This window comes from Synechococcus sp. MEDNS5, assembly GCF_014279875.1.
In the GTDB taxonomy this organism is placed as follows: domain Bacteria; phylum Cyanobacteriota; class Cyanobacteriia; order PCC-6307; family Cyanobiaceae; genus Synechococcus_C.
In genome coordinates this window covers 1587340-1640728 of record NZ_CP047952.1, presented here as the reverse complement: position 1 = coordinate 1640728, position 53389 = coordinate 1587340, and the positions used below count along the sequence as shown (strand labels likewise).

General features: G+C 60.3%; 59 protein-coding genes (2 of these 59 running past the window's edge). 36 read left to right on the top strand and 23 right to left on the bottom strand.

What is annotated here, in order from left to right:
- Together lpdA and trpC are read left to right on the top strand one after the other, a co-directional pair.
- Window positions 1-1020, top strand: partial view of a dihydrolipoyl dehydrogenase gene (gene lpdA / locus SynMEDNS5_RS08820; protein ID WP_186583034.1) — the 3' portion only. Its footprint begins 429 nt before the window's first position; only the last 1020 of its 1449 coding nucleotides appear in the window; its start codon lies beyond the left edge, outside the window; it ends in the stop codon at window positions 1018-1020.
- A gap of 22 nt (window positions 1021-1042) precedes the next feature.
- On the top strand, window positions 1043-1927 hold the full coding sequence (trpC, locus tag SynMEDNS5_RS08815; protein ID WP_186583033.1) for an indole-3-glycerol phosphate synthase TrpC: 885 nt from the start codon (window positions 1043-1045) through the stop codon (window positions 1925-1927).
- 70 nt (window positions 1928-1997) lie between these two features.
- Here the strand turns inward: trpC and SynMEDNS5_RS08810 are convergent, their stop codons facing one another.
- The 3 genes from SynMEDNS5_RS08810 to SynMEDNS5_RS08800 form a co-directional block, all read right to left on the bottom strand.
- The gene (locus tag SynMEDNS5_RS08810; RefSeq protein WP_186583032.1) at window positions 1998-2597 is read right to left on the bottom strand and encodes a superoxide dismutase; all 600 of its coding nucleotides are present in this window, start codon (window positions 2595-2597) and stop codon (window positions 1998-2000) included.
- 70 nt (window positions 2598-2667) lie between these two features.
- Window positions 2668-3315, bottom strand: a complete 648-nt coding sequence (locus SynMEDNS5_RS08805; protein ID WP_186583031.1) for an FKBP-type peptidyl-prolyl cis-trans isomerase — start codon at window positions 3313-3315, stop codon at window positions 2668-2670.
- A 35-nt stretch (window positions 3316-3350) separates the two neighbouring features.
- Complete coding sequence (locus SynMEDNS5_RS08800; protein WP_186583030.1) at window positions 3351-3680, bottom strand: phasin family protein; 330 nt, start codon at window positions 3678-3680, stop codon at window positions 3351-3353.
- A 53-nt stretch (window positions 3681-3733) separates the two neighbouring features.
- On the opposite strand from SynMEDNS5_RS08800, the gene SynMEDNS5_RS08795 reads away from it, so the two are divergent.
- Window positions 3734-5245, top strand: coding sequence for an apolipoprotein N-acyltransferase (locus SynMEDNS5_RS08795; RefSeq protein ID WP_186583029.1), 1512 nt, complete (start codon window positions 3734-3736; stop codon window positions 5243-5245).
- On the opposite strand, the gene mnmA is transcribed toward SynMEDNS5_RS08795, so the two are convergent.
- On the bottom strand, window positions 5169-6338 hold the full coding sequence (mnmA, locus tag SynMEDNS5_RS08790; protein WP_186583028.1) for a tRNA 2-thiouridine(34) synthase MnmA: 1170 nt from the start codon (window positions 6336-6338) through the stop codon (window positions 5169-5171). The genes SynMEDNS5_RS08795 and mnmA overlap by 77 nt on opposite strands.
- Before the next feature lie 58 nt (window positions 6339-6396).
- On the opposite strand from mnmA, the gene SynMEDNS5_RS08785 reads away from it, so the two are divergent.
- From SynMEDNS5_RS08785 to SynMEDNS5_RS08775, 3 genes are all read left to right on the top strand, one after another.
- Entirely contained in the window at window positions 6397-7965 is a 1569-nt protein-coding gene (locus tag SynMEDNS5_RS08785) for an NAD(P)H-hydrate dehydratase (protein ID WP_186583027.1), read from the top strand.
- A 140-nt stretch (window positions 7966-8105) separates the two neighbouring features.
- Window positions 8106-9047 carry an RpoD/SigA family RNA polymerase sigma factor gene (locus SynMEDNS5_RS08780; protein ID WP_186583026.1) on the top strand — a complete coding sequence of 314 codons (942 nt, stop codon included), beginning with the start codon at window positions 8106-8108 and terminating at the stop codon, window positions 9045-9047.
- A 37-nt stretch (window positions 9048-9084) separates the two neighbouring features.
- A complete protein-coding gene (locus SynMEDNS5_RS08775; RefSeq protein ID WP_186583025.1) occupies window positions 9085-9999 on the top strand; it encodes a histone deacetylase in 915 nt (304 codons plus the stop codon).
- Between the two features lies 1 nt (window position 10000).
- Here the strand turns inward: SynMEDNS5_RS08775 and pdhA are convergent, their stop codons facing one another.
- Complete coding sequence (pdhA, locus tag SynMEDNS5_RS08770) at window positions 10001-11095, bottom strand: pyruvate dehydrogenase (acetyl-transferring) E1 component subunit alpha (protein ID WP_186583024.1); 1095 nt, start codon at window positions 11093-11095, stop codon at window positions 10001-10003.
- 46 nt (window positions 11096-11141) lie between these two features.
- Here pdhA and SynMEDNS5_RS08765 point away from each other — a divergent pair, with 46 nt between their 5' ends.
- Window positions 11142-13259, top strand: a complete 2118-nt coding sequence (locus SynMEDNS5_RS08765) for an ARC6/PARC6 family protein (protein ID WP_186583023.1) — start codon at window positions 11142-11144, stop codon at window positions 13257-13259.
- Here SynMEDNS5_RS08765 and SynMEDNS5_RS08760 read toward each other — a convergent pair.
- Window positions 13244-14935 carry a SulP family inorganic anion transporter gene (locus SynMEDNS5_RS08760; protein ID WP_186583022.1) on the bottom strand — a complete coding sequence of 564 codons (1692 nt, stop codon included), beginning with the start codon at window positions 14933-14935 and terminating at the stop codon, window positions 13244-13246. The two genes, SynMEDNS5_RS08765 and SynMEDNS5_RS08760, sit on opposite strands and share 16 nt — an antisense overlap.
- Window positions 14936-15020: 85 nt before the next feature.
- Here SynMEDNS5_RS08760 and ffh point away from each other — a divergent pair, with 85 nt between their 5' ends.
- The 4 genes from ffh to SynMEDNS5_RS08740 all read left to right on the top strand — a co-directional run bounded on the left by ffh (window position 15021) and on the right by SynMEDNS5_RS08740 (window position 18846).
- Entirely contained in the window at window positions 15021-16508 is a 1488-nt protein-coding gene (ffh, locus tag SynMEDNS5_RS08755; RefSeq protein ID WP_186583021.1) for a signal recognition particle protein, read from the top strand.
- Between the two features lie 76 nt (window positions 16509-16584).
- On the top strand, window positions 16585-17019 hold the full coding sequence (gene rpsP, locus SynMEDNS5_RS08750; RefSeq protein ID WP_186583020.1) for a 30S ribosomal protein S16: 435 nt from the start codon (window positions 16585-16587) through the stop codon (window positions 17017-17019).
- 8 nt (window positions 17020-17027) lie between these two features.
- Window positions 17028-18059, top strand: coding sequence for a PhoH family protein (locus SynMEDNS5_RS08745; protein ID WP_186583019.1), 1032 nt, complete (start codon window positions 17028-17030; stop codon window positions 18057-18059).
- 52 nt (window positions 18060-18111) lie between these two features.
- Window positions 18112-18846, top strand: coding sequence for a Bax inhibitor-1 family protein (locus SynMEDNS5_RS08740; RefSeq protein WP_186585933.1), 735 nt, complete (start codon window positions 18112-18114; stop codon window positions 18844-18846).
- A gap of 386 nt (window positions 18847-19232) precedes the next feature.
- Here the strand turns inward: SynMEDNS5_RS08740 and SynMEDNS5_RS08735 are convergent, their stop codons facing one another.
- Complete coding sequence (locus tag SynMEDNS5_RS08735) at window positions 19233-19754, bottom strand: hypothetical protein (protein ID WP_186583018.1); 522 nt, start codon at window positions 19752-19754, stop codon at window positions 19233-19235.
- A gap of 72 nt (window positions 19755-19826) precedes the next feature.
- On the opposite strand from SynMEDNS5_RS08735, the gene era reads away from it, so the two are divergent.
- The 6 genes from era to larB are packed head-to-tail and all read left to right on the top strand — an operon-like array spanning window position 19827 to window position 23583.
- The gene (era, locus tag SynMEDNS5_RS08730) at window positions 19827-20765 is read left to right on the top strand and encodes a GTPase Era (protein WP_186583017.1); all 939 of its coding nucleotides are present in this window, start codon (window positions 19827-19829) and stop codon (window positions 20763-20765) included.
- Window positions 20766-20789: 24 nt separating this feature from the next.
- On the top strand, window positions 20790-21251 hold the full coding sequence (locus tag SynMEDNS5_RS08725; RefSeq protein ID WP_186583016.1) for a phycobiliprotein lyase: 462 nt from the start codon (window positions 20790-20792) through the stop codon (window positions 21249-21251).
- A gap of 6 nt (window positions 21252-21257) precedes the next feature.
- A complete protein-coding gene (gene trmD, locus SynMEDNS5_RS13170; RefSeq protein WP_255440102.1) occupies window positions 21258-21986 on the top strand; it encodes a tRNA (guanosine(37)-N1)-methyltransferase TrmD in 729 nt (242 codons plus the stop codon).
- Window positions 21987-22469, top strand: coding sequence for a 2-C-methyl-D-erythritol 2,4-cyclodiphosphate synthase (gene ispF, locus SynMEDNS5_RS13165; protein ID WP_255440101.1), 483 nt, complete (start codon window positions 21987-21989; stop codon window positions 22467-22469).
- Window positions 22466-22921, top strand: coding sequence for a TIGR03792 family protein (locus SynMEDNS5_RS08715; RefSeq protein ID WP_186583015.1), 456 nt, complete (start codon window positions 22466-22468; stop codon window positions 22919-22921). The genes ispF and SynMEDNS5_RS08715 overlap by 4 nt, the downstream gene beginning before the upstream one ends.
- On the top strand, window positions 22918-23583 hold the full coding sequence (gene larB, locus SynMEDNS5_RS08710; RefSeq protein ID WP_186583014.1) for a nickel pincer cofactor biosynthesis protein LarB: 666 nt from the start codon (window positions 22918-22920) through the stop codon (window positions 23581-23583). Before SynMEDNS5_RS08715 ends, larB begins: the two co-directional genes overlap by 4 nt.
- A gap of 32 nt (window positions 23584-23615) precedes the next feature.
- Here the strand turns inward: larB and SynMEDNS5_RS08705 are convergent, their stop codons facing one another.
- From SynMEDNS5_RS08705 to SynMEDNS5_RS08690, 5 genes are all read right to left on the bottom strand, one after another.
- Window positions 23616-23762: a hypothetical protein gene (locus tag SynMEDNS5_RS08705; RefSeq protein ID WP_186586029.1), complete on the bottom strand. Its 147-nt coding sequence runs from the start codon at window positions 23760-23762 to the stop codon at window positions 23616-23618.
- A gap of 101 nt (window positions 23763-23863) precedes the next feature.
- Complete coding sequence (locus SynMEDNS5_RS13160) at window positions 23864-23998, bottom strand: hypothetical protein (RefSeq protein ID WP_255440099.1); 135 nt, start codon at window positions 23996-23998, stop codon at window positions 23864-23866.
- A gap of 130 nt (window positions 23999-24128) precedes the next feature.
- Window positions 24129-25103, bottom strand: a complete 975-nt coding sequence (locus tag SynMEDNS5_RS08700) for a DUF1517 domain-containing protein (RefSeq protein ID WP_186583013.1) — start codon at window positions 25101-25103, stop codon at window positions 24129-24131.
- A gap of 25 nt (window positions 25104-25128) precedes the next feature.
- A complete protein-coding gene (gene thiS, locus SynMEDNS5_RS08695; RefSeq protein WP_186583012.1) occupies window positions 25129-25335 on the bottom strand; it encodes a sulfur carrier protein ThiS in 207 nt (68 codons plus the stop codon).
- Window positions 25336-25349: 14 nt separating this feature from the next.
- A complete protein-coding gene (locus SynMEDNS5_RS08690; RefSeq protein WP_186583011.1) occupies window positions 25350-26411 on the bottom strand; it encodes a thiamine phosphate synthase in 1062 nt (353 codons plus the stop codon).
- Window positions 26412-26431: 20 nt separating this feature from the next.
- Here SynMEDNS5_RS08690 and SynMEDNS5_RS13155 point away from each other — a divergent pair, with 20 nt between their 5' ends.
- A complete protein-coding gene (locus SynMEDNS5_RS13155; RefSeq protein ID WP_255440400.1) occupies window positions 26432-26560 on the top strand; it encodes a hypothetical protein in 129 nt (42 codons plus the stop codon).
- On the opposite strand, the gene SynMEDNS5_RS08685 is transcribed toward SynMEDNS5_RS13155, so the two are convergent.
- Complete coding sequence (locus tag SynMEDNS5_RS08685; RefSeq protein ID WP_186583010.1) at window positions 26548-27474, bottom strand: bifunctional riboflavin kinase/FAD synthetase; 927 nt, start codon at window positions 27472-27474, stop codon at window positions 26548-26550. The genes SynMEDNS5_RS13155 and SynMEDNS5_RS08685 overlap by 13 nt on opposite strands.
- 59 nt (window positions 27475-27533) lie before the next feature.
- On the opposite strand from SynMEDNS5_RS08685, the gene SynMEDNS5_RS08680 reads away from it, so the two are divergent.
- Window positions 27534-28094 (top strand): DUF3611 family protein, encoded by a 561-nt coding sequence (locus SynMEDNS5_RS08680; protein ID WP_186583009.1) that lies wholly within the window; start codon window positions 27534-27536, stop codon window positions 28092-28094.
- Here SynMEDNS5_RS08680 and surE read toward each other — a convergent pair.
- Entirely contained in the window at window positions 28079-28888 is an 810-nt protein-coding gene (gene surE / locus SynMEDNS5_RS08675; protein WP_186583008.1) for a 5'/3'-nucleotidase SurE, read from the bottom strand. The two genes, SynMEDNS5_RS08680 and surE, sit on opposite strands and share 16 nt — an antisense overlap.
- 71 nt (window positions 28889-28959) lie before the next feature.
- Here surE and pheS point away from each other — a divergent pair, with 71 nt between their 5' ends.
- The 5 genes from pheS to SynMEDNS5_RS08650 all read left to right on the top strand — a co-directional run bounded on the left by pheS (window position 28960) and on the right by SynMEDNS5_RS08650 (window position 32658).
- On the top strand, window positions 28960-29967 hold the full coding sequence (gene pheS, locus SynMEDNS5_RS08670) for a phenylalanine--tRNA ligase subunit alpha (RefSeq protein ID WP_186583007.1): 1008 nt from the start codon (window positions 28960-28962) through the stop codon (window positions 29965-29967).
- An 88-nt stretch (window positions 29968-30055) separates the two neighbouring features.
- On the top strand, window positions 30056-30964 hold the full coding sequence (locus SynMEDNS5_RS08665) for an NAD(+) kinase (protein ID WP_186585932.1): 909 nt from the start codon (window positions 30056-30058) through the stop codon (window positions 30962-30964).
- On the top strand, window positions 30961-31659 hold the full coding sequence (locus SynMEDNS5_RS08660; RefSeq protein ID WP_186583006.1) for a response regulator transcription factor: 699 nt from the start codon (window positions 30961-30963) through the stop codon (window positions 31657-31659). The genes SynMEDNS5_RS08665 and SynMEDNS5_RS08660 overlap by 4 nt, the downstream gene beginning before the upstream one ends.
- Window positions 31659-32087 (top strand): DUF192 domain-containing protein, encoded by a 429-nt coding sequence (locus tag SynMEDNS5_RS08655; RefSeq protein ID WP_186583005.1) that lies wholly within the window; start codon window positions 31659-31661, stop codon window positions 32085-32087. The genes SynMEDNS5_RS08660 and SynMEDNS5_RS08655 overlap by 1 nt, the downstream gene beginning before the upstream one ends.
- 214 nt (window positions 32088-32301) lie before the next feature.
- On the top strand, window positions 32302-32658 hold the full coding sequence (locus SynMEDNS5_RS08650; RefSeq protein ID WP_186583004.1) for a PAS domain-containing protein: 357 nt from the start codon (window positions 32302-32304) through the stop codon (window positions 32656-32658).
- A gap of 31 nt (window positions 32659-32689) precedes the next feature.
- On the opposite strand, the gene SynMEDNS5_RS13150 is transcribed toward SynMEDNS5_RS08650, so the two are convergent.
- Both SynMEDNS5_RS13150 and cbiE read right to left on the bottom strand, forming a co-directional pair.
- On the bottom strand, window positions 32690-32812 hold the full coding sequence (locus SynMEDNS5_RS13150; protein WP_255440098.1) for a hypothetical protein: 123 nt from the start codon (window positions 32810-32812) through the stop codon (window positions 32690-32692).
- Between the two features lie 35 nt (window positions 32813-32847).
- The gene (gene cbiE / locus SynMEDNS5_RS08645) at window positions 32848-34101 is read right to left on the bottom strand and encodes a precorrin-6y C5,15-methyltransferase (decarboxylating) subunit CbiE (protein WP_186583003.1); all 1254 of its coding nucleotides are present in this window, start codon (window positions 34099-34101) and stop codon (window positions 32848-32850) included.
- A gap of 130 nt (window positions 34102-34231) precedes the next feature.
- Between cbiE and SynMEDNS5_RS08640 the strand changes: the two genes are divergently transcribed.
- On the top strand, window positions 34232-35350 hold the full coding sequence (locus SynMEDNS5_RS08640) for a DUF1254 domain-containing protein (RefSeq protein WP_186583002.1): 1119 nt from the start codon (window positions 34232-34234) through the stop codon (window positions 35348-35350).
- Window positions 35351-35397: 47 nt separating this feature from the next.
- On the top strand, window positions 35398-36549 hold the full coding sequence (locus SynMEDNS5_RS08635) for a DUF1254 domain-containing protein (RefSeq protein ID WP_255440097.1): 1152 nt from the start codon (window positions 35398-35400) through the stop codon (window positions 36547-36549).
- A gap of 50 nt (window positions 36550-36599) precedes the next feature.
- Here SynMEDNS5_RS08635 and SynMEDNS5_RS08630 read toward each other — a convergent pair whose 3' ends face one another.
- Complete coding sequence (locus SynMEDNS5_RS08630) at window positions 36600-36992, bottom strand: hypothetical protein (protein ID WP_186583001.1); 393 nt, start codon at window positions 36990-36992, stop codon at window positions 36600-36602.
- A 240-nt stretch (window positions 36993-37232) separates the two neighbouring features.
- Between SynMEDNS5_RS08630 and SynMEDNS5_RS08625 the strand changes: the two genes are divergently transcribed.
- From SynMEDNS5_RS08625 to SynMEDNS5_RS08615, 3 genes are all read left to right on the top strand, one after another.
- Window positions 37233-38816 carry a DUF1254 domain-containing protein gene (locus tag SynMEDNS5_RS08625; protein ID WP_370593516.1) on the top strand — a complete coding sequence of 528 codons (1584 nt, stop codon included), beginning with the start codon at window positions 37233-37235 and terminating at the stop codon, window positions 38814-38816.
- A 41-nt stretch (window positions 38817-38857) separates the two neighbouring features.
- Complete coding sequence (locus SynMEDNS5_RS08620) at window positions 38858-40411, top strand: DUF1254 domain-containing protein (RefSeq protein WP_186582999.1); 1554 nt, start codon at window positions 38858-38860, stop codon at window positions 40409-40411.
- A gap of 77 nt (window positions 40412-40488) precedes the next feature.
- Window positions 40489-41787, top strand: coding sequence for an NAD(P)/FAD-dependent oxidoreductase (locus SynMEDNS5_RS08615; protein ID WP_186582998.1), 1299 nt, complete (start codon window positions 40489-40491; stop codon window positions 41785-41787).
- Here the strand turns inward: SynMEDNS5_RS08615 and SynMEDNS5_RS08610 are convergent.
- Window positions 41776-42732 (bottom strand): outer membrane protein, encoded by a 957-nt coding sequence (locus SynMEDNS5_RS08610; RefSeq protein WP_255440096.1) that lies wholly within the window; start codon window positions 42730-42732, stop codon window positions 41776-41778. The two genes, SynMEDNS5_RS08615 and SynMEDNS5_RS08610, sit on opposite strands and share 12 nt — an antisense overlap.
- Before the next feature lie 226 nt (window positions 42733-42958).
- Here SynMEDNS5_RS08610 and SynMEDNS5_RS08605 point away from each other — a divergent pair, with 226 nt between their 5' ends.
- Window positions 42959-44002, top strand: coding sequence for a neuromedin U (locus tag SynMEDNS5_RS08605; protein ID WP_186582996.1), 1044 nt, complete (start codon window positions 42959-42961; stop codon window positions 44000-44002).
- Here the strand turns inward: SynMEDNS5_RS08605 and SynMEDNS5_RS08600 are convergent, their stop codons facing one another.
- Window positions 44003-45010 carry a helix-turn-helix domain-containing protein gene (locus tag SynMEDNS5_RS08600; protein WP_186582995.1) on the bottom strand — a complete coding sequence of 336 codons (1008 nt, stop codon included), beginning with the start codon at window positions 45008-45010 and terminating at the stop codon, window positions 44003-44005. It abuts the gene before it with no gap.
- Window positions 45011-45088: 78 nt separating this feature from the next.
- Between SynMEDNS5_RS08600 and SynMEDNS5_RS08595 the strand changes: the two genes are divergently transcribed.
- Complete coding sequence (locus SynMEDNS5_RS08595; RefSeq protein ID WP_186582994.1) at window positions 45089-46174, top strand: sulfotransferase; 1086 nt, start codon at window positions 45089-45091, stop codon at window positions 46172-46174.
- Between the two features lie 4 nt (window positions 46175-46178).
- On the opposite strand, the gene SynMEDNS5_RS08590 is transcribed toward SynMEDNS5_RS08595, so the two are convergent.
- On the bottom strand, window positions 46179-47027 hold the full coding sequence (locus SynMEDNS5_RS08590) for a hypothetical protein (protein ID WP_186582993.1): 849 nt from the start codon (window positions 47025-47027) through the stop codon (window positions 46179-46181).
- Window positions 47024-47521, bottom strand: a complete 498-nt coding sequence (locus SynMEDNS5_RS08585; RefSeq protein WP_186582992.1) for a hypothetical protein — start codon at window positions 47519-47521, stop codon at window positions 47024-47026. The genes SynMEDNS5_RS08590 and SynMEDNS5_RS08585 overlap by 4 nt, the downstream gene beginning before the upstream one ends.
- A 45-nt stretch (window positions 47522-47566) precedes the next feature.
- On the opposite strand from SynMEDNS5_RS08585, the gene SynMEDNS5_RS08580 reads away from it, so the two are divergent.
- From SynMEDNS5_RS08580 to SynMEDNS5_RS08570, 3 genes are all read left to right on the top strand, one after another.
- Entirely contained in the window at window positions 47567-47932 is a 366-nt protein-coding gene (locus SynMEDNS5_RS08580) for a hypothetical protein (RefSeq protein WP_186582991.1), read from the top strand.
- Window positions 47919-48194, top strand: a complete 276-nt coding sequence (locus SynMEDNS5_RS08575; protein ID WP_186582990.1) for a hypothetical protein — start codon at window positions 47919-47921, stop codon at window positions 48192-48194. The genes SynMEDNS5_RS08580 and SynMEDNS5_RS08575 overlap by 14 nt, the downstream gene beginning before the upstream one ends.
- A gap of 86 nt (window positions 48195-48280) precedes the next feature.
- Entirely contained in the window at window positions 48281-50782 is a 2502-nt protein-coding gene (locus tag SynMEDNS5_RS08570) for a GH116 family glycosyl hydrolase (RefSeq protein WP_186582989.1), read from the top strand.
- Here SynMEDNS5_RS08570 and SynMEDNS5_RS08565 read toward each other — a convergent pair whose 3' ends face one another.
- Entirely contained in the window at window positions 50783-51262 is a 480-nt protein-coding gene (locus SynMEDNS5_RS08565; RefSeq protein ID WP_186582988.1) for an ureidoglycolate lyase, read from the bottom strand.
- Between the two features lie 24 nt (window positions 51263-51286).
- Here SynMEDNS5_RS08565 and SynMEDNS5_RS08560 point away from each other — a divergent pair, with 24 nt between their 5' ends.
- Together SynMEDNS5_RS08560 and ribD are read left to right on the top strand one after the other, a co-directional pair.
- Window positions 51287-51787 (top strand): DUF3122 domain-containing protein, encoded by a 501-nt coding sequence (locus tag SynMEDNS5_RS08560; RefSeq protein WP_186582987.1) that lies wholly within the window; start codon window positions 51287-51289, stop codon window positions 51785-51787.
- Complete coding sequence (gene ribD, locus SynMEDNS5_RS08555; protein ID WP_186582986.1) at window positions 51784-52902, top strand: bifunctional diaminohydroxyphosphoribosylaminopyrimidine deaminase/5-amino-6-(5-phosphoribosylamino)uracil reductase RibD; 1119 nt, start codon at window positions 51784-51786, stop codon at window positions 52900-52902. The genes SynMEDNS5_RS08560 and ribD overlap by 4 nt, the downstream gene beginning before the upstream one ends.
- On the opposite strand, the gene SynMEDNS5_RS08550 is transcribed toward ribD, so the two are convergent.
- Window positions 52877-53389, bottom strand: the 3' portion of a protein-coding gene (locus SynMEDNS5_RS08550; protein ID WP_186582985.1) for a potassium channel family protein. It continues 213 nt past the right edge of the window; only the last 513 of its 726 coding nucleotides appear in the window; its start codon lies beyond the right edge, outside the window; the stop codon is at window positions 52877-52879. The genes ribD and SynMEDNS5_RS08550 overlap by 26 nt on opposite strands.

The following is a 53389-nucleotide window of genomic DNA, read 5'->3' as shown; positions in this document are numbered from 1 at the left end:
GACGTGATTCTGGCGACGGGATCGGACCCCTTTGTTCCGCCTGGTATCGAGACCGATGGTCGCAGCGTGTTCACCAGCGATGAGGCCGTCAGCCTGGAGTGGCTCCCGCGCTGGCTCGCCATCATCGGCAGTGGTTATATCGGTCTGGAATTTGCAGACGTCTATACGGCTCTCGGCTGCGAGGTCACGATGATTGAGGCTCTGGATCGGGTGATGCCGACCTTTGACCCCGACATCACCAGAATCGCTGCGCGCCACTTGATTGATGGGCGGGATATTGATGCTCGGTCAGGGGTTCTGGCCCAATCGATCAAACCGGGTGCTCCGGTTCAGATTGAACTGGTCGACATGCAGACCCGCGAGCCTGTGGAGACCCTCGAGGTGGATGCTGTTCTGGTGGCCACCGGCCGGGTTCCAAGCAGCCGCAACCTCAAGCTTGAACAGCTCGGCGTGGAAACCCTGCGCGGGTTTGTGCCGATCAACGACCGCATGCAGGTGATGGCCAACGGGCAGCCGGTTCCCCATCTCTGGGCGGTCGGTGATGTCACGGGAAAATTGATGCTGGCGCACACTGCCGCTGCGCAGGGGACGGTGGCCATCGACAACATTCTTGGCCACAGCCGCGAGATCGATTACCGCAGCATTCCCGCTGCCACCTTCACCCATCCAGAGATCAGTTCGGTTGGGTTCAGTGAAGCCGATGCCAAGCAGTTGGCATCCGATCAAGGGTTTGAGCTGGGTGTGGTGCGCAGTTACTTCAAGGCCAACTCCAAGGCGCTCGCTGAACTGGACAGCGATGGTCTGATGAAGCTTCTGTTCAACAAGGCCTCTGGAGAGGTGTTGGGAGCCCACATTTATGGATTGCATGCCGCTGATTTGATTCAGGAGGTGGCAAATGCCGTGGCCCGTCGACAGAGCGTGCGTCAGCTCTCCACCGAAGTTCATACCCATCCCACCCTCAGTGAAGTGGTGGAGGTGGCTTACAAGCAGGCGGCAGCCTCCCTTCTCATACCTGCCTGATTCCGTTCTTTCCGCATCTGCCATGGAGATCCGTCGTCGACCGCCCAACCCGAAGGTTCAGGTGGCCCACCTCGAGTACGCCATCCCCCACCAGGACGGTGAGCCTCGCAACATTCTCGAGAAGATTGTCTGGGAGAAGGATCGTGAGATCGAGACGTCCCGCCAGCGCATGCCCCTCGTGCAGCTGAAGGCACGGGTTGCAGAACTGCCTCCACCGCTGGATTTTCTGGGAGCTTTGCGTCAGGCCCCTTTGGCTCCTGCTGTGATTGCTGAAGTCAAGAAGGCCAGTCCCAGCAAAGGCGTGATTCGTGAGGATTTCGATCCCGTGGCCATTGCCAAGGCCTATGCCGCTGGAGGGGCCAGTTGCCTGTCCGTGCTCACGGATCGAACCTTTTTTCAAGGCGGTTTCGATGTGCTGGTGGCTGTGCGCGAAGCCGTGGAACTGCCGCTGTTATGCAAGGACTTCATTCTCAGTCCGCATCAGCTGTATCAGGCGCGCGCGGCCGGTGCCGATGCCGCTCTGCTGATCGCAGCCATCCTTTCAGATCAGGATCTCGCCTATCTGCAGAAGGTGGCGGCCACCCTTGGTCTCACTGTTCTGGTGGAAGTGCACGATGCTGAGGAGATGGAGCGCGTCCTCACCCTTGGAGGCTTCCCGCTCATTGGAATCAATAATCGCGACCTAACCAGCTTTGAGACGGATCTGGCCACGACGGAGTCGCTTTCGGAACGGTTTGGTGATCGCCTGCGCGCGCAAGGTGCCCTTCTGGTCAGTGAGTCGGGTCTGTTCACTCGCTCCGATTTGAATCGCGTTCAACGCAGCGGTGCCGGTGCGGTGCTCGTTGGCGAAGCACTGATGCGCCAAGAGAGCGTGGAGCAGGGTCTGCGCGATTTGATCGCAGGCTGATGGAATCCCTTGGATCGCGGCATTAAAAAGCCCCCGCAGAGCGGGGGCTTGATGGTGGATCAGCGTCTGATCAGGCAGCTGCCAGGTTGGCGGCCACGAAGTCCCAATTCACCAGCTTGTCGAGGTAGGTGCTGATGTAATCAGGGCGGCGGTTCTGATAGTCGAGGTAATAGGCGTGCTCCCATACGTCCATGGTGAGAAGAGCCTTCTGACCGTGGGCGAGGGGGAGATCAGCGTTGGCGGTTTTGGTGATCTTCAGAGTGCCGTTCTCGATGATCAGCCAGGCCCAGCCGCTGCCGAACTGGGTGGCGCCTGCAGCCTTGAACTGCTCCACAAAGGCGTCGTAGCTGCCGAAGTCGGCATTGATCTTGTCCAGAAGGGCTCCACTGGGCTGTCCACCACCACCGGGCTTCATGCACTGCCAATAGAAGCTGTGGTTCCAGACCTGAGCTGCGTTGTTGAACACGCCGGCCTTGCTGGAATCACCGGAAACAGCAGCAATCACCTCTTCCAGGCTTTTGCCATCGAGATCCGAGCCCTCGATCGCCTTGTTCAGGTTGGTGACGTAGCCGTTGTGGTGCTTGCCGTGGTGAAACTCGAGCGTGGAGCGGGAAATGTGGGGCTCCAGTGCATCGAGGGCGTAGGGCAGCGCAGGAAGGGTATGGGCCATGGGGAGGGCAACCGAGCAGCGGGATCCTAACGACAGTGCGTGACCTTCAGCTGTTGCCCTCCTGGCAGGCTCAACCTTTCACTTCAAGCAACTCCACTTCAAAGATCAGCGTGGCGTTGGGGGGAATGACACCACCGGCACCACGGGTTCCGTAACCCAGATCGGGAGGAATCACCAGCTTGCGCTTGCCGCCCACTTTCATCCCCTGAACACCTTCGTCCCAACCCTTGATCACCCGGCCAGCACCGAGGGGGAAGCTGAACGGGGTGCCGCGGTCGTAGCTGGCGTCGAACTGACGGCCGTCCTCGAGGGTCCCGCGGTAATGCACCACCACGGTTTGTCCGGAGGAGGCTGCGGCGCCGGTCCCCACCACGAGATCGGTGATCCGCAGACCGCTGGCAGTGATTTCAGGCTTTTCGGCACTCATTGCGCCTCCGAGAGCGGACGCATCAGCCTGATTGGAGTCGGGTGCCATGGCAAAGAGGGTTGGGTTGGTCTCGTCGGGGTCCAGTTCCATCGCCGTGGAGGCCTGCACGTCAGCCGTCTGAGCGGCTGCCTGCACGGTGGATGTCTGAGCGGTGGATGTCTGAGCGGTGGATGTCTGAGCGGTGGTGGTGGGTGGTGCGGCGATCACGGTGGACGGTGCCACGATCTGACTCACCAGCGCCACCATCAGGCACGCCACACAGACGGCAGAACTGATCAGAATGTCGCGCACTGGAGCTCCCTTTGTTCTGGAGGAGTCTGGCAGGTTCAGTCTTGGCGTTCGCGCTGGCGGAGTTGCTGCTCCAGTCGGTCGATGCGGCCGCGCAGCTCATCAACTTCCTTCTGGCTGGGAAGGCCCAGATCCTGCAGAAGATTGTCGCGGTTGCGCTCCAGATTGCGCCCCATCTGCTGCTCGAGTTCAGGGGTTTCCCCGCGCAGAGCTTTGAGAACGTCGTCCACCAGAGCCGAGGCCTGGCTGGGGTCGAGACGGCCACTGCTCACCCACTCCTGGGTCACGCCACGCAGGCGTTCGGCCACCAGGGTGGTGGTGCCAAGGCCTCGGAGCAGTATCTGTTGGAGAGGGTTGGCGGTCTCCATCACGGATGTTGAGCGTTGTGACTTCAGGATGACGTCAACCTCTGGGGGGCACCATGGGCAATGACCGATCCCAGATCCTGCTCCGGGCTCTGCTGGGAGGTTTGCTGGCGGGCACCGGTCTCAGCCTGTCGGGGGTTTGGTGGATGTTGCCCGCGCTGGCTTTGCTGTGGTCTGTGGCGATGAACCCTCTGGCCGCAGCACTCTGGGGGGCGCTTGCCGTGGCGATCAGCCATCGCTGGCTGCTGGCCCTGCACCCACTCACCTGGTTAGGGGTGCCAGAGCTCCTAAGTCTTCCCTTGGCTGCTGCGGTTTGGCTGGGCTGTGTGCTGGCCGCGGCGTTGTTGTTAAGCGGCTGGAGTGGGTTGGTTCGGTTGCTGCCAGGGCGGGGTGGCGCGTTGCAGGCGCTTGTTCTGTCCTTGATCTGGGGCCTTGGAGAAACCCTGCTCTCTCGAAGCCCACTGTTCTGGATCGGTGTGGGAGGGAGCGTCTTTCCTGCTGATCCTGCTCTGGGCGGATTGGCACGCTGGTGTGGCGCCGGAGGTCTGGCGGCCCTGCAGCTGCTTCTGGGCTGGTGGTTATGGACGCTGTTGGCCAGCGCTGATCGTGGCCGCATGCGATTACGGCTGCTGGGGATCGGAGCGGTTGGCTTGGCGCTCCTGCACGCTCTCGGTGTTGCGGCACTGGTCGGGATCGATCGTCCTGATGTCTCCAGGGACCCTCTGAATCTGGCTCTCTGGCAGCCCGCGATTCCCACCAGAGAGAAATTCAGTGCTGAGCGTCAGAGTCAGTTCCCCCGACTGCTACGGGCGGCACTGACCAGAGCTGAAGCTGAGGGGGCTGATCTGCTGATCGCCCCGGAGGGAACGTTGCCGCTGGATCGAGGGAATCTGCTGGTGGAGCCTGTCCCTCTGATCAGCGGTGGCTTTCGCTGGGTTGCGGGCCGTCAGCGCAGTGCTCTGCTGTTGCTGCAAGGAGATGATGCAACTCCTGGCGCTGTGATCGATAAGCATCGTCTGGTCCCCCTGGGGGAATGGACTCCGGCCTTGCCAGGCCTTGCGGGACTCTCCGCAGTGGGGGGGCTCGAATCTGGTGGGGCGTCCAGGCTCTGGCGCTGGGGAGGCCCTCCTGCCCAGGTCGCGATCTGTTACGAGATCTCCAACGGCACGGCCCTCGCCCGGGCGGCGGCGAGAGGGGGGCAATGGATCCTCACAGCCGCCAATCTGGACCCTTATCCCTTGCTGTTGCAGCAGCAGTTTCTGGCTCTGGCGCAATTGCGCAGTGTGGAGACGGCCCGACCGCTGGTGTCGGCAGCCAATACTGGTCCCACGGCTGCGATCAATGCCAAGGGACAGGTCACGTCTCGTTTGCCAGCGATGCGCCCTGGCCTGCTGACCGTGCAGGTGCAGCCCAGCAACGTTTTGACCCCCTATGCACGACTGCGCGATTGGCCCCTGGCGGGTCTTCTCTTGATCGCCGCCGCGACGCTCCTCAGGCCGAGGTCTGGATCAGTCCTCCCCCAAGAACAGCGTCACCGTCGTAGAACACCGCCGCCTGCCCAGGAGTGATCGAAAACTGAGGCTCATCAAAGTCAAGCCTGCAGCGATGGGGGCGGTCGGCCGCAGCATCCGATGCCTCAGCCTCCATGGTGGTGAGTTGGGCGGGAACAGGAGCACTGCGGTAGCGCACCTGCACCTGCACCTTTTGACGCTGCCCTGGTGCTGGTGGAGCGATTGAGATCCAGTTGATGGCGCCCACAACGCAATGGCTGCGCCCCGCCTGATCGCGAGTGGCGACGACGACGCGGTTCATCGCGGCATCGAGGCGGATCACATGCAGGGGCTCGCTCCAGGCGATGCCGAGTCCTTTGCGCTGCCCGATGGTGAAGTGCTCGATGCCGTCATGCTCTCCCACAACCGTTCCATCCTGGAGAACAATTTCCCCCTGACGCGGTGGCAGGTATGCATCGAGAAAGGCCCGCATCGATCCATGGTGATCGGCGAGGCAGAGGTCTTGGCTTTCCGGTTTCGCCGCTGTACGCAGTCCATGGCGAGCGGCCTCCAGACGGGTGTCGGGCTTGGTGAGTTCTCCAAGAGGGAACACCACGCGGCCGAGGACGTCCTGGGTGAGGTCGTAGAGGAAGTAGCTCTGGTCCTTGCGCGCATCGAGACCGCGCAGCAGTCGCCATCGGCCGGAGCTGTCGTCAAAACGGAGCCGTGCGTAATGCCCGGTGGCAATCCTGGCGAGACCACGTTCCTCCTGGGCCCACCGCAGCATTGGCGAGAACTTCACAGCCCGGTTGCAGCGTGAGCAGGGCAAGGGCGTAATGCCGGCCTGATATCCCTCAATCAGGCCATTCACGATTTCGCGCTGGAAAGTGTCACGTGAATCCACCACGTGATGGGGAATCTCGAGTTGCTCGCAGATCCCAGCGGCATCCACCAGCCCTTCTGCACAGCAGGCCCCCTTTCCGCTCATCAACCACAGGGTGAGGCCTTCCACGTCCCAGCCGGCCTCAACAAGCAGCGCTGCGGTGAGTGAGCTGTCCACACCACCGGAGAGGCCCACGGCAACACGATGCTCCCCTGGCCAATGGCGCAATCGATTCAGGGCCTCAGCTCCTGCGGGCGTGGCGGCTGTGACTGGAAACGCGGCCGGCATGGGCTGACGGACAGGAATGGGCTTCTTTCTCCATAGTGAGGTCCCATGGGCCCCCTCCATGCATTGGCCAGCTGTCGATGCTGATCATCTGCTGGTTTGCAGTGACCAGATGCTGGAGCTTGAGCAGCAGTGGCTGGCAAGCGGGCTGCCCGTCGCTGCCTTGATGGAATCGGTCGGCCAGAGGATGGCGGAGTGGTGTCTGCAGCGTCCCGCTCGTCTTGCCCAAGGGGTTTTGGTTCTTGTAGGGCCAGGCCATAACGGAGGCGATGGCCTGGTTCTGGGGCGAAAGTTGCTGGAGAGGGGCATTGCCGTGCGTCTCTGGGCACCGTTGCCCCTGCGACAGTCCCTGACCCGTGAGCACTGGCGGCACCTGCTGTGGCTTGGGGTGCCTGTGCATAAGTGCGAGCCTGACCCAGCCGATCCCGCCCTTTGGATCGACGCTCTCTTTGGTCTCGGCCAGACCCGCCCCCTTCCAGATCAGCTGGCGCAACTGTTGCAACAGCGTCAGCTCTGCGCACCCGGACAGCTGATCAGCCTGGATTGCCCGAGTGGTCTGGATAGCGATTCAGGCGTGCCGTTGGGAGCCGCCGGTGCCGTGGCTTCCGACACCCTCACTGTGGCTCTGATCAAGCGAGGACTGGTTCAGGACGCGGCTCTGCCCTTGGCTGGCACCGTGCATCGCATCGATCCAGGGGTACCGCCGCGGTTGATGGCCTGCCAGACCTCTCCCCTGGTGCTTCAGGTGGGGGCCCCAGACCTCAAGACCCTGCAAGTTCCTGATGAGAGAAGCACTGCGATGAAATATGAGCGCGGATGTTTGCTGCTCATCGCTGGCAGCGAGCGTTATCGCGGTGCGGCTCACCTGGCGGTGCGGGGGGCTTTGGCCAGTGGTGCCGGCAGTGTGCGGGCCGCTCTGCCGAAAGCGGTGGATCAACAGCTCTGGCAATGGGCCCCGGAAGTGGTCTCGGAGCCTGCAGTCGAGTGCGATGACAGTGGTTCACTGCTGTGGGGGCCTGCTCTGGAGCGGAGCGATCTCAGCCGGTTGGATGCCGTGCTGCTGGGGCCCGGTCTGGGACTGATGGAAGGGGTCTGGCAAGGCTGGGCCGAACCGTTGCTGACCTTCCGGGGCCTTTTGGTGCTGGATGCCGATGCGCTCAATCAACTGTCCGGGGAGGGTGAGGGGTGGCGCTGGTTCTTGAAGCGGATGGGACCCACCTGGATCACCCCCCACTCCCAGGAATTTGAACGTCTATTTCCCGGCTGCGATCAGGGTTCTCCGCTGGACCGCGCTGCAGCCGCCGCGGAACGCAGCGGTGCAGTGGTGTTGCTCAAAGGTGCACACAGCGTGATCGCGGACCCTTCGGGATCTTTACGTCAGTTGGTGGGTACGGATCGCCAGGTTGCTCGAACCGGGCTTGGGGATCTGTTGGCCGGCCTGGCCGGGGGGTGGGGAGCGCGACTGCAGGCTGCCGCCAGCCCTGTGGATGGGGCCGCTCTGGCAGCCGCGGGATTGCTGCATGCTCAGGCTGCTCGCCAATGCAGCCGCGGCAGTGGGGCACTCACCATTGCGGATCAACTCACGCAATTGGTGCGATCGACGACGCGATTGGGTGATGCTCTGAAGTAATTATTTAGGTTTCAACACGTGATGATGCACAAGTGATTGGTTTGTGTCGTTTTCAACGTACGAATCTGAAGGGTTGCTGAAAACACATTCAATTCAGTGAATTTCGTAGGACAGTCTCCCCACGTCATAAGTCCATCCCCATGCCTTCAGCCGCAGCCGGGGTTTCTGAAACCCAAAGACGACGAAGCAGTGATCCAATCAGTTGGTATCTCGCAACGATCGGAAGAATTCCTTTGCTGACTCCCGCTGAGGAAATTGAGCTTGGTAATCAAGTGCAGCAGCTGATGCAGCTCACTGAAGATGGTTCGATTGCAGCAGATAGCGATCAATTTGATGGCAAGCAGCGTCGTTTGATTCGAGTGGGTCAGCGTGCCAAGCAACGGATGATGAAAGCCAACCTTCGCTTGGTCGTTAGCGTTGCGAAGAAATACCAGGGCAAGGGTCTCGAGCTTCTCGATTTGATACAAGAAGGGTCTCTTGGCCTCGAGCGGGCCGTCGAGAAATTTGACCCCACCCGTGGTTACAAATTCTCCACCTATGCCTTCTGGTGGATTCGCCAGAGCATGACCCGGGCGATTGCTTGTCAGTCGCGCACGATCCGTTTGCCGGTCCACCTCAGCGAACGTCTCACCACCATCCGCAAGGTGAGTTTGGATCTGGCTCACAAGCTGGGAGCCATGCCAAGCCGCCTCGAGATTGCCGAGGCGATGGATCTGCCGGTTGAGGAGCTTGACTCCCTGCTCAGGCAGGCGCTCACCACCAGCAGCCTGGATGCACCCGTGAACGGAGAGGAAGGGCGCAGTTTCCTTGGAGATTTGATTGCTGATTCGTCCCTTGAGGAGCCTCTCGACAGGGTGGAGCAGCGGATGCATCACGAGCAGCTCGGTCGCTGGATGAGTCACCTCAGTGATCAGGAGCAGCACGTGCTCACGTTGCGTTTCGGCTTGAATGGCAACGAACGCCATACGTTGGCGGAAATCGGTCGGCTCCTCGACGTGTCACGCGAGCGGGTCCGTCAGGTGGAGCTCAAGGCCCTGCGCAAGCTCCGCAATCTCACCCGTCGGGTGGCTCCCACGTTCTGAGCCTCGTCTTGCAGACTTCACGGATCGAATCGATCCGTTGAAGCCACCGCTTGTCTATCACGAGGCCTACAGCGCACCCCTTCCCAGTAGCCATCGCTTCCCGATGGCGAAGTTCCGGGGACTCGAGCGCTGCCTCTTCGACTGTGGACTGGCGCACTCCAGCCAGATGCATCGCCCCCTGCCTGTGCCGCGACGCTGGCTTGAGCTTGTGCATCAGAGGTCGTACCACGAAGCCTTCGCCAGAGACCGCCTGGATCGGCAGGCGCAGCGCCGAATTGGTTTGCCCGCCACAACGCCTCTGGTTCAACGCACCTGGCTCGCTGTCGGTGGAACTGTGCTCACGGCCAGGCTTGCCTTGCGCCATGGCTTGGCCTGTCACCTCGCTGGAGGCACCCACCATGCCTTTCCCGATTTCGGCAGCGGATTTTGCATCTTTAATGATCTTGCTGTCTGTTCGCGGGTTCTGATCGAGCAGGAAGGCCTCCAGCGCGTGCTTGTTGTTGATCTGGATGTGCATCAAGGGGATGCCACCGCCCTGATCTTCAGAGGCGATGAACGCGTGTTCACCTTTTCAGCGCATGCCGCGTCAAACTTCCCCTCCCGCAAGCAGGTCAGCGATCTTGATCTGCCATTAGGCGATGGACTGGAAGACAGGGCCTACCTGGAAACCATCGGCGACAACCTTCCCGGTGTTCTGGATCGTCTGCGTCCTCAGTTGGTTCTCTACAACGCGGGAGTCGATCCCCACCGGGATGATCGGCTTGGACGTCTCGCCCTCACGGATCTAGGGCTGCTCCAGCGCGATCATTTGGTGCTCGATGCCTGCCTGCGCCGCAGCATTCCAGTGGCCACCGTCATCGGTGGGGGTTACGACGCCATGATCCCCCTTGTGAAACGGCATGCCTTGGTCTTCCGCGCTGCTGCGGATCAGGCGCGGTTGCACGGGTTGTGATTCAGTCGTCAGCCCAGATGTAACGGGTCAGTTCGGACCCATCGGGTTCTGGAGCACTGAGCGCGAAGTCCACGCAGTCCTGGACCTCGGCATCGATTTCTTTTTCGATCGCCCGAAGCTCCTCAGCAGAGACCAGATTGGCGGCCAACAGATCCCGCTCCAGGGCTTTGAGGGGGTCACGTTTAGCCCAGAACTGCTTTTCCTCTTCAGCCCTCAATTCGTCTGGGTCGGCAAGAGAGTGGCCCCTGAATCGATAGGTGAGGCATTCCAGGACGGTCGGGCCTTCCCCGGCCCTGGCCCGTTCCACTGCCCTCTGGGCTGCGGCGCGGACAGCCAGCACATCCATGCCATCCACTTCTTCACCAGCCATGCCGAAGGCACCGGCCTTGCGCCAGATTTCGGGATCGCTCGTGGCGCGATCGTGGGCCATGCCGATGGCCCACTTGTTGTTCTCAACTACGAAAAGGATGGGCAGCTTCCAGAGTTGCGCCATGTTGAGGCACTCAAAGAACTGGCCGTTGTTGCAAGTTCCATCGCCGAAGAAAGCCGCTGTGACGGCATTGCTGCTGGAATCACCAAGGGCATCGCGCTTGTAGCGGCTGGTGAAGGCGGCTCCCAGCGCAACGGGAATCCCCTCTCCGATGAAGGCGAAACCTCCCAAAAGATGGTGTTCCTTCGAGAACAGGTGCATCGAGCCACCGCGACCCTTGCTGCAACCTGTTTCCTTGCCAAACAGCTCGCTCATGACCTCACGGGCTGGAACACCGGCGCTCAGGGCGTGTACGTGGTCGCGGTAGGTGCTGCAGAACCAGTCGTGCTGGCGCTTCATGGCGCCGATGACACCCGTGCTCACAGCCTCCTGGCCGTTGTACAAATGCACGAATCCAAACATCTTGCCGCGGTAATACATCTCCGCGCACTTGTCTTCAAAGCGTCGTCCGAGCGTCATGTCCCGGTAAAGCACCAGACCCGTCGTGCGATCCACCGAGGCTCTTTGTGCGGTGACCAGACTGGATAAACGCTCTGCATGGGCCCCCACAAGACCGCCCTGGGATTGGGTGCGTGATTCGGTGCCCACTGCGATGTCCTGGCTCATGGCACTGCGTGATCGTCACGCGACTTTAAGGGGCAGCGGTGAATCAATGGGCAAAACTCCAGACACTGTCTACAGTCTGCAGCCAACGGTGAGTTTGCTGGTGGACCTGCCCATCGACCATTTCCGGCTGTTGGGCGTCAGTCCCACCGCCGAAGCCGAAATGGTCCTCAGGACCCTTCAGCTGCGCCTGGATCGCACTCCAGACCAGGGCTTCACCCACGACGCTCTCACCCAGCGTGCTGAGCTTCTGAGGCTGTCAGCGGATCTCCTCAGCGATCCCGTGCGTCGAAGGGAGTACGAGGCGACGCTGCTGGAATTGGGGCGCGACCACCCCGGGGAAACGGCTGGTTTGGAACTCGCCTCCAACCGTGAGGTTGCCGGGTTGATGTTGCTCTGGGAGGCCCATGCTCCCCATGAAACCTTTCAGATGGCTCGCCAGGCTCTGCAACCGCCGCAGGCTCCGGCCCTGGGCAGCGGCCGCGAGTCGGATTTGTCGCTGCTGGCAGCGCTGGCCTGCCGGGATGCCGCCTTCCAAGACAGTGAGCAACGGCGCTATGAATCGGCAGCGAACCTGCTGCAGGAGGGATTGCAGCTGCTTCAACGCATGGGGAAGTTGCCGGATCAGCGGCAAGCGCTGGAAAGCGAACTCCGCCAGCTGAGGCCCTATCGAATCTTGGATCTGCTCAGCCGCGATCTTGCCGAGCAATCTGCGCGCCGTGAAGGTCTGGTGATGCTGGAAGCCTTCATCCTTGAGCGTGGAGGACTCGAGGGGGCTCCTGCGGATGCTGAAGCTTCCGACGAGGTGGCCGGTGCCATGGATCAGGGTGCCTTTGAACTGTTCTTTCAGCAGATCCGACGCTTCCTGACGGTTCAGGAGCAAGTTGATCTTTTCGGCCATCTGCAGGAAGCCGGCTCGATCGATGCGGCCTTCCTTGGGGTAATGGCGCTGGCGGCGGCTGGTTTTTCCCAACGCAAGCCTGAACGGGTTCAGGATGCCCGCACCAAGCTTGAGGCTTTGGTGCTCGATGGCTTCGATACGAAGCCTCTGCTGGGTTGCCTTGATCTGCTGCTCGGTGATGTGGATCGAGCCGAACGTCGCTTTTCCACCAGTGCTGACCCGGCGCTGAAAGCCTGGATGGACGACCATCCAGGCGATGTGTTGGCAGCTCTCTGTGATTACTGCCGCACCTGGCTCGGGCGTGATGTGCTGCCGGGTTACCGGGATGTGGATGCTGACGCTGTTGATCTTGAAACCTGGTTCGCTGATCGTGATGTGCAGGCTTATGTGGAGAGCCTGGAACGCAAGCAGGCGAGGCAGGCAACGTTCACCCCACCCATGGCTGACGATCTCCCGCCTTTGGGACTCGATCCTGATGGCACCTTGCCAATGTCGATTCCAGCTCCGGCGATGGCTGATGAGAGCAGCGAATCAGAGGCGGACGTCTCCGAACGTTCTGCTGCGCACCCATTCTCCTGGCCCCGCATTCAGCAACTGAGCTGGCCGGCGTTGCCCAGACTCTCTGTTCCTGAAATTCCGCGTCCAAGCCGTCCGGTGCTGATTGGCTCGGGTGTGTTCGCCGCGCTGGTGGTGGTGGTTGCTGTTGGCAGCCTGATTGGCTTGCGTCAAGAAGCCGATCCCAGTGCAGCCGATGGTCAGTCGTCTGCAGTCAAGGAGAAACCCCTGCCTCAGGCCAACGCCACACCTCCCACCGCCACGCTCAAGCCGGAGCAAACAGCTTCCGGCTCCGCCGAGCCAGTGGCTTTGGCCCCTTTGAAGGCCCCGCAGCCCACGGCAGCGCAACTGCAGCGTCTGCTTCAGGGCTGGTTGGATGGCAAAGCTGCTGTTCTGCAGGGTGAAGGCACGGCCCAGTCGCGCTTGCAGGCGATCGCCAGGCCTGGATTGATCAGCCTGGTCCGCCAGCAGCGGGCAGCCGATCAGGCCGGCGGTTTGAAGCAAGCGATCGAAGCTTCGATCACTTCGGTGCAGCTTGTGAGTGAAACGCCCCAGCGCATCGAATTGCTGGCTGAGGTCGACTACCGCGACCAGACCACCAACACAGCGGGGCGCGTCGTGGCGAAGACCGAACCTTCGATGATTCGTGTGACTTACATCCTTGGACGGGATGCCGATGGATGGCGCCTGCAGGCCTATATCCCTGGCTGACCAGGATTCATCCGGAAGGCTCTGACGGCTTGATGCAACGTGGGGAACAGCCAGGGCTCGATGGTGTTGCTGTCCATGCCCATGGCGTTCAATGCCTGCAGTAATTCGGTGCGGCGTCCGGCGAGCACCAGGCGGATTTCCTTGGAGGCCAGGAATTGATTGAGCTGTTGGAGGGCGTTCACGCCACTGATGTCGATGCGATCCATCGGGATGGCATCGACCACGAACCACTGCGGCTTCGGATTCGCTTCTGCAACGGCTCGGCGGGATTGCTCCAGAAAGTGGTCGGCATTGAAGAACACCAGTGGTGCGTTGAAGCGGAACAGCAGCAGTCCAGGACGTCCCTTCCCATCCGGATGGGTCTGCAGGGAATGGAATCCCTGAAGTCCTTTCACCCGCCCGAGCAGCTCCACACGGGGGCGGGCCGTGTGTTTCACAAAACGGATGACCGCGAGCGCCACGGCGATCAGGATTCCGTTAATCGCTCCTAGGGTCACCACCCCCAGGGATGTGATCAAGGACAGGGCGAATTCCTTGCGATCCAGAGTCCAGAGACGCTTCAGGCTGGCCAGATCAAACAGGGAGTAAGCCGCCAGCATCAACACCGCCCCGAGGGCCGCTAGCGGCACGAATTGCATCGGCCCGGTGAACCACAGCAGGATCGCTGCCAAAGCTGCTGCCGCCACCAGACCTGTCACCTGGCTTCGCCCCCCACTGGTCACAGCCATGGCCGTGCGCGAATCGGCTCCGGTGACGGCAAAACCGCCGGATAGGGCCGAAGCCACGTTGGCAATCCCGTAGGCCACCAGTTCACGGTCTATATCGATGCGGTATCCGCCGCGAGAGGCGAAGCTCCGGCAGGTGATCGTGCCGCTGGTGAACAACACCAGGGCCACACCGGCTGACGATCCAGCCAGGGACGGAAGGACTTTCAGCGGGGCCGAAGGCAGCCTCAGGGGCGGCAGGCCTGCTTGCACCGGGGCCAGCACCGCCACGTTCAAGCTGGTGAGATCCAGCAACCAGACGGCACCTGCTCCAAGCACGAGCACCAGCAGGGCGGCGGGGATGCGCGGGAGCAGGCGCTGACTCAGCAGCAGGACGCCAAAGCTGAACAGTCCCACCAGGACGGTGGGTCCATGGGTCTGCGGCAGTTTCTGGAGGATCTCCAGCAGCCTTGGAATGATTCCTCCGCTGTCCACCGAGAAACCCAGCAGCTTGCCGACCTGGCCCAGGAAAATGCTGAGGGCGATTCCGTTGAGAAATCCGATCAGGATCGGGCGGGAGAGGAAGTCGGCCAGCACGCCAAGGCGAAACAGGCTGGCCAGGATGCAGAAGAGGCCGGTGAACAGGGTGAGCACCGGCACCATCGCGGCATACAGCCCCGGATTCCCTCCTGCCAGAGGGGTCACCGCTGCCGCGATCATGGCGCAGGTGGCGGCGTCAGGATTGACCATCAGCTGCCTGGACGTGCCGAACAGGGCATAGGCCAGCAACGGGAGAATGCTGGCGTAGAGACCGGTCACGGGATCGAGCCCGGCCAGTTCGGCGTAGGCGATCGACACCGGAAGAGCCACTGCTGCCACCGAAAGGCCTGCAAACAGATCGCGGAACAGATCCTGAGTGGGGCGATAGCCCCGCAGGGCAACAAGGCCTGGGGTTAAAGAGGCGAGTCGCATGGCATCACGCTCTGCTGCAACCCTAGAAATCACTGCCGAGCCCGGCCACTTTTACGATCAGTGGTCTGCAACCGCCGCGTCACCGATGTTCGATGAGCTGTCAGCCCGCTTTGAAGATGCGGTCAAGGGGCTGAGAGGTCAGGACAAGATCTCCGACAGCAATGTCGAGGGGGCCCTCAAAGATGTGCGTCGCGCCTTGCTGGAGGCGGACGTGAGCCTTCCTGTTGTGAAGGACTTTGTGGCCGATGTGCGCGAAAAGGCCGTTGGCTCCGACGTGGTGCGTGGCGTCAGCCCGGATCAGAAGTTCATCCAGGTTGTGCACGAGCAGCTGGTTGAGGTGATGGGTGGCGGCAACGCCCCGCTGGCCCAGGCCGAGGAGGCTCCCACCGTTGTGTTGATGGCCGGTCTGCAGGGGGCTGGTAAAACCACAGCCACGGCCAAGCTCGGCCTGCATCTCAAGGATCAGGGGCGCCGGGCTCTGATGGTTGGCGCCGATGTGTACCGTCCGGCGGCCATTGAGCAGCTCAAGACCCTCGGTGGGCAGATCGGTGTGGAGGTCTTCAGTCTCGGCGCTGATGCCAAACCCGAAGCCATTGCGGCTGCTGGTTTGGCCAAGGCGAAGGAGGAGGGGTTCGACACCCTGCTGGTGGATACAGCGGGTCGCCTCCAGATCGACACCGAGATGATGGAGGAGATGGTGCGAATCCGCACCGCCGTCCAGCCCGATGAAGTGCTGCTGGTGGTGGATTCGATGATCGGTCAGGAAGCGGCCGAGCTCACCCGTGCCTTCCATGAGCAGGTCGGCATCACCGGAGCGGTGCTCACCAAGCTGGATGGCGACTCCCGTGGCGGTGCAGCGCTGTCGATCCGCAAGGTGAGCGGCCAGCCGATCAAGTTCATCGGAACGGGCGAGAAGGTGGAGGCTCTGCAGCCCTTCCACCCGGAGCGGATGGCCAGCCGCATCCTCGGTATGGGCGATGTGCTGACCCTGGTGGAGAAGGCTCAGAAGGAGGTGGAGCTGGCTGATGTCGAAAAGATGCAGAAAAAGCTGCAGGAAGCCACGTTCGACTTCTCTGATTTCGTGCAGCAAATGCGGCTGATCAAGCGCATGGGATCGCTGGGTGGCTTGATGAAGATGATCCCGGGGATGAACAAGATCGATGACGGCATGCTCAAGCAGGGCGAGCAGCAGTTGAAGAAGATCGAAGCGATGATTGGGTCCATGACGCAGCAGGAGCGGGAGAATCCCGACCTGCTGGCGGGGCAGCCCTCCCGGCGCCGCCGGATTGCCCGGGGAAGTGGTCACCAGCCCGCCGATGTGGACAAGGTGCTGGCGGATTTTCAGAAGATGCGTGGCTTCATGCAGCAGATGACCCAAGGCGGAGGCATGCCCGGCATGGGTGGCTTCCCTGGAATGGGTGGCGGCATGCCTGGAATGGGCGGATTCCCCGGAATGGGTGGCGGCATGCCCGGGATGCAAGGGGGAATGCCGTCGGGCCGGGCTGGGCGCGGGGGCGGGACCCCTCGCCGGCAGCGTCCGGTCAAGAAGAAAAAGGGCTTCGGGCAGCTTTGATCCCCCGGCAAGGTAAGTTGGTTCTTTGGCGCTCGTTTCACCTGCGCCGATTGTTTCCACCTCAGCAAGCGCCACGATGATCAAGCTCCGCCTGAAGCGGTTCGGTAAGAAGCGGGAAGCGAGCTTCCGCCTTGTGGCGTGCAACAGCACTTCTCGCCGCGACGGACGCCCCCTGCAGGAGCTCGGGTACTACAACCCCCGCACCAAAGAGACCCGCCTGGACGCCGAAGCGCTGCGTGAGCGTCTTGGACAGGGTGCCCAGCCCACCGATGCGGTGCGCACCCTTCTCGAGAAGGGTGGCTTGATCGAAAAAACCGTGCGTCCAGCTGAAGTCGTCGGCAAGCTCAAGCAGGCGGCGAAGCGTGAAGCGGATGCCAAGCAGGCGGCCAAGGAGGCTGCTGAAGCCAAAGCTGCTGCGGAAGCTGAGGCCAAGGCTGCTGAAGAGGCCAAGGCTGCTGCTGAGGCCGAATCTGGTGACGAGGCTGCTGAAGAAGCACCTGCCGAAGCCTGATCAGCAGCATGTCCGAGGCTGCCTCAGACGGTTGCTTCGTCTTTGATTTACCCCACACAGAAGCCGCTCTTGCACTTGCGGGAGGCCCCTCTGGTCAGACCCTCCGTCAATTGGAGGCTCTGACAGGAGCATCCCTCGTGATCCGGGGATTGCAGCTGGTGATCCAAGGCCGTCCAAGCCAGTTGGAGCGCACAGCTGCAACGGTGGAGTTGCTGCGCAAATTTTGGCAGGAGGGCGAGCCGATCTCCCAGGTGGATCTGCAATCTGCTTTGCAGGCCCTCGACACCGGGCGCGATCGCGAGCACGACGCCATGGGTCAGCAAGTGCTGGCCAAAAATCAACGGGGTGCTCTCTTGCGTCCGCGCACGTTGCGTCAGAAGACCTACGTGGAAGCGATGGAGCGCAACGATCTCACGTTTGCTCTCGGGCCAGCGGGCACGGGCAAGACGTTTCTGGCCACGGTTCTGGCCGTGCGCATGCTCACGGAGCGCAAAGTGGAGCGATTGGTGCTGACCAGGCCCGCGGTGGAAGCCGGAGAGCGACTGGGGTTTCTGCCCGGCGACCTTCAGCAGAAGGTGGATCCCTATCTGAGGCCTCTGTACGACGCGTTGCACATGCTTTTGGGGCCCGAAAAAACGGCCGCAATGCTGGAAAAAGGGGTGATTGAAGTGGCCCCGCTGGCTTACATGCGCGGCCGCACGCTGGCGGAATCCTTCGTGATTCTCGATGAGGCACAGAACACCACGCCGGCTCAGATGCGCATGGTGTTGACCCGTTTGGGGGAACGATCGCGCATGGTGGTCACCGGTGACATCACCCAGGTGGACCTGCCGCCAGGTCACCTGAGTGGCTTGGTGGAAGCCTCCGAGGTGCTCGATGGGGTGGAAGGTGTGGCCGTCTGCCGCCTTACATCCGCCGATGTGGTGCGCCACCCCCTTGTGCAGCGGGTGGTGGAGGCCTATGCCCGTCGTGACAAAACCCATCCCCACCGGGAGGGTGCTCCCGCGCGACGCTCGATGGGGAGATCCGCACCGAGGTAAAGCCCATAACCCTGCTGCAGCTGGCAGGATGAAACCAGTGATCTGGGGCGTTATGCCAGCCAGCAGCAATTTTCAAAACGCCATTCGCGAGGCACAATCCAGTGCTCTCGTCGGCCCCAATGTCGTGAACAAGGCCCTCCCGTATGTTGGAGGCGGCATGGCCCTGACGGCAGCGGGCGTTGTGGGCGGTATGGCCACGATGGCTTCCATCGGCTTTCAGGCTTTTAACGGGCTGTCGCTTGTCGCGATCATCCCCTGGTTCATTCTGTTTTTCGTGGCCCAGAATGCGGCCAGCAAAGCGAACAACGGCACTGCGTTGCCCCTGATGGCCGCGTTCAGCCTTCTCACGGGCTTCACGCTCACGGGGCTTGTGGTCCAGGCGATTGCCGTTGCAGGGGTGGCCTCAATCGGCATTGCCGCGCTGGCGACAGGGCTCACATTCGTGGTTGCCTCGGTGGTGGGCCGGCGCATGAGCGACAGTGTCGGTCAGGCGCTCACGGCTGTGGTGGGCCTTGGTCTGATGGGGCTGATCATCGCCATGCTCGGCATCTTTGTGGCCGGTTTCTTCATTCCCGGCATCTATGCCGCCACCAACCTGGCCATTGCAGGGCTTGGCACGGTGCTGTTCGTGGGCATGGCGTTTGTTGACTTTTACACCATGCCCCGCACCTACCGGGATGATCAGTATCTGGCCGGTGCTCTGGGGATGTACCTCACCTATATCAATCTGTTCATCTTCATTCTCCGCCTGGTAATCGCGCTCCAGGGCGGTGGCCGCCGCGACTGAGGTCAACGCCTTGCTCGAGGTTTTCAGTTTGTTCGGTCCCCGGCCTTGCGCCGGGGTTTTTTATTGGCTCTGAGTTCTTTAGAGCGGCCCGAAGCAAGGCAATAAAAAACCCGGGATACTCCCGGGCTCTGAGCCGACTGATCCCCATCACCCGGCCGTCGAACCGCCACGATAAGCCGCTGATCAGAGGATGCGATTCACCTTCAGATTGGCCTAATAGTGCTGCATCACGTTGCTTCATGTTTGCAGCCACCAGATGTGGTGCTGGATTTAGGCCGGATCTCTGGCTATGGTCAGGTTTCCCCATCACCCGGCCCAGAGCTTCCTGCTTTGGGCTTTTTTGTTGGCCGACCACACCAGATCTGGCGTGGTCGGTTTGCTGGTTGTCACATCTCAGCAACAGCTTCGACGGCCTCGCCGATGGCATTTTTCTGTTCGGCGTCGTAACCCCAGCGCTCGAGAAAGCTGAGGTCGTCGCCACGGCTGTGGCTGGCTGCATCGAGCAGGGTCTCCAGTCGCTCCTTCACCCGTTGGCTGTCGAGCTGGCGCAGCAATTCGGTGCAGCGTTGATTCACCCGCTCTGATCCCATGGCTTGCGTTTCATCGCCGTTGTTGCGGTGATGCACCACCATCGCCGCGCTCATGGCCAGATTGCGTGCGGTGAGATCCACTACCCCATCGCCCGCCTCACGCAACTTGATCACGAGAGGCTCCGGCAGTCGGTCCATCAAGGTGCTCTCGCCGGCAAGGCTCACCACGAAGAAGCCTCTGGCTCCGTCGCGGCTGGCGAGCAGCTCTGAGGCGCGATCAGCCATCACCTCATCGCTGATCTCCTCCTCATCCCATTGTTTCAACCAGGTGGCGGCGATCTCCATTGCCTCCTGAAAGCTGGGGGTTCTGTTTGTCATGGCCAATTGGTGCCCGCACCATCAGGCTATTTCTCTGAATCGGGCAGGGCCGTGACCCCGCAGACTGAGACCATGCAAGTCACTCCTTTGGCGGAGGGTCACCGCTCCGGCTTTGTGGCCCTGATCGGGCGTCCCAATGTCGGTAAGTCCACGCTGGTCAATCAGCTGGTGGGCGACAAGGTGGCGATCACGTCTCCGGTGGCCCAGACAACCCGCAACCGCCTGCGCGCGATCCTCACCACAGCGGAGGCTCAACTGATCCTGGTGGATACTCCGGGGATCCACAAGCCCCACCATCTGCTCGGAGAACGCCTGGTGCAGAGCGCCAGGTCGGCCATTGGTGAAGTGGACCAGGTGCTTCTGTTGCTTGAGGGATGCGAACCCCCGGGCAGAGGGGATGCCTTCATCGTCAATCTCCTGCGCCAGCAACGGCTGCCGGTGCAGGTTGTGCTCAATAAATGGGATCAGGTCCCCACGGAGCGACGACCGGAGGCGGATGCTGCTTACCGCGATCTGCTGGCGGAGTCGGGGTGGCCCATCCACCATTGCTGTGCGCTCACGGGTGAAGGTTGCCCTGAGCTTGTGCAGGCCGTCAGTGCCCTGATGCCGGAGGGCCCTCAGCTCTATCCGCCGGAGATGGTCAGTGACCAGCCGGAACGGCTGTTGATGGCCGAACTGATTCGTGAGCAGGTGCTGCTTCTTACCCGGGAGGAGGTGCCCCACAGTGTTGCGGTCAGCATCGACAGGGTGGAGGAGATGCCATCCAAAGGGAAGGGATCGGGCCGGACTGCGGTGTTGGCCACCGTGCTTGTGGAACGCAAGAGTCAGAAGGGAATTTTGATCGGAAAGGGTGGCGCCATGCTCAAGACCATCGGCCAGGGAGCGCGCTTGCAGATGCAAACCCTGATTGATGGTCCGGTGTACCTGGAGTTATTCGTGAAGGTGGTCCCCGATTGGCGCAGTAAGCCGCAGCGGCTGGCGGAGCTGGGGTACGCCGAAGAGGGCCGCTGAACCATGTCCTGCGAGGATGGACCCATGGATGAAACCGCTTTTCCCCCAGCCGATCTGGAAGCCTTTCTGCAGTTGTGTGCAGGCCGTTGGATGAGTCTGCGCAGTCGGTTTGATCTGGAGGGTGCCGAGGACCAATGGCATGCCAGCGACCGTGGTGAGGTCACGGTGAAGGCGGCGCGCCAGGATTCAGCCTGGACGCTCACGGTGGAGGCGGCGGATGGCGCGTCCAGTGAGCTTCTGTTTGCAGCGAATGGTGAGTTGATGCTGCGCTCGCAGGCCTCACAACGCCAGGGGGCCTGGCAGTTCCGTCCCGACGCCAGTGTGGAACTGGAGGTGATGGAAGGCGACACCCGAGTGCTTGAGCGCATCTGGTTCATCAAGCCCAACCTGCGGTTGCGCAGCACCACTGCCACGGCGGCGGAGGGAACCCCCGTTCAAGCCCGTTTCTGCTCCGAGATTCGGCGCGTGTCACCGCCCCAGCCCTGATCAACGATGGCTCCGTACCGGCTGGACGTCGTGACCCTGGCTCCGCAGGCCTTCGCGCCTCTGGGCGAGCTGGGGGTGATCGGGCGTGCTTTTAACGCTGGTCGCGCGGAGCTGGTTCTCCACAATCCGCGCGATCGCGCCACCGATCGCTATCGCAAGGTCGACGATGAGCCCTATGGCGGCGGCGCGGGGATGGTGCTCAAGCCTGAGCCGGTGTTTGCGGCCTTCGACGCGATTCCTGTTTGCGGGCGCCGCCGGGTGCTGTTGATGACGCCCCAGGGACGTCCGTTGCAGCAAGCCGATCTGCAGCGTTGGGCCACTGATCATGATCAGCTCGTGCTGCTCTGCGGCCATTACGAGGGATTTGACGAGCGCATTCGCTCCCTCGCAGATGAGGAAGTGTCGCTCGGCGATTTTGTGCTCACCGGCGGTGAGTTGCCAGCCATGACCATCATCAACGGTGTGGTGCGCCTGCTGCCGGGGACGGTCGGCAGCGCTGAATCGCTAGTGGAGGAAAGCCACAGCGATGGCCTGCTGGAGCACCCGCACTACACCCGTCCAGCCGAGTTTCGAGGGATGGGGGTGCCCGAGGTGTTGCGCAGCGGGGATCACGGTGCCATTGCCCGCTGGCGTCAGCAGCAGCGGGAGCAGCGAACGGCGGCGCGCCGACCGGATCTGATGCAACGCTGGCAGCAGCGCGTCGGCACTGACAATGAATCAGAGAACAGGGCCTGAATGACGCTTCGCATCGGCAACGGTTACGACATCCATCGGCTGGTGGCCGGCAGGCCGCTGATTCTCGGCGGCCAGCGCCTTGAGCACCCTGACGGGGTTGGGCTCGATGGCCATAGCGATGCCGATGTTCTGGTTCACGCGATCATGGATGCCCTCCTCGGGGCGTTGTCCCTTGGGGACATCGGTTTGTATTTCCCGCCCACGGATCCCCAGTGGAAGGGGGCTGACAGCCTGGAGCTGCTTCGCCAGGTTGTGGTCCTGATCCAGCAGCGCGGCTGGCAGGTGGTGAATGTGGATTCCGTGGTGATCGCTGAACGCCCCAAGCTCAAACCGCACATCGAGGCCATGCGCACGGCCATCGCCACAGCGATGGGGATTGCTCCTGACCAGGTGGGTGTGAAGGCCACCACCAATGAACGCCTCGGTCCGGAAGGGCGCGAAGAGGGCATCGCCTGTCATGCCGTTGCCCTGCTGAGCCAATGATCACGATTCTTTTGATCCGGCTGCGTCGCGCTCTGTTTAGCCTGGCTGGACCTTGCTTGGTTCTGGTGATCGCGTTGGCCGGGCACGACGATCTCCGCGATACCGCTTTGGCTGAGCCCAGGGGAGGCGATGACGTTGCCGTGGTGGAATATCTGCGCATTCAGGTGTCTGATCAGGCGCGGGATGCCTGGATGGAAGCTGAACGGGGGAGCTGGGAGCCCTGGCTCGCTCAGCAGAAAGGGTTTCTTGGTCGCGATTTGCTTTGGGATCCCAGCACCGAGGAGGGCATGCTGTTGATCCGCTGGAGCAGTCGGGAGGCCTGGAAGGCGATTCCTCAGGAGGAGGTGGAGGCCGTTCAGCAGCGGTTCGAGCTGATCGCCCGTCAGGCTTTGGGGCAGGTCAAGGGGAATCCTTTCCCACTGGTGTATGAAAGCGAACTTCTCCCCCAGTGACGCCGGACGAGGCCCGTCTCGATCTTCAGCGTCGTGAGCGGCTGGGGATGGTGGAGGCCGTGTGGGGCGAGCACAAAAATGCCGAGCAGATTGCAGCCATCCTGCGCAGCATGCGTGCTGCGGGGGAGTTGGCGCTGGTCACCCGGGTGAACCCCGCCAAGGCAGCCGCGGTGATGGAAGCCTTGCCGACCGTGCAATGGCATCGCGATGCAGGCTGCCTCACGGATGGATCGTTCCCGAATGCAACAAAGGGGGTGAGGGTGGGTGTGCTCAGTGGCGGCACAAGCGATCGACGCGTTGCTGCTGAAGCGGAACTCGCCTTGCAGGTGCATGGTGTGGCGACCGAGATGCTGCTGGATGTGGGCGTGGCAGGCCTGCATCGTCTCCTGGCGGTGCTGCCATCGCTGCAGCCTTTGGATGTGTTGATTGCCTGCGCCGGGATGGAAGGAGCCCTGCCGACGGTGTTGGCAGGGTTGGTGCCCCAACCGGTGATCGGAGTGCCGGTGTCCGTGGGGTATGGGGTCAGTGCCGGTGGGCGTGCCGCCCTCGAGGGCATGCTGGCGAGCTGCGCACCTGGCCTCACGGTGGTGAATATCGACAATGGCTACGGCGCAGCGATGGCCGCTTTGCGCATTCTTCAGGGCAGAGGCACTCAATCCTGAGCGGTCAGTGTTGAGCGGTCCGGACTGAAGAATTAATCCGTGAACGGATGCGGCAGGAGGCTGGCAACGGGTTCCTCGGGATCCAGTTCCAGCGTGGCCTCCACCCAGAGACGCAATGAACGGGGTAGAAGATCTTGCTCATAGCGCTGGAGGGCCTCCATCAGCACGCTGGAATTCACCCATGAAGGAGTTCGGGCCGACATTCAGCAAAAGCAGCAATCGCACGGTGCAGCGCGTCACTCAAGCGGGCAAGAGGGACGGTTGGAGATCCGGAATCAGTTCAGGAGGCTTCGTCGTACTTGGTTCCCAGGCGCCAAAGCTCATTGCTGTGGTTGGGCGATTCAACATCCCTGAGCGTGCGCACCAGTTCGAAGAGATCGTTGCGATCAAGCTCCCCGTTCGTCTGCCACTGCATTGATCTTGGATCTGGACGGGATGCAGGGGCCAATGAACTGATGCGCTACTAGTGATTTAAACCTATCGATGCCACACGCTTTTTTCGCGTTTCATGACATCAAATCTGCGGAAGATTTTCTTAAAACTGCTCAGAGGTGTTGGAGGTTGGGGTAGGCCGTCACCAGCTCATCGGCGCTGAGGACGTCGCCAGCACCATCGGGTTGCCAGATCACCTCGAGAGCGATGAGATCGCTGGAGGCTGTCGAACCCAGAATGCGCAGGGATTCGCGCAGGTCTTCACCGTTGTCGGCTTTCTTGAGGGTCACGGGGCGACGGCTGGCCACCAGGAGCGTCACCACGATGAATTCATTGGTTGCGTCGGCATCACCGCGGCTCGCGATGGTCTCAACGTTCGACCTGACTCCGCCCACGTTGGTGGTGAGTTCTTCGCGCAGTTTGCTGCGCTCGGTCATGGAGAGGCGATTGAAGGTGGATTCAGCCGCGTTGAAGGGAACGCTGCCGGATTCGGCATTGGCGTAAACCCACAGATCCGGCTGGCGCAAGAGGGCCAAGGTGGTGTCCTGAAGCACGCGCTGAAGGCCGCTGGAGGAATTGGTGTCGGCCGATGAGGCAAGCGCGCGGAGATCCGTCTGAAGATCCTTGGCGCTGGCCAGAAGGCCGATCTGCAGTTGAATCAGCGATACCGGACCCATGGGGATTTCCCGAGGGCCGTCGTAACCACCAACGCCACCGCCGATCGCCGGACGTCCGCCACCTCCACGGACTGCATTCACCACCACCCCGACAATCGCCATCAAAACGAGAAATCCAAGCAGTCCGCCGCCGCCGAAACCGAAGATTGGAATGATGAAGGGGAAGCCGAACCCGCCGCCGTAGCCCCTGTTGTAGCCGCCGTTGTATCCCCCCCTGACACCACCGCCGTAGCCACCGCTCCGGGGCATGCTTGGGGCCCGGAAGCTGCCGCCTCCGATCCGGCCGCCACGGGCCGCATCACTGGGAAGAGGATTGATCAGGAGAAGACTCACCAGCAGCACTGGCACCATCAGGCCCGAGAGCCAGCGCTGGATGGCACGGTTGGAGAAGCGATTCGGCGAATGGGCCAAAACGACCTAAAAAACTGAGTTGATCCTAGGAACCACCACCCACAATGGTGACGATCTCCAGGCTGTCACCGTCCTGAACGGGTTGGGATCCCCAGCGTTCAGGGGTGAGGATCAGGCCATTGAATTCCACCACCACCAACCTGGGGTGATGGCCGAGGGCGTCGATGACCTGATCGAGATGGGTGAGGGCTCCATTGAGCTCACGTGCCTCTCCATTCACGGTGAGTTGCATGGCGGGTCGACGGTTCAGATGAGCAGATCCAGCAGCTGCCGGCTGGCAAGCGCTGGATCGTCGGACGCCATGATCGCGCTCACCACAGCCACCCGGTTGGCGCCAGCCTCAAGCACCTGGGGCAAGGTTGTGGCGGTGATGCCGCCGATGGCGAACCAGGGAATGCGGGCTGCTGCGCAAGCTTCCTTCACCCAGTTCAGACCGGCGGGTTGCCGATCGGCTTTGGTGGCTGTGGCGAACACCGGCCCTACGCCTGCATAATCCGCCCCTTCCTGTTGCGCCTGGAGCAGCTGCGCCAACGCATGGGTGCTGCGTCCGATCAGCTTCTCGTTGCCGAGAAGACGACGGGCCTCGTCGTGCGGCAGGTCCTCCTGGCCGAGATGGACACCGTCGGCATTCACGAGCAGGGCGAGATCGATGCGGTCATTCACGATGAACAGGGCATTGTGCGCTCGGCAGAGCTGCGCCAGTTGCTGTGCCTCCTGAAGCCGTAGGCCATCGGATCCGTGTTTGCGCCGGTATTGCACCAGGGTGACGCCTGAATCCAGGGCCGCGTTCACGTGACGCACGAGCCGGTGGCTGTCGTCGTCGGCACTGGGATTCGTGATCAGGCAAAGCTTGGCGTCCGCTAGCTGTTGCCTGCGGCGGTTGTGCCCGCAGGCTTCGAGGATGCGCACCTCATGGTCGTAAAGCGCGTAGCGCACCGACGCCGCAGTGCGGGCGAGAACGGCATCACCCGTGCGGGCGAACTCCTCAATCACCCGCAGCGCCTCCTGGACGCGGCTGGCGTTGGCCTTCACGATGGCAACACTGTCGCTGCGGGTGTCCTGGGCCGGATGGCCCAACCCAGCCGCAGCGTCGGTGGCGGTGGAGCGGGCTTGTCGGTAAGCGTCGTCATGCAGCTGACCAAGCTGTTGACGCCAGTCCTTCAGTGGCACCACAAGGTCCTGACGATCGAGTCCAAACCGACACCAGTCTTCGATCACGCGCAGCCCCTCTCGGGCCCGATCGAGGTTGGCATCGATCAGCCTTGCCACACGCGGATCAGTGCTGGGGGCGACAGGCATCGATTCCATGGCACTCTGGGCAGGATCTCATGCCTGATGCGGCGATGGAGAACGGAGGATCTGACAGCACCATGAGTGTGCTGGTGTGGGGAATCATCTTGCTCGGAGGAATCGGTGTTTTCATCGTCTGGGGCTTGGCCAACGCTTACCCCTCCTGAGTGTTGAGCGTCTCTCTGGCTGCGTCGGCATCACGTCCGATCTGGGCACTGAGTTCCTTCAGGCCGGAGAACCGCTCCTGGCCGCGGAGACGCTGAACTGGTTCCACCCTGATCCAGCGGCCCACGAGCTCCATTTCGAGATCGAGGAGATGCACCTCCACAGCGGAGGGGGATCCGGGGTCAACGGTGGGTTGGGGGCCGAGATTCATCACCGCCGGCAGCCTCGTGCCATGGCCATCCACCCAAGCCCAGGCCGCGTATACCCCAAGCCCGGGCAGAAATTTGCGGCCATCCACCTGCAGATTGGCCGTCGGCCATCCCAAACCGCGACCCAGCCCCCGCCCGCGCACCACCTCTCCCTGGAAGCGATAGGCACGGCCCAGCAGCGTGGCCGCTCTGTGCAAATCTCCGGCGCTGAGCGCCGCGCGGATGCGGCTGCTGCTCATTCGCCCTTCCTCATCCTCCAGGATCGGGACGACGCTGACTTTCACGCCAGCTGCTGAGGCCAGGCGGGCCAGGGTGTTGGTGTCGCCCTCTCGGCCGCGGCCGAAACGGAAGTTGGCCCCAACGGCAATGTGACGCGCCTGCAGAGTGGCCAGCAGCACTTGATCCACGAAGTCGGCGGCGCTCAGTTGTGCCAGCTGCTTGGTGAAGGGCACCAGAACCAGCTGTTCAATCCCCAGGGGTTCGAGCAGGTGCAGCTTTTCATCCGGGAGATCCAGGCGCAGGCGTGGCTCTCCGTGCAGAACCTCGCGAGGGTGAGGCCAGAAACTCACCACGGTGGGATGCCCGCCTGCAGGGTCTGTGGTGATGGCGTCGATCACACGCCGGTGCCCGGCATGGAGACCATCAAAACTGCCGAGGGCGAGCGCAGTGGGCGTGCGGGCCTGCTGAGGTGAGCAGAGAGGGATCAACGGGCCGTGCACAGTGCGGTGGTTGGTGGCAAGTTTGGACGACAGACGACCAAGCCCGCATGGCCGACCGGCTCGATTTCCAGCTACTGGCCCTTGGCCTGAAGCGGACGGCCTGGATTCGCTTCTGGATCCAAACCGTCCTCGGTGTGGTGGTGGTCGGGGTGCTGCTCTTCAACAACATCGGCGGCAGCCTCTCCAGGAATGCAGATCGTGCGGTGGGACTGAGTCCAGGCCTGTCCCTGACCACCCTGTCGTTCTTTGTGTTGCTGTTCAGCCTTTGGCAAGGCTGGCTGATCGTGCGCCTGGGGCGTGCACTCGCGAGTGGTGTGCGCCCGAGTCGCGCAGAAGCCAGCCGTTTGATCAAGCGTGGAATCTTTGCGGATCTCCTCGGGCTTGTGCTGGCGGCGGTTGGCTATCAGTCGCTGGCTGGAGCCTTGTTTGTGCAGGCTTCCTCGCAGACTCCAGGAATTGCGATCGGCAGCCAGGGTGCTGCTGAGAACCTGGCGATCACCTCGCTGGAGATGCTCTCTGTCTTAAGCAATACGCAGGTGTTGTTCGCCCACCTGATCGGATTGCTGTTTTCGCTCTGGCTGCTGCAGCGGATCTACCGAACCCGCTGACCGTGGAGCTCTAAGCGGGGAAGGCCTCCGAGGGGGCCACGCCAGAACAGCTCCGGTTGGATTGGTGTGAGCGACGGACTGTTGGCTTCAATCTGAGCCACATCCGTGGGCCAGTCCCGCGGGCCATCCCCGCCGGATTCCAGGTCTTCCACCACTTCACCTGCAAGCCAGTAGTAGGTGCGGCCGCGCGGATCCTTGCGAGGGCTGAATTGCTCGTCGTAGCGGCGGATGGACAGGCGCGTCCAGCGCAGAGGACCCATCACCTCAGGGCGGCAGGGGGGGATGTTCAGGTTGAGCAGCAGATTTTCAGGCCATTGATCACGAAGTGCGGCTGTGGCCACCTCCACCGCCAGGGCGGCAGCACCCTGGAAGTCGCGCCACTGGAAACAGGCACTGCTGATGGCCATCGACGGCAGCCCCTCGAGGGTTCCTTCCATCGCCGCGGCCACGGTGCCGGAGCAGAACACATCGGTCCCCAGATTCGGGCCGTGATTGATGCCGCTCAGCACCAGGTCCGGCGCCGTGTCCATCAGTTCGAATAGAGCCAGTTTCATGCAGTCGGCGGGTGTGCCGCTGCAGGCCCAGGCGCTGATGCCCGCATCGAACAGGCTGTCGGCTTTTTCGGCTCGAATCGGGGTTTGGAGGGTGAGTCCATGGCCGGTTGCGGATCGCTCTCGATCGGGGCAAACCACGGTCACCTGGTGCCCTGCTGCTGCCGCGGCAGCCGCCAGAGCACGGATGCCGTCGGCGAATACCCCGTCGTCATTGCTGATCAGGATCCGCAAGGGGGCCATGGAATCAAAAGCCGATGGGGCGAACCTAGTCGTGATCACTGCTTACAGTCAGCTGCCGTCTTGTCAAAGCCGTGAGCGCCACCGTCACCCTGCAGCAGCTCACCGATCAGCTGGAGGCCCTTGAGGCCGAAGCGGCTGAGGCCATCGCCGCCGCTGCTGATGCCGATGCCCTCGAGCAGTTGCGGGTGGGATTGCTGGGCAAGAAAGGTCGTCTCTCCGGCGTGCTCGGAGCTATGGGCAAATTGCCCGGCAACGAGCGGCCGCTGGTGGGTCAGCGCGCCAATGTGTTGAAAACCCAGGTGCAGACGCTCCTGGGAGAGCGCCTCCTGGCCGTGAAACAGGCCGCGATGGAGGCTCGCATTGCAGAGGAGACTCTGGATGTCACGGCTCCTCCGGTGGGCGTTCCCATGGGGCATCGCCACCCCTTGATCAGCACCACTGAGGAGATCGTAGATCTGTTCTGTGGTCTTGGTTATCAGGTGGAGGAGGGCCCCGAGGTGGAGACCGACCATCACAATTTCACCGCCCTCAACATTCCCCCGGAGCACCCGGCGCGGGACATGCAGGACACCTTTTATCTGAAGGACAACCTGCTGTTGCGCACGCACACCTCACCGGTGCAGATCCGGCATCTGGAAACCAATCCACCGCCGGTGCGCATCGTGGCCCCCGGGCGCGTCTACCGCCGGGATGCTGTGGATGCCACCCATTCCCCGGTGTTCCATCAGGTGGAGGTGCTGGCCATCGACGAAGGCTTGGATTTCAGTCACCTGCGCGGCACGGTGATGGCATTCCTCAAGGCCTTTTTCGGCGATCTGCCGGTGCGTTTCCGTGCCAGTTACTTCCCGTTCACCGAACCTTCCGCTGAGGTGGATGTGCAGTGGCGGGGTCGCTGGCTTGAAGTGATGGGTTGCGGCATGGTGGACCCAGCGGTGCTCGAAGGCCTGGGGCTTGATCCGGAGCGCTGGAGTGGTTTTGCCGCTGGTCTCGGGGTGGAACGTTTCTGCATGGTCCGCCATGGCATTGACGACATCCGCCGGCTCTACACCAGCGATCTGCGCTTCCTCGAGCAGTTCTGAGGGCAGGACTGCTCAACAAAGGTTTGGACCTGGGACCATTCAGCTGAGCTTTCTCATAAACTGATTGCGCTGTTGCTTGATGCGATCGGTGCCCCGGGTCGGACTGATCGTCAATGACGGCAAGCATTTGGCGGTCGAGACCGCTGCCACCATTCAGGCGCGCCTGGAACGCGGCGGCCATGAGGTGGTGAGGGTGAGCAGCTCCGGCGGGATGGTGGGCTTCGCCAATCCCGATCAGCACCTGCGCATGCTCGGATACAACGCCTGTGTTCCCGAAGGCTTTGATCCATCGATGGCCCTGGCGATCGTGCTGGGGGGCGATGGCACAGTGCTCTCGGCTGCGCGTCAGACAGCGCCGGTGGGCGTGCCGATTCTCACGATCAACACGGGGCATCTCGGTTTCTTGGCTGAGGCTTACCTCGATGATCTTGATCGGGCCCTGGATCAGGTGCTGACAGAGCAGTGGACGATTGAGGAGCGCGCCAATCTCGTGGTAAGTGTGATGCGCGGCGATCAGCGCCGCTGGGAAGCTCTGTCGCTCAATGAAATGGCTCTGCATCGTGAACCACTCACGAGCATGTGTCACTTCGAGATCGCCATCGGCCGTCATGCACCGGTGGACATCTCGGCGGATGGTGTGATCCTTTCCACGCCCACAGGATCAACGGCCTACGCACTCAGTGCCGGAGGACCGGTGATCACGCCGGACTGTCCGGTGCTGCAGCTGACGCCGATCGCGCCTCACTCGCTGGCTTCACGGGCCCTGGTGTTCAGTGACCAGGAGCCCGTGACCGTGTTTCCCGCCACGCCGGAACGTCTGATGATGGTGGTGGATGGCAGCGCCGGCTGTTACGTGTGGCCTGAAGATCGGGTGTTGATCCGGCGCAGCGACCATCCCGTTCGGTTTGTGCGTCTGACAGACCATGAATTCTTCCAGGTGCTGCGCAACAAACTTGGTTGGGGTCTTCCCCATGTGGCCAAGCCCGATCGTCTATGACTGTGCAAAAAGTTCTGCCCTCCAGCGGCGCACAAGGCCCTTTGGTGTTGCTCCTTGGCCAGGAGGCGCTGTCTCTGGCGGATCGGCTTATGGCCTCCGGCTACCAGACACACGACGGGGCTGTTGGTTTGGACAGTGCAATGCCGGCGGCGGCCCTGGTGGGAACGGATGCGATCGAGCAAGTGGAGGCGCTCAGGGATCGCTTTGGATCGATGCCGATCCTGATCGGCGTCAGCGAAGACACGATTGAGGCCCGTGAGGCTTGTTTCAGCTCCGGTGCAGACGATTTCTGGTTCACCACGAGTGGGCCAAGCGATCTGTTGCAGAGGCTGCGCTTGCACCTGGCGATTCAGGAGCGCAGCCAGATGCGCCGTCCTTTGTTGAAGGTGGGCGATCTCAGTGTGGACATCAGCTGCCGGCAGGTTCGGCGTGGTCAAAGGCCCGTTGGCCTCACGGCCCGTGAATATGCCCTGCTGATGTTGCTGATGGAGGAGCGCGGCACTGTGGTGGGCCGCGACCGGATCCTGCGTGAGGTCTGGAAGGACGAGCAGGGATCCTCCAGCAATGTGATCGAGGTGTATGTGCGCTACCTGCGTCAGAAGCTGGAGGAGGGGGGGGAGTCGCGGCTGATCCATACGATTCGCGGCCGTGGCTACTGCCTCAACGATGGGGCGCCAAGACTCGACCCCAGCTGATGGAGCTGCCACCACCACCGCAAATCCTGCCGATCGAGGCCCGTTGGTGCCTGCAGTTGCGCGAATCCAGCTGCATCAATCTTGAGGTGGCCGATACGCCCAGGGAACAGCAGCTCGGACTGATGCAACGTCCGGCGCTGCCGCCGCTGCGAGGCATGTGGTTTCCGGCCAGCCCGCCCCGCCCCATGCGCTTCTGGATGTTGAACACCCTCGCCCCTCTCGATCTGGTGTTCGTGCGGGACGGACAGGTGCTCGACATCGTCGCTGATGTGCCCGTCTGTCCATCGCTTCCCTGTCCGTCCTACGGGGCAGATGCCGATGGCAATGGGCGGGCGGATTTCGCCGATGGAGTGATCGAGATCGGCGCTGGCGAAGCGGCGCGCCTGGGGATCACGATCGGCGACCCCGTTGTGATTGAAGACCCGTAAGTGGTTGCCCTTGTTGAACATTCTCGCGTCAAATGCGTTACGCAATGGACACGGATCCGTCTCGTTGAGAGCTTTTGGTGTTGTCTGGTTGCTCAGATGTCTTGGTCGCAGCTGAGCATCAGCTGAAAAGTCCGTTGGCTGGTGTGTTGGCCTCCGTTCAGCGCGTCACTGTGCAAGAACACTCTCGAAGCGTTGCAGTGCAGCGTTCAACGTGATGGCCAATCTTTCAGCTCTGATGGGGTCGGTGCTTGCCGGTACCGATGCCCATGTGTACGTCAAGGACTCCAGCTTTCATTTCGTGTACGGCAACGCGGCTGTGGCTCGTACATTGCACACGACTCCTGAGCAGATGATCGGCAAGGCCGATGTCGATTTTGTTGATAAGGAATCGGCTTCTCCGTTTCGCGAAGCCGATCAACGGGTGCTCGCCACTGGTGAGCCAGAGGTTTTGCTCACTGAGATCGTGGTGAACGGAGAACGGTTGGCCTTCGAAGACCGCAAATTTCCCGTGCAGCTCCCCGATGGCAGCCAGGGCGTTGGCGGCATCGCCTTCCTGCGTCGAGATCAATGAAAGCGCTGCTGTCTCCAGGATTCTTCTGCTCTTAACCGAAGAACCCTTTGGATTGCAGGAACAGGCCGATGGCCAGCAACGGCCCGAAGCCGGCGATCAGCACGGTGATCTTCATTCGTATCGGCGAAACCTGTTTGTTTTTCTGAATCGACATGACGGCTGACGCTGTTCTCGGCCTGATTCTGAGGCTCAGGGCCCCGGTTTCGTGCCCTTGAGGATCAGAACGGGATTCATCGGCGCCAGGCGGGTGCCTTCGGCCAGAGGCTGACCGCGCCAGGCCTGTTGTTGGCCTATGCGCAGCTGCAGCCCAGCCTGTTCGAGCACAGGCCGCAGTTCGGCAAGAGCTTCCACGGTGGCCAGAGGGATCACCACCACGCCGCCGGGCTTGAGGCGAGCGACCACCGCCTTCAGCAGGGCTGCCCGTTGGCGTCCGCCTCCTCCCACCAGCACGCGATCAGGATCCGGAAGCTGAGGCAGCAGCGTCAGAGCATCCCCTTCCAGCACGGAGGTCGGCGCAACGCCGAGGCGGCGGGCATTGGCCTGGATCAAGGCCCCGCCGCCGCTTCTGCGTTCGATCGCCATCAGCTGCAGCCGCGGGCGCAGGCGCAGGGCTTCCAGGCCCACACTCCCTGTTCCAGCCCCCAGATCCCAGAGCACGCCTTGCATCGGTAGGTCGAGATCCGCGAGCAGCTGAATGCGCACCTCCCGTTTGGTCATCAGCCCGGGGCGGTCGTCGTGCTGCAGGTAGTCGCCATCCTCAATCCCAAACAATGGAAGAGCCTCTGGCGAGGATGGAATGGGAGGTTGGGCCAGCAGCACAACCAGGTGCAGAGGATGAAGGTCATCTGGGCAAGGCTGGTTTGCTTCGAGGCACTGCACGCGTTCGTCGCGGTGACCGAGGGCTTCACACAGCCAGAGGCTGTAGCTCGATTCGAGTCCGCTGCCGCGCAGAGTCGCGCGGACATCCTCCACTCCTCCTCGGCCTGGATCGGTGAGCACCGCCAGGGAGGCTGGCCGTTTCTGCAACCGCTGGGCAAGAGAGCTGGGATCACGGCCGTGCAGGCTGATCCATTCGGCTCCCTGCCAGGGTCTGCCCAGGCGGGCGAAGGCCAGCTGCATGGAGGAGGGCGCTGGGTGGAAACGCAGCCGCTCGCTGCCCAGCCGCTCAATCAACACACGACCAATCCCGAACCAGAGAGGATCGCCACTGGCCAGCACCACAATCCGCAGGGTTGGCGCCAGGGGGCCGAGGGCGTCACTGAGGGCAATCGGGTCATCGCTGACCAAGCGCTGCTGGTCGTCGGCGCGACTGCCGAGCCAATCCACAAGCTGGGGCAGCAAGCGTTTTGGCGCTGCCACCAGGTCAGCGTTCTGCACCAGGCTTTGGTGCATCGGAGGTAGGGACGCAGGGGCGCCGGCGTCGGTTCCGATCACATCGATCATGACCTCATTGTGCTGAAGCCTTGCCCTGGTGACGCTGGTCCCGATCGGGCAAACCTCATGTGCAAAGTCCTGCGTTCACCGGACTCGTTTTCAAGGGCTGGCTAAACAAGAATTGTCTTGAACTTTGGCAATGCCAGTGCGCCCTATCGTCCGTCGCGGCTCCCTTGCACTCTTGGCCTCGGCCATCACGGCAGGTGTTTTGGTGACGTCCTGCGGCAAGTCGGAGGAGAGCAAGACGGCTTCGACTGGCAGCGACTGTCCGAAGGCAGCGGTGGTTCAGGAGGGCACCACGGTGACTCCGGTGACTAAAGCCAATTACGCCGTGGCGGAAACCGAAGTGATTCTGGCGGATTATGTCCGCAAGATCGCCAAGGGCACCTGCAGCGCTGGCGTTGGTGTGTTCCTCCACCAGCGCGCAGCCATGGATCCAAAGGAGCGCACCATCCTGCGCCCCAATTTCGACACCCTCTATTCCTTCGCGGTGCTCGATCTCGAGAGCCCCGCCACCGTGGTCCTGCCTGATACGGATCGCTACCAGATTCTCGAAGTCATCGATGAAGAGCATTGGATTCCACTGATCAGTGACAAACCAGGCCGTTATGAGTTGACCAAGGAGTCAGTTGGCAGTCGCTATGCCTTTGCTTTCGTACGTACGCAGGTGAATGTGCAAGATCCAGAGGATCTCAAGAAAGCAGCTGCTGCGCAGGATGGGATCAAGCTTGAGCAAGCCAAGAAAGGTGAATTTGTCTCCAAAAAGAAATACGACATGAAGGAGATCCTTGCCTTGCGTGAGGATTACAACAAGCGTCGGGAACCTGAAGGTGTGAAGTCAGAGATGGCGTTCGGAAAGAAGGGTGAATTGACAGAGGAATTGCGTAACTTTGGTGTTGCTGTTGGCTGGGGCGGCCTTCCCAAAGAGGGAGCCGTTTATCCCTTCCCCAAAGTGGTCAATTCAACTGAGCCTCACACGCTCACTTTGAAAGATGTTCCTAGTGATCCCCGTGCCTTCTGGTCAGTGACTGTCTATGACCAGAAGGGGTTTTCAACCGGTGAAAGCTATAATATTAACAGTGCGTTTGCCAAAAAGAATGAGAATGGAGAATATGTGATTCACTTGGGTGGAGATAAGAGCCAGGACAATTACCTTGATATCTATCCAGGTTGGAATGTTGCTCTGCGGATTTACTCGCCGACCGAGGCTTATTTTGATGGAAGTTGGACACCACCTCAGCTTGAGCCTGCAAAGTAATTCATTGCTTTGATATGTATTTTTGAGCTTTTCATTGCCTTGAATTCATGATCAAAAATTTTCCCAATTCCGCAGCTGCGGCCCTGCTTGGTGTCGCTCTGATCGCCGGTGGATGCGCTCAGACCAAAGCTCCCGATGCATCCTCTGATGCACAATCTGATGCAACAGCAAAAGCATCATCTCCATCGCAAGTGCTCAAGCTGGGGGATTGCCCGAAGCCTGCCGTTGAGATCCAAAGTGAAGAGGTTGTGCCCGTTACCAAGGCCAACTACGCCGCAGCAGAAACCCAAACCGTGATGGCCGCTTATGTGGGCAAAATTGCCAAGGCCACCTGCAGTGGAGGTGTTGGGGTGTTGTGGAACGACAGCAAGGCTGCTGATCCCAAGGATCGAACGGTGATCCGGATTAATTTCGATACCCTCTATTCCTGGTTGGTTCTTGATCTCAACAGCCCAGCCACGATCACATTGCCTGAAACGGGTGGTCGTTATCAGAGCGCCATGGTTGTGAATGATGAAGGATATACCTATGTGCATCAAGATCCCGGTGAATACAAGCTCACCAAGGAGGCCGTTGGCAGTCGCTATGCAACGGTGGCCTTCCGTACCGGTGTGAACATTCAGGACCCAGCTGATGTTGCGAAGGCGCAGGCCTTGCAGGCCAAGCTTGCGGTGAAGCAGGCACAAAAAGGGACCTTCATTCAGCCCAACCAATGGAATAAGGAGCAAATGCTTGCCCTGCGCGCCGACTACAACAACGAGCGCAACGAGAAGGGGATCCAGTCGGAGGCCTTGTATGGGCGGAAGGGAGTCGTTTCTCCTGAGCAGAACAATATGGGAGTCGCCGTTGGCATTGGTGGACTTCCCAAAGAGGGAGCGGTTTACCTCTTCTACACACCCACATCAACGGACCCACAGACACTCACCCTTAAAGATGTTCCTAATGGTGATAATGCCTTCTGGTCGTTGACTGTGTACGACAAGGAGGGCTTCCCCACGGGTGAGCCGTTCAATTTGAACAGTGCCTTTGCGAAAATGAATGACCAAGGTGAGGTTGTTGTTCACTTTGGTGGTGATAAAAACCAAGACAACTATCTTGCAATCTATCCAGGATGGAATGCCACCTTGCGCATCTACAAACCCAAGCCTGCCTATTTCGACGGCAGTTGGGAGCGGCCTGAATTGAAGTTAGCTCAGTAGCGGGCTGGTTTCGTTTTGGTTGAGGGCCCCTCTTGATAGGGCCCTCAGCATCAGGACTTGAATGTTGCTGATCGGTCGCGCAGGCTTGCAGTGAAGGCGACAACACAGATGCCCCAGATCACTCCTTTCACGATGATCCCACTAACGTCTTCAATCGGGTGATCAGGCCTAAAGGTAGCGCCTCTGAAGTAGGCCTCCAGATGAGCAAAGAAGGGGACAAACATTCCGCCTGCGCTGTATCCCCATGCCCCAGCGAGATACATGGAGGATTGGCTTCGTTTGGCCGTGCAGGCCGCGGCAGCCAGAAGTAACAAAATGCCTGAGCCATAGTCCTCAAGCATCGTTGTGGCGTTGATGGCGAAATAGTCGAGGCCTCGACGTGCAGTCTCGCCAAGGATGAAGATAGCTCCCATGGCATAGGCCATTGCTTGGGTTCCTTTCATGATGAAGAGAAGTACTTCTTAGGCTCAGTTTGCTCGCGCTGAACAGTTTGCGCTGGTCTTGTTTGGGAAAACTTGCGATTTTTGTCTGCACTGGTTGAGCTGCACAGATTGAACAGATGGAACAACAGAGCTTTCCTTTTAAACCATTGCCCGAATGGGATCATGATTAAACGTTCCTTGACTGACGCCTCTGGAAGTTGTCCCTAGCTTCCAAATAGTGAATTCTGTCTTCGGATGACCATGACGCGTCGGCTGAGTCCGGTTTTCAAAGGACTCTCCACTGTCACCCTTGCTGCTTTGCTCGCTGTGGGCTGTTCCAGTAAGTCTGGTGGAGGCAATCAGTCTTTGAACAAAGGCAGCGGTGATGTCCCTAAGGGGTATACATCGCCTATTCCGAAGGAGCTGATGACGCCGGATACGGTGAAAACCAGTGCCGGTACGTTCAACTTCTTTGATGGCATGCCCGATGCGGCCACTGCCAAGGCCAGCTTCGACAACCTCAAGTTCATCAGGGCTTATGAGACGTTCCTTACCTTGATGCCCGCGGCCAGCATCGAGATGTTGCGGGCTGGGCATGCCTCTCAGGGAGTGACGGATCACACCAAGGTCATGTTGATGGCCCCACTGAATTCCAACCCCCTCTTTCTCACGGGTAACACCGATACGGTGTATGGGTCTACCTTCTTCAATTTGAAGAATACAGGGCCGTTGGTGATCGAGATTCCGGCAGGTCTTGGTCCTGGCACCATCAATGATGCATTCTTCCGCTTCGTGGCTGATACCGGGGCTCCCGGGCCGGACAAGGGCAAAGGTGGTAAATATCTGATCCTCGGCCCTGACGATAAGGAGCCTGAGAATACCGATGGTTATTTCGTTTTTCGCTCTCCCAGTTACTCCAACTGGTTGATTTTAAGAGCTTTTCTCGATGATGAGGGTAAGCCAGATCAGGCTGTTGCGAACTATAAGAAAGGCCTAAGGCTCTACCCGCTTTCGCAGAAAGATGACCCTCCAGCAATGACCTTTATTCAAGGAGGTGAAGGTGTATTTAATACGGTTCATGCGAATAATTTCCACTTCTTTGAAGAGCTTGACACTGTGATTCAGCGGGAGCCGATCAACTTGCTTGATCCTGAATTAAGAGGTTTGGCGTCATCGATTGGTCTGGAAAAAGGCAAGCCTTTTGCACCCAGCGCACAGGATCGAGAACTCCTGGAGGAGGCGGTACAGGTGGGAGTGGCTTATGTGCGCGCTGACATGGGCAAACCCCGCAACCCCGAGGTTTATTTCTACGAAGGTAAGCAGTGGTTCACACCGTTTGGTGGTGGGAGCTACGAATGGTTGATTGATGGCGGTAAAGGAGGTCGGAATCTCGACGCTCGCAATAATTTCTTCTGGGGATACACCGTCAACACGCCAGCGATGGTGCTGAAGATGGTGGGTGTTGGCTCCCAGTACGGGGTGGTGGCTACAGATTCCACTGGCGCCTATCTCGATGGCAGCAAGACCTACAAATTAACGGTTGAGGCCGATGTTCCGGCGAGGGATTTCTGGTCGATGGTTGTTTATGACCCTCAGACCCGGTCTGAGCTGCAGACCGATCAGCTTCTTCCCAGCAAGAACAGCAAGCGCAATCAAGACATGGTTGTGAATGCTGACGGAACCACTGATCTCTATTTCGGCCCCTCAGCGCCGAAAGGTATGGAAGCGAATTGGATTCAAACGGTTCCTGGTAAGGGCTGGTTCGCTGTCTTCCGTCTCTATGGCCCGCTTCAACCTTGGTTCGACAAAACTTGGCAGCTCAACGACATCGAGCAGGTCAAGTGAGCCCTGTCATTCCTGAAATTTTTCCCACCTTTCGCTCTCCCATGAAACGCTTCACCCGCCTTCAGCTTGTTCTCGCTTCCGCTCTGCTCGTAGCCGGAAGTGGGGTTGTTCTCAAAGCCAACAGCCTCATTCCCAAGGGCTACAACACGCCAATCCCTGGGGATGTGTTGACGCCGGATTCGGTTCAAACCCGAATCGGCACATTCAATTATTTCGATGGTTTCCCCGATGATGAAACCATGCGCAAGGCACGCCGTCAGGTCGACCTTGGTCGTGGTGTTCAGACATTCCTGAACTTCATTCCTGCAGCATCCCTCGAGATGCTCTACGTCGGTCACCGTGATGGCTATGGCTTGAAGCCGAATCGAGACATCGGGTTGTTCGAAGAGCTGATGAGCTCCACATCCCTCTGGCTCACTGGGAACACCGACACGGTGTACGCCTCAGCCTTTTTGGATCTCAGTGAAGGTCCTGTTGTGGTTGAAGTTCCCCCGGGTACAGGGCCTGGAACTGTCAATGATGCCTTCTTCCGTTTTGTTGTTGATATGGGCGGCCCTGGTCCAGATAAAGGCAAGGGCGGCAAGTATTTGATCCTTGGCCCTGGTCAGGAAGCTCCGGCTAGCACGGAGGGCTATTTCGTGGCCAGAACCCCGAGCAAGATCAACTGGCTGATCCTTCGGGGCTTCCTCGATCAGCAAGGCAAGCCCGATACAGCAAAAGCGGCATTCATGAATGGCCTCAAGGTGTATCGCTTCGCTGAAAGGAACAACCCTCCTGCCAACACGTTCACGAACCTTACCGGTTCAGACGTGAACACGATCCATGCCAATGACTTCAAGTTCTACGAAGAACTCAATGATGTGATCCAGCGTGAGCCCTCGGAGGTGTTCTCTCCTGAACTCCTGGGGATGGCTTCAGCAATCGGTATTCAGAAAGGGAAGCTGTTTAAGCCATCGAAGGAACAAAAAGCACTGCTGACTGAAGCAGTTGCCATCGGTAATGCCACGGCACGTTCGATTCTGTTTGCTCCGCAGGATCCCAAGGCCTATATCTATCCCGGTAAAGCCGGCTACTGGCAAACCGGCTTCCCAGGCGGAAACCATGACTATGTCGTTAATGGCGGCAAAGGTGGGCGTGACATGGATGGACGCAGCCTGTTCTTCTATCTCGCCACAGTGAATACTCCGGCGATGGTGCTGGAACTTCCTGGTGTGGGTTCGCAGTACGCCTTCAGTTCTCGGGACAGTAGTGGTGCCTATCTGGATGGTTCCAAAAACTACAAACTCAACATTCCTGCCAATCCCCCTGCGAAGAGGTTCTGGTCGTTTGTTGTTTACGACCCGCAAACCCGCTCCATGTTGCAGAGCAAGGAAATGCCCTACCCCAGCAAAAACAACAAGCGCAATCCCGAGATGGCCAAGAATGCCGACGGCAGCATTGATCTGTATTTCGGCCCTGAAGCCCCTGCTGGGAAAGAGGCCAACTGGGTGAAGACGGTCCCAGGAAAGGGTTGGTTCGGCATCTTCCGTCTTTACGGCCCAGGTCAGGAGTGGTTTGACCGCTCCTGGAAGCTGGGAGCGATTGAAAAAACCTGACCATGGCAGGCATGGCTCTCCACTGACGTCATGCTCACGCTCTGACTGTTTCGCACACTTATCCAACGCAATGTCCTATGGCTCGATCTGTTGATGTGGTTGTGGTTGGCGGTGGTTTCGCCGGAATCACAGCAGCCCGTGATCTGCAAAAACGGGGTTTCAATGTGCTCGTCTTGGAAGCGCGTGACCGCTTGGGTGGGCGCACCTGGAGTGCCGATCGCAATGGCTTTCATGTCGAGCTTGGCGGCACCTGGGTGCATTGGACCCAACCCTTCGTATGGGCCGAGAAGGTGCGTTATGGCCTCGAGGTGCAGGAGACTCCAGGCTGTGTTGCTGAGCGGGTGGCGATCAAGATTGACGGCCAGGTTCAGGAGCTGCAGGAGGCGCAGTTGGGTGAATTCGTGGAGGGTTTTGAACGCTTTTTCGCTGAAGCGAAGGGCGTTTGGGAGCGTCCCTACGACGTGCACCATTGCTGGGATGCGGTGTGTGAACGTGATGGCCTGACCGTTGCTGATCGTCTGAACGCACTTGATCTCACGCCCCTGCAGCGCACCAGCATTGGCGGATTTCTGGAGATCCTCTGCATGAATCAACCGCAGAATGGCTCCTATGTGGAGATGATGCGCTGCTGGTCGCTCACCGGTTGGAATTACGAGCTGTTCAACGACACCGCCGCCCGTTACAAGTTCACGCATGGCACGGGTGCTCTGGTGGAGGCGATGGTTGCTGACGGTGGGTTTGATGTGGCCTTGAATACGCCTGTCAGATCCGTTCAGCAATCCAGTGAGGGCGTTTGTGTCACCACAGAGTCGGGGGAACAGGTGATGGCCAAACGCGCCGTGGTGACCATTCCGTTGAATGTGCTGCACAGCGTGGAGTTTGAACCACCTCTTTCTGATGTGAAGTTGGAAGCCTCCCGGCTTAAGCACGTTGGCGGTGGATACAAAGTGTTTTTTGAAGTGGAAGGTGATCCTGGTGCGGTGATGACCTTGTCGCGTTCCACTGATTCACCGCTCATCGGCAGCTTTACCTACAAACGAGGAGAACAGCACTCCGTGCTGGCTGGTTTCAGTCTGGAACCTGGAGCTCTGGACAAGTCGGTTCAGGAGTGGCAAGTGGTGCTGGAGGAGTTCATCCCCGGCGTGCAGTTGCTGTCCACCTTTGGTCACGACTGGGGAGCAGATAATCTGTCCCAAGGGAGTTGGGCGACCTACCGGCCAGGAACAATTGCTCGTTTTTCAGACGAGCTGCCGCGTCAGGAAGGCCATGTCTTCTTTGCCTCTGGCGACCATGCCCAGGGATGGCGCGGATTCATTGAAGGAGCCATTGCCAGTGGCTCCCGCACGGCTGTGACGGTGGCTGAATCAATCAAATAGCCAGCGCAGGCCTAGGTTCACGCCGCTTTGATCAACGCTGTAGGAGTTGCCACCGCCTCCGGCGTAATCGAGGCCGAAATACTTGTAGGAAAGAGAGATCTGAGCTGAGTTCCCCAGGGCATAGGCAATGCCTGCCTGGGCGGTTCCACTCAGATCCTGCTCTCCGCTCAGACCGAATCCGCCTGCATCGAGGTAGGCAAAGGCTTGCCAGTCTTCACTGATGGCATAGGTGCCAAAGACACCAATCAGTGGTTGCGCCCAGGTGTTGCCGTAACTTTCACTTGAGGATTTCTTCAGCTCACGGGTTAGCTCTCTGTTGACGCGTCGTCCCTCTACGGAGAGGGTTGATTCGTTGTTCAGCGTGAAGTTGGTGCGAATGTTGGCATCGATGATTCGGGCTCCCACCAGGCCAATGAAACTGCTGCTGCCTTTCTCCATTCGTGGTTTTTGAATCGCTCCTCCCCGGTACCGGAAGGCCAGATCGACGACTGTTTGATTGGCATCAACCTCCAAATCCAGATCGCCTTCGACGCGCAGAGTGCGTTTTCGAAGGCGACTCGGAAGATCCAGTCGGTTGCGTAAGGGGTTGCTGGTTTCGTTGTAGAAGGAAGCAGATTGGCTGTCTGACAGGCTGCCGTGGTACACACCGGCCATGAATCCGATGCGGCCGTACTCCACCTGGGCTTTAAAGGTGAGTGCCTCATCCAGTGTGTTGATGACATCCGACAGTGGAAGCGCTGAGTTCGTTCTGTTGCCATTCACCTCTGTGGTTGTGTAGGTGGTGGGCACCAAGAAGGCGTAGAGATCGAGATACACCCGCCAAGCATCTTCAAGATTCTGCTCTTCATCGCTCTCTTCACCGCTCTCCTCGTCGATGCTCTGGCTCAGGACCAATGGCGCCATGGGCATCGAGCCGATCTCCGACTCTTGCGTTGGTGAGGGCATTGGCGCTGGCATGGGCTCAGCAGCAGCGCGCAATTCAGGGATTGCAATCAATGCAATTAGAGGAAGTATGAATCTGCGCATCAACTCAAAATTACAGGTCTTAACTTAGGGATTCCTGGCAAGAGCGGCCTGCTCCGGTGATCCCGTTTGTGCAGACTATGGTGCTGTACGACCCATTCCTTGAGGCCATTGATCTAGAACTCGCCGTACTTACAAAACGATCGTGATGGCGGCATTGAAGGTTTTGGCGTTCTCGCCTCTCTGCTGGCTCGTGGCAGGAGCGTTGCTGGGTCCTTCTGTCAGCGCACAGGTCACTGACCAGCCTCTCGTCGCCGATCCGGCGGATTTTGATTTCACTCCCCTGCTTCTGACCGAAGCAACCATTGCTCAGAATGGTGCGGATCAGTCTCAGTCTGGTACAGGAAATGAGCCTGTCTCTGTGACGCCTGGAGAATCGAAGGCGAAGGAAGAAGGGTCTCTCGCCAAGGCAGCGCAGAATCCAATTGCGAGCTTGATCAGTCTTCCGATTCAATGGAATTCCACGCCTTCAACCCAGTGGGCTCCAAATGTCACAATCCCATCTCCTGATCCTTCTCTTCCCCCCTATCGCACCAACTTCAAGGCGAATCAAACGCAAAATGTTGTCAATGTGCAGCCTGTCATTCCCTTCAAGGTGAGTGAGGGGTTGACGCTGGTGACACGCACGATTGTTCCCTTCATCTCTCAGCCATGGGCTCGGGGTACATCCATTCAGTCATTGGGGGATATCAATCCCTCTGTCTTCTTCGTGCCAACCCTGAAGGGTAATTTCACCGTTGGCGTTGGGCCAACGATGGTGATTCCATCGGCAACTGACAATCGCCTTAGCTCGAAGCGTTGGAGTGCGGGGCCGACAGGTGTTCTTGTTTATACAAAGGGGCCAATTGTTGCCGGTGGTTTGATCAATAATATTTGGTCGTTTTCAGGAGAAGCTGGTCGCGATGTGAATAAGATGTTGATTCAACCTTTTCTGAATTACAACCTACCGAAGGGTTGGTACCTCACCAGCTCTCCCATCATTACTGCCAACTGGAATCAAGCTGAAAACAAAGGTTGGACTGTTCCGGTCGGGGCTGGTGTTGGTCGTGTTTTCGTTTTAGGGACGCAACCTGTGAATGCATCGCTGAGTGCCTATTACAATGCAGTCAAGCCTGAGGTAGCTGGACAAACTCTCATTGGAGATTGGACATTCCGCGCTCAGGTTCAATTCCTTTTCCCAGCGGGAGGGTGATCAAGTTGCATTCTCTTGCAATGTTTGCCTAGGGTTTTCATGGAAGAGATTTTGATAGGCCCTGGCGAAATGTCCGCGACTATAAAAATTAAAATGTTTAGCGATATCTGAAACGCTCTGAAGTGAAGCCTCGGCTCTTGCTTCTTTGTTGCGCAGCATCCAATTCGCTTGTTCGAGGCGGATGGTTTTGAAGAGCTCCATTGGACCCATGTCGAAGGTGTCTTTTGTGCCTTGGATTAGAGTACGTCTTGAGCAAAAAAGTTGTTTGCTGATGTCGTCTAGTCTTAGGTTTTCATTTCCACGATCAAATCCAAGTTGGATGAAATTTTTAACAAGTAATTGGCGTTGAGTTAGTGCAAGTGGATGATAGTTAGTATCTTTTGTGCTCGCAAGTGAGTCAAGAAAATGGCTGATTATTGAATTTCCGGTTTGTTGTGGATTGGATAGATTTGATGCTGTATTGTTGATTGACTGCTGAAGCAAGATTTTGAGTTTATGATGTTGGCTTGGGCCGATTTGAGCACTGTTGCAAAGTAGGAATTGTTCTCTTAGTTGTTCTGCATCGCATTGCTTTAGAATGGAATTGATTCTGTTGGCTGACGTGATTACGAAATAAGTTGTTGAATTTGCTGTAAGTTGAAAATGTGACTCCTTTAGGTTTGCTTTGAATCCGTTAATTGAGTATTTGGGTACGGCTACGGCATGTGTTTTGTGGTCGTCGGCCACTCCTGATGATTCCAGGCAGAAGCTCATGAAATCGGGCCCGCGATCTCCATTCAGCAGCAAGCATTGATTGCTGCTGATTTCAAGAATGGTGATCGAATTGAAATTGGTGCAACTGATTCGGCCCGCTAATCGCCCTTGGCTCAGTTGAATTGCCTCATAGGCTTTGCCGAGGCGCTTCAAGTGGGAGGCCAGTTCGCTTGCTGATCGGAAGGAGGCAGACCAGGCAAACGATTGATGTCGCGGGAAGCCTATGGCCTTCGCGATCTGTCCCTTACGGCTCATTTGCTCGCCGTTTGTTAGATTTATGCATAATTTATCTACTTTTAAGCCTGCTCTCCGGCTGGAGTGTCAATTTTTTGAATGCACCCTTTCCAGCGTTGTTCCGATCAGCTTGTTGCCGGGGGATGCATCAGGCCTTCGGTCCTGATCCAGGCGCTCCGTCTCTATGAGCCCCACTGGCGTTGTGGGTTGAATGGTGTGATCCCCGTTCTCTCTGGATTGGTGCTCGAGCCTTTGGCATGGCTCCAGGCTGCACTGTATGCCAGGCGATTAGCGCAGATTCAGCCTCCGAATGATCCTGTTGTTGTGATCGGACATTGGCGCAGTGGTACCACCTACCTGCATCAGCTGCTGGCGTCGGATCCGGCTGCGGCCACGGCGAGGAATGCGTTCACTGTGGCTCCGCAGGTGGCCCTCCTTTTGAAGCCTTTGATCGTGGGCTTCTTGAATCGGGTCATGAGCGTGCATCGTCCAATCGATGCGGTGCCTTGGTCGGCGCTGGATCCACAGGAGGACGAACTCGGTTTGGTCCGACTCACGTTGGACACCAACATGGCCGGAGTGGCGTTCCCACGTTGTTACCCCAGGTGTTTTCGCCGTTATGTGCTGGCCTCCACGGCAGCCTTCAAGCGTGAGCTTGCGCGGTTCACCAAGCTCACCTGGCTGCATGACGGGGCTGGGAAGACCCATCTCGTGATTAAAAATTCAGCCCATACAGCGCGTGTTCCCTTGCTCTTGCAGTTGTATCCCAATGCTCGTTTTGTGTTGCTCAAGCGCGATCCAATCGCGTCGATTCGCTCCCTGGTGCAGGTGAAGCAGCGCTTGGGGGGGCTGATGGGGTTTCAGGCTGTGCCTGATCAGGTGCAACAGGTTGAGGAAACCGTGGCCGCCCACGCCGAGCTGATGGCCGCCTTTGAGGCGTCCCGCGCGCAGATCCCTCCTGGGCAGTTGGTGGAGGTGGCCTACACCGATCTGATGGCATCACCCATCACAACCGTTGAGAGGATTTATCGAGACCTTGGAATCGCTGGCTGGCAGCAGGCCCGATCTTCAATTCAGGCGCGAGTGGCCCAGGCGGTGAACTATCGCCCCTCCCCCGTGCAGTTGAATCCCGCGGCGGAGCAGCGGTTGCAGGAGCTGATCGCCCAACAACCGCCGCATTCCTGAACAGTTATTGACCAAAGGCCACTTGGCACGCGGCGTTCAGCAGTTGTGCTTCATGGGCATCACGAGGTGAGGCGCCGTTGAATGTCCCCTGGCGGCAGTCGGCACTGAAGCGCAGCGTGCTTCTCCCGTCATTCACCTCAAAGGTCACCACATCGCCCGTAGCGGTCACGCTTGGGTAATAGAGGTAATAGTCGGAGTCGGGAACTTCGATGTAGCTCACCTCATTGCTTTGCGCTGATGTCACGAGGCTGTTGATCACGCCAAAGGTGGCCAGGCCAGCCAGGCCCCACGCTGCAGCCTGACCGGGGTACCACCCCCAGTTGTTGTAGTAGGAGCTTCCGTACCATCCATAACTCCAGGGTCGGCTGCTGGTCCAATTGTTGTTGCTGTACCAACCATTGCCATAGCGATCCCAGTTGTTGACCACATCACGGCGGGTATCGGCCCTTGTATCGACGCGATCCGTGCGGTTGTTCTGGCGGCTGCTGGTGCGGTCCGTCCGACCCTGCTGGCGGGCATCGATGTTGCTGCCGCGAGTGGTCTGGCGGTTATCGCGGTTGCCCTGACGAGTGTTTTGGCGGTTGCCGCGGGTGGTTTGACGGGTGGTCTGACGACTGCCGCTGTAAGAGCTGAAGCCCGTTCGACCGCTGCTGCGTGATCCACCGCCTCTGGAACCACCGCCTCGGGATCCACCGCCGCGGCGCTGGGCCAGGAGCTGTTCCTGCGAGGATTCCTGGCGGATGGTGTCGTGGCTGGAGAGAGCGGCCAGGCTGGCCGCGGGCTGCAGGGAGAGGAGCAGGCCGAGGCATCCTGCGATCCGTCGTGTGCAGCGGTTCTTGATGGGGGGTGTCATTGCTTGATGGCCTCCTTGAGGCGATCACAACCGTTGTCAAAACAGGCCACAGCCACGCGTCCGTTGGGACCGAAGGCCATGCCCACTCGGGTTCGGCCCTGTATGGCATCACCGCTGTTGATCAGAACGTCGGCCAGGAACGAGGGGTTCTTCACGCAGAAGGCCTCATCGTTAAAGCACAACTCCTCTGTTTTGAAGTTGATCAACGCGTTCTTCACCGAGATCCAGGGCTTGGCGTTGCTTCCCCGGCCTTCAATGCGCACGTAGGGATCTTCGATCACGCGATAGCTCACGGTGCGCGAGCCGAACTGATGGCGATATTCGGTGCTGTCGTCAACGTCGACTGCCTGCACGCGACAGCTAAAGGATCGATCGCCGGTTCTGCAGGTGGTGTTCAGGCTGTAAAGCTCTTCGGCTTTCATCACGGGGGTGCTGAGACTGCCAAGCAGGACTGTCAGGCCTGCCAGCACCGCAGCGCGACGCTGATTGGGCATGGGTGTGGGGGGGGGTGGAGGTGTTAACGCCTCCATGACGTCACCATGACAATCGATCCTGTTGATGGCAGCAGTTCTGCACAGGTGGGATCAATGCGCCTGGCGGCGGTACGTTGGCGCCCAGACGTCAACAAGGTTGTGGTCCAGTCCTTTGCCCTTGCAGTGGTGTTGTCTTTGCTGGTGCCGACGCCAGCGCGAGCGGTGGATGACTGCGGCCTGATCAAGCGGTTGATGAACACGCTTGGCGCTTCGATGGCGCGCAACCGCATGCTGATCGCTTCGTCTCAGGCTTCAGGGGAAAATCCGCAGCAGGCTGAGGAGGCCAGTGCGCTCCTGGCGCGCCAATCCAAGGATTTTCGCGAGCTGCGGGAGGATTATGTGCGCAATCAATGCGGTAATGACTGGGATTGATTCACGGCAGCCTTCGCGCCGTCAGCGTCTGCATGAATTGCTGCTGGCCTTGATCGCCCGGGAGGACGACCTCGAGCTCATGGATGGAGAAGGGCCTGCAGGACTGGCTGGCTCGGCAACAGGTGAAGGTGCCGTTGTGGCGGCCCGCTGGTTGGAGCGCAACCAGCGGGTGTTTCAGAAGTATCAGGCTCTGGTGCGCACGGCAGTCACCCTCGACGCGCTGCTCGATGATGAGCAGCGGTCGGATTCTTCTGAGGCCTAGGCCCGCCACGGTCTTGAGGCTGCAGTTGGCCATCCCCTGGCTTGTCTGGCAATGTCTGGCAATCTGGGGCGACTTTCCGCCGTCCCATGGCTCCCCTTGGTCTGTCTGCCCTGCGCTCGCTCCTGCGCCGCAGTTCCCGGCCGCAGGCCTGGACGCCGCCTGAGGCCAGTTGGAGCCGGCCGTTCGGTTTGGGCTGGGATCAGCCCTACACGGTGCGTTACGCCAGCAATCTTGATGACGGCCCATGGCACGGCATGCCCCTCGGGGGCTTTGGTGCTGGCTGCATCGGCCGCAGCTCCCGCGGTGACTTCAACCTCTGGCACCTCGATGGTGGAGAGCACTGGTATGGCACGATCCCCGACTGCCAATTCGCCCTGTTCGAAAGCAACGGCAGCAGCAAACGGGCCCACGCTTTGGCCGTGAAGCCCGAGGCGGATGCCTCACGCCCCAACAGCGGTGAGCCCCTGGCTGCCTGGGATTGGTATCCCGCCAGCACGCCTGAGCTCAGCACCGGCACCTATGCCGCCCGCTATCCCCTGAGCTGGACCCGTTATGAGGGCGTGTACGACGCCGAGGTGAGCTGCGAGGCCTTCAGCCCAATCCTTCCAGGCGACTACCAACGCACCAGTTATCCGGTGGCCGTGTTCCGCTGGACCCTGCGCAATCCCACCGATCAACCGTTGGATCTGTCGTTGCTGCTGACTTGGCGCAACACCGTGGGATGGTTTTTCAACACCGACCCCTCGGCAGAGGTGCACTTCCGCGACGACGGCAGCCCTGAGCACAACTACGCGCCGGCGATCGGCCAGGGCGAAGGACAGCGCAACCGTTGGTTGGATCAAGAGGGTGTGCGCGGCATCGTGCTGGAGGGCCAGCGCAGTGAGCCCATCGGCGAGGGGCAGGGGCAGTGGTGTCTGGCGGTGCCGGACACGCTGGAGGGCGTTGAAGTAATGCGCTGCAGCCGCTGGGACCCCACGGGCGATGGCCAGGAGCTCTGGCAACCGTTCGCTGCGGAGGGCCGCATTCCCAACAGCAACAACGACCGCTCCAGCCGTGCGGGTGAGCAGGCCAGTGCAGCGATCGCCCTCACGTTCACCCTGGCTCCCGGGGAATCCCGCGACATCCCGATTGTGATGAGCTGGGATCTGCCGGTCACCGCCTTCGCGACTGGTGTGCGTGATCTGCGCCGCTACACCGACTTTTTTGGAGCCGATGGTTGCAATGCTGCGGCGTTGGCAACGGAAGCGCTGCGCGACTGGCGCCATTGGCGTGAGCAGATCGATGCCTGGCAGGCACCGGTGCTGGCGCGCAAGGAGCTGCCGGAAGCGTTGCGTATGGCTCTTTTCAATGAGCTTTACGACCTGGCCAGTGGCGGAAGTCTCTGGACCGCGGCATCGGGCAAGGATCCCCACGGTCGCTTCGGGGTGCTCGAGTGTCTCGACTACGCCTGGTATGAAAGTTTGGATGTGCGGCTGTATGGCTCCTTTGCCTTGCTGCAGCTCTGGCCAGAACTCGACAAGGCCGTGTTGCGCAGTTTTGCTCGAGCGATCCCGGCGGCGGATGCCACCCAGCGGCCGATCGGTTGGTATTTCACCCAGGGGCGCGGCCGCGTGGAAGCCGATCGCAAAGTGGAGGGGGCCACGCCGCATGACCTGGGGGCTCCCAATGAGGTGCCCTTTGATGCCACCAACTACACGGCGTATCAGGATTGCAATCTCTGGAAAGACCTCGCCAGTGATTTTGTGCTGCAGGTGTGGCGCACCTTCAAGCTCGCACCCACCGGCGAAGACCTCACGTTTCTGGCTGACTGCTGGCCTGCGGCAGTGCAGGCCTTGCACTACCTGAAGCGTTTTGATGTCAACAACGACGGCTTACCCGACAACGGAGGTGCTCCCGACCAGACATTCGACGACTGGCCTCTGAAGGGGGTGAGTGCTTATTGCGGGGCGTTGTGGATCGCCGCGCTTGAAGCCGCTCTGGCCATGGCCCAAAGGCTGCAGCAGGAGCTGGGGCTGGACACGGGCAGCGATCAGCACACCTTCAGCGCCTGGCTTGAGCAGTCGCGCATCAACTTTGATCGTTTGCTCTGGAATGGCGAGTACTACGACATCGATGCCGAGAGCGGCACGCCGGTGGTGATGGCCGATCAGCTCTGCGGGGACTTCTATGCCCGCCTGCTGGGGCTGGAGCCGGTGGTGAGTGAGGCCAACAGCCGCAGCACGCTCAATGCGGTGAAGGAGAGCTGCTTTGAGAAGTTCCAGGGCGGCAGCCTCGGTGTCGCCAATGGCCTGCGCCGGGATGGCACGCCCTTGGATCCCAATGGCACCCATCCGCTGGAGGTGTGGACGGGCATCAACTTCGGCATCGCCAGCTATTACCGCTTGATGGGCGAAGGGCAAACCGCAGAAGCGATCTGCTCAGCGGTGGTACATCAGGTGTATGGCGGTGGTCTGCAGTTCCGCACGCCGGAGGCGATCACAGCGGTGAACACTTTCCGGGCGTGTCACTACCTGCGGGCGATGGCGATCTGGGGGCTGTGGGCGACGCACACCGACTGGCAACGGATTCCCGGTGCTGAGAGGGGCTAGTCAGCGCAACGTCACCTGTAAGGGCCGACTGAGAGCAAGGGTTTCATGATCGTTCTGGTTGGTGTCGCTCAGCTCCAGATTGAAAAAGGAGGCGGAGTCGGCATCAAACAAAGGCCCGGCATGCCAGGTGCCCAGATGCAATTTGATGCCCTCTCCGGCTTCAATTCGCAGCAGCCAAACCGCTGAGGCATCGAGCACAGGCCCTTCGATCTCTGGCGGTGCCAGCAGCAGCCAGAAGGGGCGTGCTTCTGCGGAACTCAGGCATTGGGTGGCGTTCAGGTGACGGGTCATTGCCGTGATCCGCAGGGGTCTGCGGGGGATGCGCATTACGTAGTACCGCAGCGTCCCTGGCCCGAAGCTCAGCTCCGCGTCCTGTTCCCCGGGCGGGGTCATGTCGTCCACCTCGCGCAAGGCGGTGCCACAGGCTTCAAGGCGGGGGTCCAGCAGGGACCCCGCATGCAGGGGCTGATGTTCGATCATGGGAGCACTGTTCGCGCTTGATTCATGCTCGCGTTGCGTCGTCTGCTTTGCACACTGCTGGTTGCCGTAACGCTCTTGCTGCTCACCCCCATGGCCGTGAGCGCGCAGGTGCATGAACACCAGGATGAAAACGGTGCACCGATGCTGCGCAGCCTCGAAAGCCTGCGAGATCTGGATTACCAGAGTTGGCAGGCGGTGGCTTATCGCACCGGCAAGCCGGGTAACCCTGTGGTGCTGCGCATCGTGGGCTACCCCGGCAAACTCCGCCTCGAACACCCTTCCCCCCTGCTCGTGCAGGCCGGCGTGAAGGAGTGGCAGCTCGACGACATCACTCTTGAGAATCCCGTTCTGGCCAGTGATGGCCGGGAGGCGGCCGCTGAGTTCGCCCTCGACCCCCTGCTCAACGATCTCAGCAACAACCGCCCGCTGCGCTTGTACCTTCCCGGTGTGTTCAACGAAATGCCTGTTCCCCCCTATGTGGTGGGGGAGTGGCGTGAGGTGCAGACGGAGCCTCTCAGTTCATGAGGGCGGTCGCTGACGCTGAGCAGCACTGGATTCCCTGGATGCGTCGGGCCTTGGCGCTGGCGGCCTTGGCCGATGGCCACGCCAGCCCCAATCCCCTGGTGGGCGCGGTGGTGCTCGATTCCTCCGGCGCGCTGGTGGGTGAGGGGTTTCATGCCCGGGCCGGTAACCCCCATGCCGAAGTGGGGGCCTTGGCCCAGGCCGCTGATGCCGCCCGAGGCGGCACGATCATCGTCACTCTGGAGCCCTGCTGTCATCACGGCCGCACCCCTCCCTGCACGGATGCCTTGATCAAGGCAGGGATCGCTCGGGTGGTGGTGGCGCTCACCGATCCCGATCCCCGTGTTGCCGGCGGTGGTTTGCAACGGCTGCGGGATGCCGGTGTGGAGGTGATCGCCGGAGTGCTGGAGGCAGAAGCGGCCCACCAGAACCGCGCCTTCTTGCACCGCGTGCGCACCGGTCGGCCCTGGGGCCTTCTCAAGTGGGCGATGAGCCTGGATGGCCGCACGGCCTTGCCCAATGGAGCGAGCCAATGGATCAGCGGACCCAGCGCACGCACCTGGGTGCATCGTCTGCGGGCCCAGTGCGATGCCGTGATCGTCGGTGGTGGCACCGTGCGCGCCGACGATCCTCTGCTCACCAGCAGGGGCTTGCGCAGCCCCGAACCGCTGCGGGTGCTGCTTAGCCGAAGCCTGGATCTGCCTGTTCAGGCTCAGCTCTGGGATCAATCCGTCGCTCCCACCCTCTTGGTGCATGGCCAGGACGCGCCGGTGGAAGCGCAGGACCGTTTCGATGCGCTGGGGTTGCAACGGGTGGTGCTGCAGGCCTGTGATCCGGACTCTTTGCTGGCCGTCCTGGCCCAGCGGGGCTGCAACCGGGTGCTCTGGGAGTGCGGCCCGGGGCTAGCTGCTGCCGCACTGCAGCAGGCCTGTGTGCAGGAGTTGGCTGCGGTGGTGGCCCCCAAGCTGCTTGGCGGGGAGTCGGCGCGCACACCTCTGGGGCTTCTGGGTTTCCAGACCATGGACGAGGTGGTGGTTCTGCAGGGGCTGCGTCAGCAGCGCCTCGCCGACGATCTGTTGCTGCAGGCGACCCTCAGTCGCCTTTCAGATCCGTGCTGAAGCGGCCGATCAGCACGCCCATCACCACGGCCAGATACAGGGGGCCAATGATGCTTGTGGCGATGCTCAGCATCCGGGCCAGCGGCAGAACGGGATTGATGTCCCCGTAGCCCACAGTGGTGAGACACACGAAGGCGTAGTAGTTGATCTCAGCAAACGAGCTGCTCACCATCAGCACGCTGTCGGAGCTGAGTTCCATCATTGAGGCCATGGTCAGCGGCCTGAAGCTGCCGTGCTGAATCGTTTCCACTGCCCCCATCACCAGGCCGGCGGTGAGGCCCAGATGCAGGTATCCCGCGGCGGCCCCCATCAGCACCCGTTCGTTCACCTTGGTTTCGCTGGCCAGGGCCCGCACCAGCCGAATCACACTCCAGCCCACCAGTAGGCACCAGCTGGTGACCAGGGGGATGCCGCTGCTCTCCAGCTTCACCGGTGTAATCAGCCACATCCACTGCGACACCACCGCGAACAGCCCCAGCGCTTGATA

Excerpts from the sequence above, each read along its gene's own strand:
- SynMEDNS5_RS08640 (WP_186583002.1), top strand. The coding sequence starts at position 34,232 with ATGCCAGTGCGCCCTATCGTCCGTCGCGGCTCCCTTGCACTCTTGGCC.
- SynMEDNS5_RS08610 (WP_255440096.1), bottom strand. The coding sequence starts at position 42,732 with ATGCCCTCACCAACGCAAGAGTCGGAGATCGGCTCGATGCCCATGGCG.
- SynMEDNS5_RS13160 (WP_255440099.1), bottom strand. The coding sequence starts at position 23,998 with ATGCAGTGGCAGACGAACGGGGAGCTTGATCGCAACGATCTCTTCGAA.
- SynMEDNS5_RS13150 (WP_255440098.1), bottom strand. The coding sequence starts at position 32,812 with ATGTCGATTCAGAAAAACAAACAGGTTTCGCCGATACGAATGAAGATC.
- SynMEDNS5_RS08680 (WP_186583009.1), top strand. The coding sequence starts at position 27,534 with ATGGCCGACCGGCTCGATTTCCAGCTACTGGCCCTTGGCCTGAAGCGG.
- SynMEDNS5_RS08595 (WP_186582994.1), top strand. The coding sequence starts at position 45,089 with ATGCACCCTTTCCAGCGTTGTTCCGATCAGCTTGTTGCCGGGGGATGC.
- trpC (WP_186583033.1), top strand. The coding sequence starts at position 1,043 with ATGGAGATCCGTCGTCGACCGCCCAACCCGAAGGTTCAGGTGGCCCAC.
- SynMEDNS5_RS08625 (WP_370593516.1), top strand. The coding sequence starts at position 37,233 with ATGACGCGTCGGCTGAGTCCGGTTTTCAAAGGACTCTCCACTGTCACC.
- SynMEDNS5_RS08580 (WP_186582991.1), top strand. The coding sequence starts at position 47,567 with ATGACAATCGATCCTGTTGATGGCAGCAGTTCTGCACAGGTGGGATCA.
- SynMEDNS5_RS08570 (WP_186582989.1), top strand. The coding sequence starts at position 48,281 with ATGGCTCCCCTTGGTCTGTCTGCCCTGCGCTCGCTCCTGCGCCGCAGT.
- SynMEDNS5_RS08605 (WP_186582996.1), top strand. The coding sequence starts at position 42,959 with ATGGCGGCATTGAAGGTTTTGGCGTTCTCGCCTCTCTGCTGGCTCGTG.
- SynMEDNS5_RS08620 (WP_186582999.1), top strand. The coding sequence starts at position 38,858 with ATGAAACGCTTCACCCGCCTTCAGCTTGTTCTCGCTTCCGCTCTGCTC.
- ffh (WP_186583021.1), top strand. The coding sequence starts at position 15,021 with ATGTTCGATGAGCTGTCAGCCCGCTTTGAAGATGCGGTCAAGGGGCTG.
- pdhA (WP_186583024.1), bottom strand. The coding sequence starts at position 11,095 with ATGAGCCAGGACATCGCAGTGGGCACCGAATCACGCACCCAATCCCAG.
- SynMEDNS5_RS08635 (WP_255440097.1), top strand. The coding sequence starts at position 35,398 with ATGATCAAAAATTTTCCCAATTCCGCAGCTGCGGCCCTGCTTGGTGTC.
- SynMEDNS5_RS08765 (WP_186583023.1), top strand. The coding sequence starts at position 11,142 with ATGGGCAAAACTCCAGACACTGTCTACAGTCTGCAGCCAACGGTGAGT.
- SynMEDNS5_RS08715 (WP_186583015.1), top strand. The coding sequence starts at position 22,466 with ATGATCACGATTCTTTTGATCCGGCTGCGTCGCGCTCTGTTTAGCCTG.
- SynMEDNS5_RS08725 (WP_186583016.1), top strand. The coding sequence starts at position 20,790 with ATGGATGAAACCGCTTTTCCCCCAGCCGATCTGGAAGCCTTTCTGCAG.
- SynMEDNS5_RS08785 (WP_186583027.1), top strand. The coding sequence starts at position 6,397 with ATGCATTGGCCAGCTGTCGATGCTGATCATCTGCTGGTTTGCAGTGAC.
- ribD (WP_186582986.1), top strand. The coding sequence starts at position 51,784 with ATGAGGGCGGTCGCTGACGCTGAGCAGCACTGGATTCCCTGGATGCGT.
- SynMEDNS5_RS08565 (WP_186582988.1), bottom strand. The coding sequence starts at position 51,262 with ATGATCGAACATCAGCCCCTGCATGCGGGGTCCCTGCTGGACCCCCGC.
- surE (WP_186583008.1), bottom strand. The coding sequence starts at position 28,888 with ATGGCCCCCTTGCGGATCCTGATCAGCAATGACGACGGGGTATTCGCC.
- cbiE (WP_186583003.1), bottom strand. The coding sequence starts at position 34,101 with ATGATCGATGTGATCGGAACCGACGCCGGCGCCCCTGCGTCCCTACCT.
- SynMEDNS5_RS08735 (WP_186583018.1), bottom strand. The coding sequence starts at position 19,754 with ATGACAAACAGAACCCCCAGCTTTCAGGAGGCAATGGAGATCGCCGCC.
- SynMEDNS5_RS08740 (WP_186585933.1), top strand. The coding sequence starts at position 18,112 with ATGCCAGCCAGCAGCAATTTTCAAAACGCCATTCGCGAGGCACAATCC.
- SynMEDNS5_RS08615 (WP_186582998.1), top strand. The coding sequence starts at position 40,489 with ATGGCTCGATCTGTTGATGTGGTTGTGGTTGGCGGTGGTTTCGCCGGA.
- SynMEDNS5_RS08655 (WP_186583005.1), top strand. The coding sequence starts at position 31,659 with ATGGAGCTGCCACCACCACCGCAAATCCTGCCGATCGAGGCCCGTTGG.
- SynMEDNS5_RS08795 (WP_186583029.1), top strand. The coding sequence starts at position 3,734 with ATGGGCAATGACCGATCCCAGATCCTGCTCCGGGCTCTGCTGGGAGGT.
- SynMEDNS5_RS13155 (WP_255440400.1), top strand. The coding sequence starts at position 26,432 with ATGCCTGATGCGGCGATGGAGAACGGAGGATCTGACAGCACCATGAGT.
- SynMEDNS5_RS08590 (WP_186582993.1), bottom strand. The coding sequence starts at position 47,027 with ATGACACCCCCCATCAAGAACCGCTGCACACGACGGATCGCAGGATGC.
- SynMEDNS5_RS08760 (WP_186583022.1), bottom strand. The coding sequence starts at position 14,935 with ATGCGACTCGCCTCTTTAACCCCAGGCCTTGTTGCCCTGCGGGGCTAT.
- SynMEDNS5_RS08575 (WP_186582990.1), top strand. The coding sequence starts at position 47,919 with ATGACTGGGATTGATTCACGGCAGCCTTCGCGCCGTCAGCGTCTGCAT.
- SynMEDNS5_RS08650 (WP_186583004.1), top strand. The coding sequence starts at position 32,302 with ATGGCCAATCTTTCAGCTCTGATGGGGTCGGTGCTTGCCGGTACCGAT.
- trmD (WP_255440102.1), top strand. The coding sequence starts at position 21,258 with ATGGCTCCGTACCGGCTGGACGTCGTGACCCTGGCTCCGCAGGCCTTC.
- rpsP (WP_186583020.1), top strand. The coding sequence starts at position 16,585 with ATGATCAAGCTCCGCCTGAAGCGGTTCGGTAAGAAGCGGGAAGCGAGC.
- SynMEDNS5_RS08600 (WP_186582995.1), bottom strand. The coding sequence starts at position 45,010 with ATGAGCCGTAAGGGACAGATCGCGAAGGCCATAGGCTTCCCGCGACAT.
- era (WP_186583017.1), top strand. The coding sequence starts at position 19,827 with ATGCAAGTCACTCCTTTGGCGGAGGGTCACCGCTCCGGCTTTGTGGCC.
- ispF (WP_255440101.1), top strand. The coding sequence starts at position 21,987 with ATGACGCTTCGCATCGGCAACGGTTACGACATCCATCGGCTGGTGGCC.
- SynMEDNS5_RS08660 (WP_186583006.1), top strand. The coding sequence starts at position 30,961 with ATGACTGTGCAAAAAGTTCTGCCCTCCAGCGGCGCACAAGGCCCTTTG.
- SynMEDNS5_RS08780 (WP_186583026.1), top strand. The coding sequence starts at position 8,106 with ATGCCTTCAGCCGCAGCCGGGGTTTCTGAAACCCAAAGACGACGAAGC.
- SynMEDNS5_RS08800 (WP_186583030.1), bottom strand. The coding sequence starts at position 3,680 with ATGGAGACCGCCAACCCTCTCCAACAGATACTGCTCCGAGGCCTTGGC.
- thiS (WP_186583012.1), bottom strand. The coding sequence starts at position 25,335 with ATGCAACTCACCGTGAATGGAGAGGCACGTGAGCTCAATGGAGCCCTC.
- mnmA (WP_186583028.1), bottom strand. The coding sequence starts at position 6,338 with ATGCCGGCCGCGTTTCCAGTCACAGCCGCCACGCCCGCAGGAGCTGAG.
- SynMEDNS5_RS08745 (WP_186583019.1), top strand. The coding sequence starts at position 17,028 with ATGTCCGAGGCTGCCTCAGACGGTTGCTTCGTCTTTGATTTACCCCAC.
- SynMEDNS5_RS08630 (WP_186583001.1), bottom strand. The coding sequence starts at position 36,992 with ATGAAAGGAACCCAAGCAATGGCCTATGCCATGGGAGCTATCTTCATC.
- SynMEDNS5_RS08690 (WP_186583011.1), bottom strand. The coding sequence starts at position 26,411 with ATGGAATCGATGCCTGTCGCCCCCAGCACTGATCCGCGTGTGGCAAGG.
- SynMEDNS5_RS08560 (WP_186582987.1), top strand. The coding sequence starts at position 51,287 with ATGCTCGCGTTGCGTCGTCTGCTTTGCACACTGCTGGTTGCCGTAACG.
- SynMEDNS5_RS08585 (WP_186582992.1), bottom strand. The coding sequence starts at position 47,521 with ATGCCCAATCAGCGTCGCGCTGCGGTGCTGGCAGGCCTGACAGTCCTG.
- SynMEDNS5_RS08810 (WP_186583032.1), bottom strand. The coding sequence starts at position 2,597 with ATGGCCCATACCCTTCCTGCGCTGCCCTACGCCCTCGATGCACTGGAG.